The organism is Metallibacterium sp. (assembly GCF_054637675.1).
In genome coordinates this window covers 1-56,075 of sequence record NZ_JBTSRB010000003.1, presented here as the reverse complement: position 1 = coordinate 56,075, position 56,075 = coordinate 1, and the positions used below count along the sequence as shown (strand labels likewise).

General features: G+C 66.9%; 51 protein-coding genes and 2 pseudogenes (1 of these 53 running past the window's edge). 30 read left to right on the top strand and 23 right to left on the bottom strand.

Annotation, left to right across the window (positions count from 1 at the left end; translation table 11 throughout):
* Positions 1 to 1,969, bottom strand: partial view of an elongation factor G gene (fusA, locus tag ACYDAT_RS01715; protein ID WP_461448296.1) — the 5' portion only. The gene continues 74 nt to the left of window position 1, outside the view; 1,969 of the gene's 2,043 nt are visible here — the first part of the coding sequence; it begins with the start codon at positions 1,967 to 1,969; its stop codon lies off the left edge, out of view.
* A 462-nt stretch (positions 1,970 to 2,431) separates the two neighbouring features.
* Between fusA and ACYDAT_RS01710 the strand changes: the two genes are divergently transcribed.
* The 10 genes from ACYDAT_RS01710 (at position 2,432) to ACYDAT_RS01665 (ending at position 14,850) form a co-directional block, all read left to right on the top strand.
* Positions 2,432 to 3,265: a class I SAM-dependent methyltransferase gene (locus ACYDAT_RS01710; RefSeq protein ID WP_461448295.1), complete on the top strand. Its 834-nt coding sequence runs from the start codon at positions 2,432 to 2,434 to the stop codon at positions 3,263 to 3,265.
* A gap of 377 nt (positions 3,266 to 3,642) precedes the next feature.
* Entirely contained in the window at positions 3,643 to 3,903 is a 261-nt protein-coding gene (locus ACYDAT_RS01705; protein WP_461440761.1) for a hypothetical protein, read from the top strand.
* Positions 3,904 to 4,128: 225 nt separating this feature from the next.
* Entirely contained in the window at positions 4,129 to 8,847 is a 4,719-nt protein-coding gene (locus ACYDAT_RS01700; RefSeq protein WP_461440051.1) for a glutamate synthase-related protein, read from the top strand.
* A gap of 9 nt (positions 8,848 to 8,856) precedes the next feature.
* Positions 8,857 to 10,308 carry a glutamate synthase subunit beta gene (locus tag ACYDAT_RS01695; protein WP_461448294.1) on the top strand — a complete coding sequence of 484 codons (1,452 nt, stop codon included), beginning with the start codon at positions 8,857 to 8,859 and terminating at the stop codon, positions 10,306 to 10,308.
* Positions 10,305 to 10,958 carry a hypothetical protein gene (locus ACYDAT_RS01690; RefSeq protein WP_461448293.1) on the top strand — a complete coding sequence of 218 codons (654 nt, stop codon included), beginning with the start codon at positions 10,305 to 10,307 and terminating at the stop codon, positions 10,956 to 10,958. Before ACYDAT_RS01695 ends, ACYDAT_RS01690 begins: the two co-directional genes overlap by 4 nt.
* A 148-nt stretch (positions 10,959 to 11,106) precedes the next feature.
* A complete protein-coding gene (locus ACYDAT_RS01685) occupies positions 11,107 to 11,535 on the top strand; it encodes a hypothetical protein (RefSeq protein ID WP_461448292.1) in 429 nt (142 codons plus the stop codon).
* A gap of 9 nt (positions 11,536 to 11,544) precedes the next feature.
* Positions 11,545 to 11,991: a hypothetical protein gene (locus ACYDAT_RS01680; protein WP_461448291.1), complete on the top strand. Its 447-nt coding sequence runs from the start codon at positions 11,545 to 11,547 to the stop codon at positions 11,989 to 11,991.
* A gap of 100 nt (positions 11,992 to 12,091) precedes the next feature.
* Positions 12,092 to 12,712: a glycine zipper 2TM domain-containing protein gene (locus tag ACYDAT_RS01675; protein ID WP_461440047.1), complete on the top strand. Its 621-nt coding sequence runs from the start codon at positions 12,092 to 12,094 to the stop codon at positions 12,710 to 12,712.
* A gap of 167 nt (positions 12,713 to 12,879) precedes the next feature.
* Positions 12,880 to 13,779 carry a hypothetical protein gene (locus ACYDAT_RS01670; RefSeq protein ID WP_461440046.1) on the top strand — a complete coding sequence of 300 codons (900 nt, stop codon included), beginning with the start codon at positions 12,880 to 12,882 and terminating at the stop codon, positions 13,777 to 13,779.
* Positions 13,780 to 13,950: 171 nt separating this feature from the next.
* The gene (locus ACYDAT_RS01665) at positions 13,951 to 14,850 is read left to right on the top strand and encodes a hypothetical protein (RefSeq protein ID WP_461448290.1); all 900 of its coding nucleotides are present in this window, start codon (positions 13,951 to 13,953) and stop codon (positions 14,848 to 14,850) included.
* Positions 14,851 to 15,020: 170 nt separating this feature from the next.
* Here the strand turns inward: ACYDAT_RS01665 and ACYDAT_RS01660 are convergent.
* A pseudogene (locus ACYDAT_RS01660) lies at positions 15,021 to 15,692 on the bottom strand (transposase).
* Positions 15,693 to 15,980: 288 nt separating this feature from the next.
* On the opposite strand from ACYDAT_RS01660, the gene ACYDAT_RS01655 reads away from it, so the two are divergent.
* Positions 15,981 to 16,928, top strand: a complete 948-nt coding sequence (locus ACYDAT_RS01655; RefSeq protein ID WP_461448289.1) for a lysylphosphatidylglycerol synthase domain-containing protein — start codon at positions 15,981 to 15,983, stop codon at positions 16,926 to 16,928.
* A gap of 90 nt (positions 16,929 to 17,018) precedes the next feature.
* Positions 17,019 to 18,329: a sulfotransferase family protein gene (locus tag ACYDAT_RS01650; RefSeq protein WP_461448288.1), complete on the top strand. Its 1,311-nt coding sequence runs from the start codon at positions 17,019 to 17,021 to the stop codon at positions 18,327 to 18,329.
* Positions 18,330 to 18,351: 22 nt separating this feature from the next.
* Here ACYDAT_RS01650 and ACYDAT_RS01645 read toward each other — a convergent pair.
* From ACYDAT_RS01645 to ACYDAT_RS01625, 5 genes and pseudogenes are all read right to left on the bottom strand, one after another.
* Positions 18,352 to 18,513: pseudogene (locus ACYDAT_RS01645) on the bottom strand (IS1595 family transposase); the annotation flags it as partial.
* A 168-nt stretch (positions 18,514 to 18,681) separates the two neighbouring features.
* Positions 18,682 to 20,925, bottom strand: a complete 2,244-nt coding sequence (locus tag ACYDAT_RS01640) for a xanthine dehydrogenase family protein molybdopterin-binding subunit (protein WP_461438732.1) — start codon at positions 20,923 to 20,925, stop codon at positions 18,682 to 18,684.
* Positions 20,922 to 21,476 (bottom strand): (2Fe-2S)-binding protein, encoded by a 555-nt coding sequence (locus ACYDAT_RS01635; RefSeq protein ID WP_461438733.1) that lies wholly within the window; start codon positions 21,474 to 21,476, stop codon positions 20,922 to 20,924. Before ACYDAT_RS01635 ends, ACYDAT_RS01640 begins: the two co-directional genes overlap by 4 nt.
* Before the next feature lie 72 nt (positions 21,477 to 21,548).
* Complete coding sequence (locus tag ACYDAT_RS01630; RefSeq protein WP_461438734.1) at positions 21,549 to 22,031, bottom strand: GreA/GreB family elongation factor; 483 nt, start codon at positions 22,029 to 22,031, stop codon at positions 21,549 to 21,551.
* Between the two features lie 30 nt (positions 22,032 to 22,061).
* On the bottom strand, positions 22,062 to 23,381 hold the full coding sequence (locus ACYDAT_RS01625) for an APC family permease (protein ID WP_461438735.1): 1,320 nt from the start codon (positions 23,379 to 23,381) through the stop codon (positions 22,062 to 22,064).
* A 295-nt stretch (positions 23,382 to 23,676) separates the two neighbouring features.
* Here ACYDAT_RS01625 and gcvT point away from each other — a divergent pair, with 295 nt between their 5' ends.
* The 3 genes from gcvT to gcvPA all read left to right on the top strand — a co-directional run bounded on the left by gcvT (position 23,677) and on the right by gcvPA (position 26,658).
* Positions 23,677 to 24,762, top strand: a complete 1,086-nt coding sequence (gene gcvT / locus ACYDAT_RS01620) for a glycine cleavage system aminomethyltransferase GcvT (RefSeq protein WP_461448287.1) — start codon at positions 23,677 to 23,679, stop codon at positions 24,760 to 24,762.
* Positions 24,763 to 24,832: 70 nt separating this feature from the next.
* Positions 24,833 to 25,231, top strand: coding sequence for a glycine cleavage system protein GcvH (gene gcvH, locus ACYDAT_RS01615; protein WP_461448286.1), 399 nt, complete (start codon positions 24,833 to 24,835; stop codon positions 25,229 to 25,231).
* A gap of 62 nt (positions 25,232 to 25,293) precedes the next feature.
* A complete protein-coding gene (gene gcvPA / locus ACYDAT_RS01610) occupies positions 25,294 to 26,658 on the top strand; it encodes an aminomethyl-transferring glycine dehydrogenase subunit GcvPA (protein WP_461438738.1) in 1,365 nt (454 codons plus the stop codon).
* 115 nt (positions 26,659 to 26,773) lie between these two features.
* Here gcvPA and ACYDAT_RS01605 read toward each other — a convergent pair whose 3' ends face one another.
* Positions 26,774 to 27,052 carry a hypothetical protein gene (locus ACYDAT_RS01605; protein ID WP_461438739.1) on the bottom strand — a complete coding sequence of 93 codons (279 nt, stop codon included), beginning with the start codon at positions 27,050 to 27,052 and terminating at the stop codon, positions 26,774 to 26,776.
* Here ACYDAT_RS01605 and metJ point away from each other — a divergent pair.
* A complete protein-coding gene (metJ, locus tag ACYDAT_RS01600) occupies positions 27,033 to 27,599 on the top strand; it encodes a met regulon transcriptional regulator MetJ (RefSeq protein ID WP_461448285.1) in 567 nt (188 codons plus the stop codon). The genes ACYDAT_RS01605 and metJ overlap by 20 nt on opposite strands.
* Before the next feature lie 237 nt (positions 27,600 to 27,836).
* A complete protein-coding gene (locus ACYDAT_RS01595) occupies positions 27,837 to 28,853 on the top strand; it encodes an energy transducer TonB (RefSeq protein WP_461438741.1) in 1,017 nt (338 codons plus the stop codon).
* A gap of 58 nt (positions 28,854 to 28,911) precedes the next feature.
* Here ACYDAT_RS01595 and ACYDAT_RS01590 read toward each other — a convergent pair whose 3' ends face one another.
* Positions 28,912 to 29,529 (bottom strand): GPP34 family phosphoprotein, encoded by a 618-nt coding sequence (locus ACYDAT_RS01590; protein WP_461438742.1) that lies wholly within the window; start codon positions 29,527 to 29,529, stop codon positions 28,912 to 28,914.
* Between the two features lie 5 nt (positions 29,530 to 29,534).
* On the bottom strand, positions 29,535 to 30,797 hold the full coding sequence (locus ACYDAT_RS01585; protein WP_461448284.1) for a serine hydrolase domain-containing protein: 1,263 nt from the start codon (positions 30,795 to 30,797) through the stop codon (positions 29,535 to 29,537).
* Between the two features lie 61 nt (positions 30,798 to 30,858).
* Between ACYDAT_RS01585 and ACYDAT_RS01580 the strand changes: the two genes are divergently transcribed.
* Positions 30,859 to 31,446, top strand: coding sequence for a LemA family protein (locus ACYDAT_RS01580; RefSeq protein ID WP_461438744.1), 588 nt, complete (start codon positions 30,859 to 30,861; stop codon positions 31,444 to 31,446).
* A 14-nt stretch (positions 31,447 to 31,460) separates the two neighbouring features.
* Complete coding sequence (locus ACYDAT_RS01575; protein WP_461448283.1) at positions 31,461 to 33,503, top strand: M48 family metallopeptidase; 2,043 nt, start codon at positions 31,461 to 31,463, stop codon at positions 33,501 to 33,503.
* Here ACYDAT_RS01575 and ACYDAT_RS01570 read toward each other — a convergent pair.
* The gene (locus ACYDAT_RS01570; protein ID WP_461448282.1) at positions 33,500 to 35,095 is read right to left on the bottom strand and encodes a GMC family oxidoreductase; all 1,596 of its coding nucleotides are present in this window, start codon (positions 35,093 to 35,095) and stop codon (positions 33,500 to 33,502) included. The genes ACYDAT_RS01575 and ACYDAT_RS01570 overlap by 4 nt on opposite strands.
* A gap of 76 nt (positions 35,096 to 35,171) precedes the next feature.
* Positions 35,172 to 35,363: a hypothetical protein gene (locus tag ACYDAT_RS01565; protein ID WP_461438747.1), complete on the bottom strand. Its 192-nt coding sequence runs from the start codon at positions 35,361 to 35,363 to the stop codon at positions 35,172 to 35,174.
* Between the two features lie 65 nt (positions 35,364 to 35,428).
* On the opposite strand from ACYDAT_RS01565, the gene ACYDAT_RS01560 reads away from it, so the two are divergent.
* Positions 35,429 to 35,671: a hypothetical protein gene (locus ACYDAT_RS01560; RefSeq protein ID WP_461438748.1), complete on the top strand. Its 243-nt coding sequence runs from the start codon at positions 35,429 to 35,431 to the stop codon at positions 35,669 to 35,671.
* Positions 35,641 to 35,769, top strand: coding sequence for a hypothetical protein (locus ACYDAT_RS01555; RefSeq protein ID WP_461448281.1), 129 nt, complete (start codon positions 35,641 to 35,643; stop codon positions 35,767 to 35,769). Before ACYDAT_RS01560 ends, ACYDAT_RS01555 begins: the two co-directional genes overlap by 31 nt.
* A gap of 65 nt (positions 35,770 to 35,834) precedes the next feature.
* Here the strand turns inward: ACYDAT_RS01555 and ACYDAT_RS01550 are convergent, their stop codons facing one another.
* Positions 35,835 to 36,263, bottom strand: coding sequence for a CBS domain-containing protein (locus ACYDAT_RS01550; protein ID WP_461438750.1), 429 nt, complete (start codon positions 36,261 to 36,263; stop codon positions 35,835 to 35,837).
* Positions 36,264 to 36,353: 90 nt separating this feature from the next.
* On the opposite strand from ACYDAT_RS01550, the gene ACYDAT_RS01545 reads away from it, so the two are divergent.
* Genes ACYDAT_RS01545 through ACYDAT_RS01530 form a run of 4 tightly spaced genes read left to right on the top strand, consistent with a single transcriptional unit; the run spans position 36,354 to position 39,123 of the window.
* Entirely contained in the window at positions 36,354 to 36,731 is a 378-nt protein-coding gene (locus tag ACYDAT_RS01545; protein WP_461438751.1) for an ArsR/SmtB family transcription factor, read from the top strand.
* On the top strand, positions 36,697 to 37,224 hold the full coding sequence (locus ACYDAT_RS01540) for an ArsI/CadI family heavy metal resistance metalloenzyme (RefSeq protein ID WP_461448280.1): 528 nt from the start codon (positions 36,697 to 36,699) through the stop codon (positions 37,222 to 37,224). Before ACYDAT_RS01545 ends, ACYDAT_RS01540 begins: the two co-directional genes overlap by 35 nt.
* Positions 37,225 to 37,283: 59 nt before the next feature.
* Positions 37,284 to 37,796: an arsenate reductase ArsC gene (locus ACYDAT_RS01535; RefSeq protein WP_461438753.1), complete on the top strand. Its 513-nt coding sequence runs from the start codon at positions 37,284 to 37,286 to the stop codon at positions 37,794 to 37,796.
* Positions 37,797 to 37,815: 19 nt separating this feature from the next.
* Entirely contained in the window at positions 37,816 to 39,123 is a 1,308-nt protein-coding gene (locus ACYDAT_RS01530) for an arsenic transporter (RefSeq protein WP_461448279.1), read from the top strand.
* Positions 39,124 to 39,130: 7 nt separating this feature from the next.
* On the opposite strand, the gene mtgA is transcribed toward ACYDAT_RS01530, so the two are convergent.
* Entirely contained in the window at positions 39,131 to 39,841 is a 711-nt protein-coding gene (gene mtgA, locus ACYDAT_RS01525) for a monofunctional biosynthetic peptidoglycan transglycosylase (protein WP_461441494.1), read from the bottom strand.
* 97 nt (positions 39,842 to 39,938) lie between these two features.
* Here mtgA and hslO point away from each other — a divergent pair, with 97 nt between their 5' ends.
* Entirely contained in the window at positions 39,939 to 40,829 is an 891-nt protein-coding gene (hslO, locus tag ACYDAT_RS01520; RefSeq protein WP_461448278.1) for an Hsp33 family molecular chaperone HslO, read from the top strand.
* Here the strand turns inward: hslO and ACYDAT_RS01515 are convergent.
* Together ACYDAT_RS01515 and ACYDAT_RS01510 are read right to left on the bottom strand one after the other, a co-directional pair.
* On the bottom strand, positions 40,798 to 43,554 hold the full coding sequence (locus ACYDAT_RS01515) for a bifunctional diguanylate cyclase/phosphodiesterase (RefSeq protein WP_461448277.1): 2,757 nt from the start codon (positions 43,552 to 43,554) through the stop codon (positions 40,798 to 40,800). The genes hslO and ACYDAT_RS01515 overlap by 32 nt on opposite strands.
* A gap of 191 nt (positions 43,555 to 43,745) precedes the next feature.
* Positions 43,746 to 44,063, bottom strand: a complete 318-nt coding sequence (locus tag ACYDAT_RS01510; RefSeq protein WP_461438758.1) for a ComEA family DNA-binding protein — start codon at positions 44,061 to 44,063, stop codon at positions 43,746 to 43,748.
* A 196-nt stretch (positions 44,064 to 44,259) separates the two neighbouring features.
* Here ACYDAT_RS01510 and ACYDAT_RS01505 point away from each other — a divergent pair, with 196 nt between their 5' ends.
* From ACYDAT_RS01505 to ACYDAT_RS01495, 3 genes are all read left to right on the top strand, one after another.
* Complete coding sequence (locus ACYDAT_RS01505) at positions 44,260 to 45,759, top strand: M20/M25/M40 family metallo-hydrolase (protein WP_461448276.1); 1,500 nt, start codon at positions 44,260 to 44,262, stop codon at positions 45,757 to 45,759.
* 186 nt (positions 45,760 to 45,945) lie between these two features.
* A complete protein-coding gene (locus ACYDAT_RS01500; RefSeq protein WP_297901450.1) occupies positions 45,946 to 46,278 on the top strand; it encodes a plasmid mobilization protein in 333 nt (110 codons plus the stop codon).
* Positions 46,275 to 46,475, top strand: a complete 201-nt coding sequence (locus ACYDAT_RS01495) for a hypothetical protein (protein WP_461438760.1) — start codon at positions 46,275 to 46,277, stop codon at positions 46,473 to 46,475. Before ACYDAT_RS01500 ends, ACYDAT_RS01495 begins: the two co-directional genes overlap by 4 nt.
* A gap of 43 nt (positions 46,476 to 46,518) precedes the next feature.
* Here the strand turns inward: ACYDAT_RS01495 and eda are convergent, their stop codons facing one another.
* The 6 genes from eda to ACYDAT_RS01465 are packed head-to-tail and all read right to left on the bottom strand — an operon-like array spanning position 46,519 to position 53,658.
* The gene (eda, locus tag ACYDAT_RS01490) at positions 46,519 to 47,181 is read right to left on the bottom strand and encodes a bifunctional 4-hydroxy-2-oxoglutarate aldolase/2-dehydro-3-deoxy-phosphogluconate aldolase (RefSeq protein WP_461448275.1); all 663 of its coding nucleotides are present in this window, start codon (positions 47,179 to 47,181) and stop codon (positions 46,519 to 46,521) included.
* Between the two features lie 12 nt (positions 47,182 to 47,193).
* Positions 47,194 to 49,062 (bottom strand): phosphogluconate dehydratase, encoded by a 1,869-nt coding sequence (gene edd / locus ACYDAT_RS01485; RefSeq protein WP_461448274.1) that lies wholly within the window; start codon positions 49,060 to 49,062, stop codon positions 47,194 to 47,196.
* 24 nt (positions 49,063 to 49,086) lie between these two features.
* Positions 49,087 to 49,845: a 6-phosphogluconolactonase gene (locus ACYDAT_RS01480; protein ID WP_461439693.1), complete on the bottom strand. Its 759-nt coding sequence runs from the start codon at positions 49,843 to 49,845 to the stop codon at positions 49,087 to 49,089.
* Positions 49,842 to 50,849, bottom strand: a complete 1,008-nt coding sequence (glk, locus tag ACYDAT_RS01475; RefSeq protein WP_461439692.1) for a glucokinase — start codon at positions 50,847 to 50,849, stop codon at positions 49,842 to 49,844. The genes ACYDAT_RS01480 and glk overlap by 4 nt, the downstream gene beginning before the upstream one ends.
* Entirely contained in the window at positions 50,846 to 52,297 is a 1,452-nt protein-coding gene (zwf, locus tag ACYDAT_RS01470; RefSeq protein ID WP_461448273.1) for a glucose-6-phosphate dehydrogenase, read from the bottom strand. The genes glk and zwf overlap by 4 nt, the downstream gene beginning before the upstream one ends.
* Positions 52,297 to 53,658 carry a GH1 family beta-glucosidase gene (locus ACYDAT_RS01465; protein WP_461439690.1) on the bottom strand — a complete coding sequence of 454 codons (1,362 nt, stop codon included), beginning with the start codon at positions 53,656 to 53,658 and terminating at the stop codon, positions 52,297 to 52,299. Before ACYDAT_RS01465 ends, zwf begins: the two co-directional genes overlap by 1 nt.
* A gap of 102 nt (positions 53,659 to 53,760) precedes the next feature.
* Here ACYDAT_RS01465 and ACYDAT_RS01460 point away from each other — a divergent pair, with 102 nt between their 5' ends.
* The gene (locus ACYDAT_RS01460; protein WP_461441487.1) at positions 53,761 to 54,873 is read left to right on the top strand and encodes an ABC transporter ATP-binding protein; all 1,113 of its coding nucleotides are present in this window, start codon (positions 53,761 to 53,763) and stop codon (positions 54,871 to 54,873) included.
* 117 nt (positions 54,874 to 54,990) lie between these two features.
* Here the strand turns inward: ACYDAT_RS01460 and gap are convergent, their stop codons facing one another.
* Complete coding sequence (gene gap, locus ACYDAT_RS01455) at positions 54,991 to 56,004, bottom strand: type I glyceraldehyde-3-phosphate dehydrogenase (RefSeq protein WP_461439688.1); 1,014 nt, start codon at positions 56,002 to 56,004, stop codon at positions 54,991 to 54,993.
* Between the last annotated feature and the right edge of the window lie 71 nt (positions 56,005 to 56,075).

Sequence of the window (56,075 nt, the reverse complement as noted above, 5' to 3'; positions counted from 1 at the left end):
GCGCCAGCTCCATGCTGTAGCGGCCCTGACCGGCGGTGGCGGCTTTCAGTTCGGTGGCGAAGCCGTCGAGTTCGGCCAGTGGTGCCTGCGCGCTGATCGCGCCCTCGCCGCGGCGCGGCGAGCCGGTGCCGAGGATGCGCGCGCGCCGCGCCGCCAGTGCGCCGGTCAGATCGCCGACGTGCGCCTCCGGCACGCTCACTTCCAGATTGACGATCGGCTCCAGCAGCAGCGGTTCGGCCTTGAGCACCGCATCCAGGAACGCCTTGCGCCCGGCGCTGATGAAGGCGACTTCCTTGGAGTCCACCGGATGGCTCTTGCCGTCGTGCACGGTCACGCGCAAATCCTCCAGCGGATAGCCCGCGATCGCGCCCAGCACCAGGCCCTGGCGCACGCCTTTTTCCACCGCCGGAATGAACTGGCCGGGGATGGTGCCGCCCTTCACCGCATCGACGAACTCGAAACCGGCGCCGCGCGGCAGCGGTTCGACGCGCAGAAACACCTCGCCGAACTGGCCGGCGCCGCCGGTTTGCTTCTTGTGGCGGAAGTGGCCTTCGGCGAGACGACTGACGGTTTCGCGGTAGGCGATGCGCGGTGCGCGCTGGATCACTTCCACGCCGAAGCGCGCGCGCATGCGCTCCAGCGTCACGCGCAGGTGCAGCTCGCCGAGGCCGCGGATCACGGTCTCGTTGAGTTCCTTGTGGTGCTCGACGCGGAAACACGGGTCTTCCTCGGCCAGCCGCGCCAGCGCCAGCGCCAGCTTCTGTTCCTGGCCCTTGCTGGCGGCCTCGATGGCCAGCGCGAACATCGGCTGCGGCAGCGCGATCGGCGCCAGCGCGATGCCATCCTCGTCGTGCGAATCGTGCAGCACAGCCGCGGGGTGGATGTCATCGATCTTGGCCACCGCGGCGATATCACCGGGGATGGCCTCGCTGATCTCCACCGTGTCCTTGCCGCGCAGGCGGAACAAGTGCCCGACCTTGAACGGCTTGCGCGCATCGTCGACAAGCAACTGCGCGTCGCGGCGCAGCGTGCCCTGGTGCACGCGAAACACGGCGATCTTGCCGAGGAACGCGTCGTGCTGAATCTTGAACACGTCGGCCAGCACATGCCGCGCGGGATCGGGCAACACCTCGATACGCGCGTCGTCGCTGTTGCGCCGGTACGGCGGCGGATTGGCCTCGGCCGGGTTGGGCAGCAGGCGCTGCGCCAGCTCGATGAACTCGGCCACGCCGGCGCCGCTGCGCGCGCTGGTGAAGCAGATCGGCACCAGATGTCCTTCGCGCAGGCACTGCTCGAAAGCGTCGTGCAGATCCTGCGCGCTCAACGCGTCCTCGCCGGCATCGAGGTAGCGACCCATCATGCGTTCGTTGATTTCGACGACTTGATCGAGGATGCGCGCGTGCGCGCCGGCGAGGCTGTCGAAGTCGGTGTCGCCGCTGGCGTGGAAAAACGCATCCAGCACCGTGGCGCGACCGCGCGCGGGCAGGTTCACCGGCAGGCATTCTGGGCCGAATTCGGCGCGCAGTGCATCCACCAGCGCGGCGAGATCGGCGTCCTCGGTGTCGATGCGGTTGATCACCAGCACGCGCGCCAGGCCGCGCGAGCGCGCGTAATGCATCAGCCGGCGCGTGCCGTATTCGATGCCGGCCGCGGCGTTGACCACGATGGCCACGGTTTCCACCGCGGTCAGCGCCGCCAGCGTGGGGCCGCGAAAATCCGGATAGCCGGGCGTGTCGATCAGGTTCACGCGCAGGCCGGGGCGCTCGATCGTGGCCAGCGCGCTCTGGATGGAATGGCCGCGCGCGATTTCCTCGGCGTCGAAATCGCCGAGCGTGCTGCCGCGCTCGATCGTGCCTGCCGTCTGGATCACGCCGCCGGCCAGCAGCAGGGCTTCAAACAAGGTGGTTTTGCCGGCGCCAGGGTGTCCTGCCAGGGCGATGTTGCGGATGTCGCGGGGGGTGATGGGCATGACGGGCAACCTCCGTTGCGACGCACGTCGCCGACGCGCGCGGGGTCAGCGTCAGGCCCGTCCACGGGGACAATGCCGCCACCGGCGCAGCCGGCGCGGACGGGTCATGGCGGGGCCGCGGGGTGCGGCCACGCGTATAGACTTGTCCGCGTGGCCGGCGCGGTCAAGCTGCGCCGCGCTGTGGCGGGGGATATGGTGCGCGGGTGCAATGCTGGCGCGTGTACGATGGTGTGGGAGGGCGAGAAAAGAGCCGGTGCGTGCATTATGCTTGCGCGTAAAGGGCGGATTGGCTGCGCGCGCCGGACATTGCCTACAGAGTGCCGCATGTCCAGCCGCCGTCATGCCTGATCCTTTGGATCGCAAGTGAAAGAAGCTAGCATATTCACAAAAAGCGAGTACCCAGTGCATACCAACATGAAAGAAGACGCGCTAAGCACTCCGAGTTCCAGCTACGCGACAAACATGGCTGACACCGAAATCGCCAAGGCTGTTAATGAAATCGGATTTTGGTGGCACAGCATAGATCTGAATGGATTCGTAACTCCGGGCGGCAAGAGTCAACAAGTCCTCCATAATGAGTGGCGTGCGATGGAGGTGCCCGACCTGAGAGGTAAGAGTGTTCTCGATATCGGGGCTTGGGATGGCTTCTTCAGCTTCGAGGCGGAGCGTCATGGAGCCGAATTTGTTGTTGCCCTGGATCATTACGTATGGGCAACAGACAGGCCCGGATTGGCAAAGTATCGGCAAGAGTGCATGCGAGTCGCGAGAGAGCCTGATCCAGTCGAGACGACCGAGTTTTGGAATCCCGTAGATCTTCCAGGGAAAAGGGGCTTTGATCTGGCTCACCGAATCCTTGACAGCAAGGTGACGACGCGCAACCAAGACTTTTTGCTGGCAAGCAGTGCCGAGATCGGTATGTTCGACATGGTTTTTTTCCTCGGCGTCCTTTACCATATGCAAAATCCCCTTGAGTCTCTCAAAAAGGTTGCAGAGCTGACGCGGACGCTTGCGATTATTGAGACTCACGCAGTGGAAATTTTTGGGCAATCGCAACCGCTCGCCGAGTTCTATTCAGCGTCAGAATTAAATGGCGATCCATCAAATTGGTGGGGGCCAAATCTTGCGGCGTTAGTAGGGCTGTGCAAGGCGGCTGGTTTTAGTCGAGTCGTTGTGAAAAAAGGACCTCCGAGATTAGGGCTAATAATGTCAATAGCGAGGCATATCGCGGCGACTTTCAGAATGCCATGGGGAACACGCGCGCGGCACTATCGCGCGATCGTTCATGCATGGAAGTAAGCGGCAAGCAGCGAGCAGTCGAGGGCAAGGCGCGCATGTTCGCGCCCAGGGATGGGCGAGTTCGCGCATGGCGAGCAGCGCGCAGTCAAGGCGCGATCCTGTGCTTGATCAAAGAAAAGCAACCTCGACAGCAGTGCCTGCTGCGCAGGTGACCCCTCGCATCGTCGCATCCCGTCATCCCCGTGTAGGCGGGGATCCAGAAACCTTGTCTGTGCATCGGAAACCTTGGATTACCAGCTTCGCTGTTGTGAAGCGATTCACGCCCGCGCGGGGAATGACGATATGGGTGATGAAACCAGGAGCGCTGGAGATGCTGCCTGGGTCGAGGATCACGTAAGGAGCATGGTCGCGATCGCCTTTCCGCCATGAGTCCGCCTGTGACCTCGAAGCAAGAAGTCGCGCAGTTGCTGGCGCAGTTGCCGGACGACGCCACGCTGGAAGACATCCAGTACCACGTGTACGTGCTGGAAAAAATCCAGCGCGGGCGAGCGGACATCGCCGCGGGGCGCGGCCATACCCACGAGCAGGCGCGCGAGCGATTGGCGCGATGGTTGTCGCGCGGCCGCTGGCTGACCCGTGGCGTTCCCGAGTTGGCGACGCCCGGGTACGCGAGCGCTTCCTCTACAGCTATCGCCTGATTTACGAAGCTCGTCCCGAGCACATCGCGGCGTTGGCGGTGCCGCATGGTCGGCGCTTGCTGGAATCGATCGGCGAGCGGTTCGAGGGCCGAGTCAGTCACCCTGGTGCTGGACAAGCGCGCTTGACGGCGGCAGTCTCCACATGTACCCGCAGTTGTGCACCGCGTCAGCCCCGGTCGGGGCCGCACGTCGCGGCGGTGTCGCCCGCGGTCGCTGGAGCTTGCCATGCCGCAGCACACACCCGCAGCCCCGCCGCGCGCCGGCGCTGGGCTGTATCGCCCCGAGTATGAGCACGATGCCTGCGGCGTGGGTTTCGTCGCGCACATCAAGGGGCAGAAATCGCACGCCATCGTGCGCGACGGTTTGCTGATCCTGCAAAACCTCGACCATCGCGGCGCGGTCGGCGCCGATGCACTGATGGGCGATGGCGCCGGCATCCTCATGCAGATTCCCGACGCGCTGTACCGCGAGGACATGTCGGCGCGCGGCATCCGCCTGCCGCCGCCGGGCGAGTATGGCGTGGGCATGATTTTCCTGCCGCGCGAGCCGGCTTCGCGCATGGCCTGCGAGCAGGAGATCGAGCGCGCGGTGCGCACGCTGGGCCAGCGCGTGCTGGGCTGGCGCGAGGTGCCGCTGGATCGCGACATGCCGATGTCGCCGGCGGTGCGCGCGCGCGAACCGGTGATCCGCCAGGTGTTCATCGGTCGTGGCGCGCAGGTGCGCGTGGCCGATGCGCTGGAGCGCCAGCTCTACGTGATCCGCAAGACCGCCAGCCACGCCATCCGCGCGCTGGGCCTGCGCCACGGCACCGAATACTTCGTGCCCTCGATGTCCACGCGCACCGTGGTCTACAAGGGCCTGCTGCTGGCTGATCAGGTCGGGCAGTACTACCGCGATCTGATGGATGAGCGCGCGGTGTCGGCGCTGGCGCTGGTGCACCAGCGTTTTTCCACCAACACGTTTCCCGAGTGGGCGCTGGCGCATCCGTATCGCCTGGTCGCGCACAACGGCGAGATCAACACCGTGCGCGGCAATTACAACTGGATGCGCGCGCGCGAGGGCGCGGTGCGCTCGCCGGTGCTGGGCGAGGATTTGCGGCGCTTGTGGCCGCTGATCTATCCCGAGCAATCCGACACCGCCTGCTTCGACAACGTGCTCGAACTGCTGCTGATGTCCGGCTACCCGCTGGCGCAGGCGATGATGATGATGATCCCCGAGGCGTGGGAGCAGCACGCGCACATGGACCCGCGCCGGCGCGCGTTCTACGAGTACCACGCGGCGATGATGGAGCCGTGGGACGGCCCCGCGGCGATCGCCTTCACCGACGGCCGCCAGATCGGCGCCACGCTGGATCGCAACGGCCTGCGCCCGGCGCGCTACATCCTCACCGACGATGACCGCGTGGTGCTGGCCTCGGAGTCCGGCGTGCTGCCGGTGGCGGAGAGTCGCATTGTGCGCAAGTGGCGTCTGCAGCCCGGGCGCATGCTGCTGATCGACACCGACGCCGGGCGCATCATCGACGACAACGAACTGAAGGCGCAGTTGGCCGCGGCGCGGCCGTACCGGCAGTGGGTGGAGGCGCTGCGCGTGCGCCTCGATGCGCTGGATGCGCCGCAGGCGCATGACGCCGTGCCGACGCCACCGACGGATCTGGCTGCGCGCCAGCGTGCCTTCGGCTACAGCGTCGAGGACTTGCGCATGGTGCTGGCGCCGATGGCGCTGCAGGCCGAGGAAGCCATCGGTTCGATGGGCGACGACGCCCCGCTTGCGGTGTTGTCGCTGCACGCCAAACCGCTGTACGCGTACTTCCGGCAGATGTTCGCGCAGGTCACCAATCCGCCGATCGATCCGATCCGCGAGCAACTGGTGATGTCGCTGCTGTCGTTCATCGGCCCCAAGCCGGATCTGCTGGATATCAACCAGGTCAACCCACCGTTGCGCCTGGAAGTGGCGCAGCCGGTGCTCGATTTCACCGGCATGGCGCGGCTGCGCCAGATCGCGCGCATCAGCGACGGCAAGTTCCGCAGCTACACGCTGGATATCTGCTATCCCGCCGAGTGGGGCACCGAGGGTATCGAGGCGCGGCTGGCCTCGCTGTGCGCCGAGGCGGTGGATGCGCTGGGCAGTGGTCACAACATCCTGATCGTGTCCGACCGCAGCCAGGACGCCGCGCGCGTGGCGATTCCGGCGCTGCTGGCGCTATCTGCCCTGCATCAGCACCTGATCGCGCGTGGCCTGCGCACGCAGACTGGGCTGGTGGTGGAAACCGGCAGCGCGCGCGAGGTGCACGATTTCGCCGCGCTGGCCGGCTACGGCGCCGAGGCGGTGCATCCGTATCTGGCGTTGCACACGGTGGCCGCGCTGGCGCCGCTGTTGGGCGAGACCGACGCGCAGCCGCTGCAGGCCGAGCAGGCGCAGCGCAATTACATCAAGGCGATCGGCAAGGGCTTGCTCAAGGTGATGTCCAAGATGGGCATTTCCACCTTCATGAGCTATTGCGGCGCGCAGTGCTTCGAGGCCATTGGCCTGGCGCAGGCGCTGGTGGACAAATACTTCAGCGGCACGCTGGCGCCGGTCGGCGGCGTCGATTTGTTCGAGCTGGGCGAGGAAGCGCTGCGTCTGCATCGCGCCGCGTGGGATGAAAGCGCGCCGACCGCGCCCGGGTTGGGCGGCGATTACGCCTGGCGCGCGCAGGGCGAGCGGCACCTGTGGTCGCCGGATGCCGTGGCCAAGCTGCAGCACGCAGTGCGCTCCGGCCACAGCGATACCTATCGCGACTACGCCGCGCTGATCAACGAACACGCGCGCCAACTGCTGACCTTGCGCGGCCTGCTGGAGCTGGGCTGCGACGCATCCGGCCCGGTGCCGCTGGATGAGGTCGAGGCCGCGACCGCGATCGTCACACGCTTCACCACCGGCGCGATGTCGCTGGGCTCGATCTCCACCGAGGCGCACGCCACGCTGGCGCTGGCCATGAACCGCATCGGCGGGCGCAGCAACACCGGCGAGGGCGGCGAAGATCCGGCGCGCTACCGCGCCGAGTTGCGCGGCACGCCCGGTGTGCATGCGGGCGACACCTTGCTTGACGTGCTCGGCGCCGAGGCGGTAGTGGCCGACCAGCCGCTGCAGGCCGGCGATTCGCTGCGCTCGCGCATCAAACAGGTGGCCTCGGCGCGCTTCGGTGTCAGCGCCGAGTATCTAGTCAGCGCCGATCAGATCCAGATCAAGATGGCGCAGGGCGCCAAGCCCGGCGAGGGCGGGCAACTGCCGGGCGCCAAGGTCAGCGAGTACATCGGTTATCTGCGCCACGCGGTACCGGGGGTGGGCCTGATCTCGCCGCCGCCGCACCACGACATTTATTCGATCGAGGATCTGGCGCAGCTCATCCACGATCTCAAGAACGTCAACCCACGTGCCTCGATCAGCGTCAAGCTGGTGTCCGAGATCGGCGTCGGCACCATCGCCGCCGGCGTGGCCAAGGCCAAGGCCGATCACGTGGTCATCGCCGGCCACGATGGCGGCACCGGCGCGGCGCCGCTGTCCAGCATCAAGCGCGTCGGCACGCCGTGGGAGATCGGTCTGGCGGAGACGCAGCAGACGCTGGTGCAGAATGGTTTGCGCGCGCGCATCCGCGTGCAGGTGGATGGCCAGTTGCGTACCGGTCGCGACGTGGTGATCGCCGCGTTGCTGGGCGCTGACGAGTTCGGTTTCGCCACCGCGCCGCTGGTGGCGGCGGGCTGCATCATGATGCGCAAGTGCCACCTCAACACCTGTCCGGTGGGCATCGCCACGCAAGACCCGCGCTTGCGCAAGCTGTTCAGCGGCACCCCCGAATACGTCATCAATTACTTCTTCTTCCTCGCCGAGGAGGTGCGCGGCCTGATGGCGCAGATCGGCGTGCGCCGCTTCGAGGATCTGGTCGGCCGCGTCGAGCTGTTGCACGCGCGCCAGGATGTGTCGCACTGGAAGGCGCACGCCATCGATTTGCGGCGCGTGCTGGCCGCGCCCGGCGTCGGCGCGCGGCGTCACGAGCAGACCCAGGATCACGGCCTGGAACGCGCACTGGATCGCAAGCTGATCGAGCGCGCGCGTCCGGCGCTGGAGTCCGGTGAGCGCGTGCATTTCATCCAGGACGTGCGCAACGTGCATCGCAGCGTCGGTGCGATGCTGTCCGGCGAGGTGGCGCGGCGTTTCGGCAGCGAAGGCCTGCCCGACGACACCTTGCACATCCAGATGGAAGGCAGCGGCGGGCAGAGCTTCGCCGCGTTTCTGGCGCACGGCATCACCCTGTACCTGATCGGCGACGCCAACGACTACACCGGCAAGGGCTTGTGCGGCGGGCGCGTGGTGGTGCGTCCGAGCATCGATTTTCGCGGTGAGGCACCGGACAACATCATCGTCGGCAACACCGTGCTGTACGGCGCCACCGCCGGCGAGGCGTTCTTTCGTGGCGTGGCCGGCGAGCGCTTCGCGGTGCGCAACTCCGGCGCCACCGCGGTGGTCGAGGGCTGCGGCGATCACGGCTGCGAATACATGACCGGCGGCACCGTGCTGGTGCTGGGCGCGACCGGGCGCAACTTCGCCGCCGGCATGAGCGGCGGCGTGGCCTACGTGTACGACAGCGACGGCCAGTTCGCGCGCCGCTGCAACGCGGCCATGGTGACGCTGGACAAGGTATTGCCCGAGGCCGAGCAGATCGACACGGTGCCGCGCGCGCTGTGGCACGGCGGCGACAGCGACGAGGCGTGTGTGCGGCGCCTACTCGAAGCGCACCACCGCTGGACCGGATCCTTGCGCGCGCGCGAGTTGCTGCAGCAGTGGGACAGCGCGCGCGGCCGCTTCGTCAAGGTGTTTCCGCACGAGTACCGGCGCGCGCTGGGCGACATCGCCGCACGCCGCGAAACCACGCAGCAACTCGAACGCGCCAGCAGCGCGGCGCAGTGAGGCAAAAGCATGGGCAAGCTCAGCGGATTTCTCGATTACCCGCGTCAGGACGAGCCGCGCGAGGCGCCGGCCACGCGCGTGCGCCACTGGTGCGAGTTCACGCCCGCGCTGCCGGAACCCGTGGCGCGCACCGAGGCGGCGCGCTGCATGGACTGCGGCATTCCGTTTTGCAACAACGGCTGCCCGGTGCACAACTTGATCCCGGATTTCAACGATCACGTCTGGCACGGGCGCTGGCGCGAGGCGCTGGACGCGCTGCACGCCACCAACAACTTTCCGGAGTTCACCGGGCGCGTGTGTCCGGCGCCGTGCGAGGCGGCCTGCACGCTCAGCATCCATGCCGCGGCGGTAGGCATCAAGGCCATCGAGCACGCCATCATCGACACCGGCTGGGCGCAGGGTTGGGTGCAGCCGCAGCCAGCGCACGCGCGCAGCGGGCGCGGCGTCGCCATCGTCGGCTCCGGCCCGGCGGGGCTGGCCGCCGCGCAGCAGTTGGCGCGCGCCGGCCATGCCGTGAGCGTATTCGACAAACAGGCGCGAGCGGGCGGGCTGCTGCGCTACGGCATCCCCGATTTCAAGCTGGAGAAAACGCATATCGACCGGCGTCTGGCACAGCTTGAAGCCGAGGGCGTGGTGTTTCGCTGCGGCGTCGAGATTGGTGATGGGGCCGGGCAGGTCAGCGCTGCTGAATTGCTGGACACATTCGATGCCGTGCTGCTGGCCGCCGGCGCCGAGCAGCCGCGCGATTTACCCATTCCCGGCCGCGAGCTTGGCGGCATCCACTTCGCCATGGATTTTCTGCGCCCGCAGAATCAGCGCAATGCCGGCGAGCCGGCTGTGGACGCGATCAATGTCGCCGGCCAGCGCGTGGTGGTGATCGGCGGCGGCGACACCGGCAGCGATTGCGTCGGCACCTGCAACCGCCAGGGCGCGCGCAGCGTGACCCAGTTCGAGCTGCTGGCGCAGCCACCCACGCAGGAAAACAAGCCGCTGGTGTGGCCGTACTGGCCGATCAAGCTGCGCACCTCCAGCAGCCACGAGGAAGGCTGCGCGCGCGACTGGGCGGTGACCACGCAGGCGTTTCTGTCCGGTAGCGGCGCGGATGCCGATCGCGTGCGCGCGCTGCGCGTTTGCCGCGTCGAGTGGCGCGACGGGTGCATGCTCGAGATCGCCGACAGCCGCTTCGAGATCGAAGCCGATCGCGTGCTGCTGGCGCTGGGCTTCGTGCATCCGCGCGTGTCGCTACTGCGAGCCTTCGGCGTGGCCGCGGACGCGCGCGGCAACATCAAGGCCGAGGCCGGCGCGCACGCCTGCAGTTACGTTACCAGCATGCCGCGCGTGTACGCCGCCGGCGACGCGCGCCGCGGCCAGTCGCTGGTGGTGTGGGCGATCCGCGAGGGCCGCGAGGCCGCGCGCGCCATCGACCTGCAATTGCGCACGTCTGCGGACGCAGCGCGATGAGCGCGCGTGGTCGTGCCTTGCGCATCGCCGTGCTGCTGGCTGTTGCGGCAAGCGCGCAGGCGACCGCACAGCGCCACCCGCCGCGCCACTTCGGCCGGCTGACCGTGGCGCGCATGGGCGCGCTGGCCAATTACACCTATGCCGAGCGCCTCAGTGCCGGCATGCCAGGTCATCTGATGACGAGCGTCACACATGGGTGGGTGCACGAGGCGGCGTTCACTGCCGATGGCAGCCCCTCCGGCGTGCAGGCCAGCGACAACTGGCGCATGCAGGGCAGTGGCATGCCAGGGATTGCCTTCGTGCTTGCCCGGGGCAAGGAGTGGATCGTGAGCCCGAAGGGCGCGTCCACCTCCGAGGGCTCGGCGGTGGGCAGCGAGCGCCATATAGCCACGCCGCGCGCCATGGCGCAGAACTTCATCGACGATTTGTACAACGGCGTTCCGCAGCGCCAGTTGCACAAGCTGGGTGTTTGCACCGTGGCCGGCAAGGCCGGCGTGCTGTACGGCGTGTGGCGGCCCCATCCTCAGCTATCAAACCACGCCCAATCCGTTCGGGCAGATGGACTGGCGCCTGACGCAAGTTGGTGGGGTGCCGTCGCAATTGCCGAGGTACTGAAACAGCTTGTTCGGCGCGGCAGCGTCAAAACGTAATACGAGATCTGCGGAATTTTCTGATCTAATCGCAATGTTGTGGGCGCCGGGATGCCCGCATGGGGATGGGGCGTGGCGACTGAGCAGCAGGGCGGGGCCGCGCGCGGCGTGTTGGCGCGCGTGGGCGCGGCGATTGCGGCGCTGGGGCATGGCGGCCAGCTACATGGTGCTGGATGTGTTGCAGCACAACCCGCCCCCCGAGGGCGCCAGCGTCGGCCAGCCGGCGCGGCTACCGATGGCGTGGAAGACCGGCACCTCCTCGGCGTTTCGCGATGCCTGGAGCGCAGGCGTGTTCGGTCCCTACGTGCTGGTGGTGTGGGTAGGCAATTTCGACGGCAGCTCCAACCCCGCGCTGGTCGGCGGCGAGGCCGCGGCGCCGCTGTTCTTCAACATCGTGCACGCGCTGGAAGCCACGCGCCCGGCGCTGCGCGCGTATCTGCCGCGGCCGGTGCCGGCGCGGCTGCGCCGCGTCAGCGTGTGCCTGTCCAGCGGCGCGCTGCCCACGGTGTGGTGCCCGCGCCGCGGCGAGACCTGGTTCATCCCCGGCGTGTCGCCGATCAAGGTCGACACCGTGTAGCGCCCGGTGATGATCGACACGCGCAGTGGTCAGGCGGCGTGTCCGCCTTACGATGCGCGTTACGACAAACAGGAAGTGTTCGAGTTCTGGCCCACCGATTTGCAGCAGGTGTTTCGCGCCGCCGGCATCCCGCGCCGCGCGCCGCCGCAGAACCCGGCGTGCCCTTATGCCGAGGCCGTGGCCGGGCAGGCGCCGCGCATCACCTCGCCGCTGCTCGGCGCAGTGTATTCGCTGCGCGTCGGCCAGCAGATGCAGGGCGAGATCGCGCTCAGCGCCACCGCCGATGCCGACGCACGCGCGTTGTACTGGTTCGCCGATCGCAGCTACATCGGCCGCAGCCTGCCAGGCCGCACCTTGTTCTGGCGCCCGCGCGTGGCCGGTGATTACACCCTGCGCGTGGTCGACGATCACGGCCGCGCCGACGTGCGCGCGCTGCGCGTGGCGTTGGTGCATTGAGGCGTGAAGTCGGTTCAACACCAATTCAGCGCGTTCCGCTACGTTTGCATCGCGCGCAGCTTGCGCGCTTGAGTCACTCACGGTCACATCGGAGGAGTCCATGAACACCTTGATGCGTTCCATGCTGCTGGGTTGCGCGCTGGCCGCGGTGGCAGCGCCCGCATTCGCTGATCCCCCGGATTGGGCGCCCGCGCATGGCTGGCGCGATCACCACGAAGGCGATGGCCCGCGTTACGCCTGGGCGCGGGTTGAGCGCGTCACGCCGATCTACGCGCGCAGCGGCTATCCGGTGCGGCGCGAAGTGTGCCAGCAGCAGCCCGGTTATGTGGTTTCGCAGGAGCGCTACCAGCAAGGCTCGGGCAGCACCGCCGGCACGCTGCTGGGTGCGGTCATCGGCGGCGCGCTGGGCAATCAGGTCGGTCACGGTGACGGTCGGGCCGCGGCCACGATCGCCGGCGCGGTCATCGGCGGCGCGGTGGGCAACAACGCCACGCGTGGCCCCGGCTACTACAGCCAGGAGCAGCGCTACCAGCCCGGCTACCAGAGCTGCCAGGTGCAACAGGGCTGGCGCGCGCGCGAGCAGGTGGTTGGCTACGACGTGACGTATCGCTATCGCGGCAATGACTTTCATACCCGCACCAGTTACCCGCCGCGCGATCGCATTCGCGTGCGCGTCGATCAGTACGTGGCGCCGGACGATGGCGGCTACGGCGGTGGCTGACAAGGCAACGGCCGAGGTCTGGTAGAACGATGCAAGGCAGGATCCCGGGGCGCGCAAGCGCCCCGGTTGCGTATCGGCCAGCCATATTGGACGCCACAACTTCGGTTTAGCTTGCGCGCGCCAGTCCCCGGCTAAGCTCGCCGCGCTTGGCCCTCCCCACGAGTTGCATGCACAACGATCCGCTGTCATCCGCCGCTGTGTATGCCTACCGCCCTGCGCGCGGGCGCGCGACGGATGCACTTGGTGATCTGGCGCTGGCGTTCGATCATGAAGGTCATGCACTGCTGCGCGAGCTGCACTGGCGGCGCCGTCCCGATCCACGCCAGCGCTGGATCAGCCTGGCGCTGGTGCTGTTGCTGCACGTGCTGCTGGCGTGGTGGCTGTTCGCGGCCTCGCGTCCGTATGCGATCAGCGTGCCGCATGCGCCCGGTCAAGCGCTGATCGTGCGCCTGATCCCCAGTCATCGTGCGCTGCCACCGCCGCCCGCGATCGCGCTGCCGCCGCTGCTGACCGCGCCCGCGCCCAGCGCGCATGCGCCGCCGCGTTTGGCGCCGCCCGCCGCGCGGCCCGCGCCGCCGGCGGTGCCCACGCCGAGCAGCACGCCGGCCGGCACGCTGCGGCTGTATTCGCCTGGCGGCACGTTGCTGCTGCCCAAGACCGTGCACACCCCGCCACCCGCGGCGGCGTTCGCGCCACAGATGCCCACGGCCAATGTGGACATCAATCCGCGCCAAGTCGTGGCGCCGACGACGCACACGGTATTTTCCAAGTACTGGGTTCCGAAAAACGAAAACCTGCTGGACAAGCTCGTGCGCGAGTTCGTGCAGACGTTCACCGTGCCAGTGCGTTTGCCCGGCAACACGCACCTGAAGTGCATGATCGTGCCGCTGGCGCTGGGGGGTGGCTGCACGTTCGGCGGACCCGATGATTCCCGATTCAGGCCGCCGAAGAACGCCACCACCATCCAGTTTTTGCCCGAGCAGCCGCTGGTGCCAGGCATGGGCTTTCCGCTGCCCGCCAGCAGCAGTGCGCCGGCACCCGCAGTCAGCGTGCAGCCGCCGCGTTGACCCTGTTGTCGAGCCTATGCATTGATTGACTCCGCTGCGCAGGTACTTGATCCGGCTTGATTGAGTACGCAGCCGTGTGGGGACACGGCGTGGAGGTGGAGATAGTGCAGGGCGGTGCCATTTCGACATACTGCTAGGCTTGCCGCCGCATCGCCCGCACCCACGAGCCGCATGCACGCCGATTTGCCCCAACCCGATGCCGCATACGCCTATCGCCCAGCGCGCGGACGCGCGGCGGGCGCGCGTGGTGGTCCGGCGCGAGTGTTCGATCGCGCTGGTCATGCGCTGTTGCGCGAGCTGCGTGAACGGCGCCGTCCCGATCCACGTTTGCGCTGGATCAGCCTGGCGTTGGTCCTGCTGTTGCACGTGCTGCTGGCGTGGTGGCTGTTCGTGGCCTCGCGGCCGTATGCCATCAGCATCACGCGGCCGCCCGGCGAGGCGTTGATCGTGCGCCTGATCCCCAGCCATCGCCCGTTGCCACCGCCGCCCGCGATCACGCTGCCACCGCCGCTGACCGCGCCCGCGCCCAGCACGCATGCCCCGCCGCGCCCCGCGCCGCCCGCCGCGCGGCCCGCGCCGCCGGCGGTGCCCACGCCGAGCAGCACGCCGGCCGGCACGCTGCGGCTGTATTCGCCCAACGGGACCTTGATATTGCCCAAGTCCATGCTGACGCCACCCGTGGCGGCGTTCGCGCCGCAAGCGCCGCGCGCCAATGTCGATTTCAATGCGCACACGATCATCGCGCCGCCGCGGCGCACGGTGTTTTCCAACGCGTGGGTGCCCAAGAACGAGACCTTGCTCGACAAGTACGTGCGCAAGACCTTGCAGGAGATCACCGTGCCGGTGCGGCTGCCCGGCAACACCCGCGTCAAATGCGTGATTTTGCCGTTTCCGCCGGGTGGCTCCTGCGGCATCGTCGGCCCCAAGCAACTTTCCCACTTCACCTCGCCCAGGAACGCCAACACCATCCAGTTGCTGCCCGAAAAGCCCCTCGTCCCCGGCCTGGGCGTGCCGGTGCCGCCCGCGAGCAGTGCACCAGCGCCCGCGGCCAGCGTGCCACCGTCGAGCTGAGGCGAAAGCAGGCTCACGCGCAGATCACACCGCTGTAAGTTGCGCCCGCGACGGGCCACGCTACGCTGATCAGGCGGAGCGTTTGCGGCGAATTCAGACGCCCTGATGTCCTGTCATGGGATCAGGGAGAAAGCGATGAAAGCAATGATCGACCTGATTAGGGCTAATCCTCAGCCATGAAAATTGCTCGCCATGCGCAAGGTCAGATCTAGATGCGGCTTGCACAGCATCATCGTGCGCGCCAGTCGCCGCCGCAGTTCGCGCAGGCGAAACCGACGGTTGAAACGGTACGTGGCTTCTGTCAGGCAGAGGCGCGCGTACTTGTCCTGCCGGATCGCGCGATAGCTGCGACTGTTGGCGCGTTTGGCGTTGCCCAGCAGTACGTTGCCCCATCGCGATCGCGCACCCTGAACCTCGCAGCCGGCGCGGCCGCCGTCCGTCACCAGTACGATCCCTTGGGAACTTCCGTTGGTCGTGTGCGCATGATTGGCCTCGGCCAGACGGCGGAAGCAGAACAACCCATCCGTGCACGCCTCGGTGCCGCCCGGCGCCAAATGGCGCGCCTGCCAGGCCTTGATGCTGGCATCGTCGAAGCCGCGCACCGGCTTGGTGACCTCAAAGATTGTGCATCTGAGCAAGGTCGTCTGATGCCGGCAGGACCGGTACTGCTAGTACACCTGCCGGCCGCGGCGGCAGCGCGAACGCCGACGGTCGCCGCAGCGGAAGCCCTGCAGCCAGCGCGCCCGACACAGGGCGCGATAGGCCTTTGCTTCGGTACCGTATTGCTGCATGAGCTCGAGCATCGGCAATTCTTGCTGGAATCGCACGAAATTGATCGACATGGCGTGTACCCGCGGCGGCGGCGTCATCGTCCCGCAGCGCTGTCGCAAATCATGCGATCGGGGGCTGAGATTCGCGGTGAATCAAGTAAAGGCAACAGAGCAGTCGTGCTGCGACCTCGGCTTGCGTGTCGTGACTGTTGATGTGTCGCCAGCCTCAGTATGTCTTCATTATCCAACGTGTCAACGAGACCCCATCCAGTCGCGAGAACATCCGGGCAGCGGCTGTCCGGACCGGCCCTTGCCAGGGTTTGGGCGCAACGGCTTTGGGGACCGACCGTTGGGTTGGCCGTGACCGGATCATTGCTCATCTGGGTCCACACGACAGGTATTGGGGCGGCCTTTATTCGTGTTGGATGGGGACTATTGATCCTCGTGCTACTCCACCAATTGACGGTTGCTGCCGACAGCGTGGGCTGGCATGCCATGCTTAGGAATCTAGGTGTATGCCTGCATCGCCGCAATACGCTTTGGATTGCTTCCGTGCGCAATGCCGCGCAGACACTGATTCCGCTGAGTGCCAGTGGACTCATAGCTGGCGTGCGTCTGCTGCAACATCGCGGTGTACCCACCGCCACTGCTCTTGCCGGCCTCATTGCCGAAGGCACCATAGCCACTCTTGCCGAACTTCTGACGATCATTATGGCGTCGGGACTCTTCCTGCTCGGAGCGCCACATATTTCTGCAGGCAACTTGAAGATGGTATTTTCCATCACTGCGATTCTGGCGGCCGTCCTGATTGTCATCCTTTGGGCACAGCTCAACGGTCGTGTGTTCAAAGCAATGAGTCTCAGCGCCCAGCGTTTTTCCCCTAAGTCACGAAGAACATCCTGGACTAGCGCCCCGCTAATCTTGAAAGATCATCTGCATCAGCTCTACTCGCAACGATTGACTATGTTTTTTGCGCTTTTCTGGCAACTCGTGAGCCTGCTCTGTGGCGCGGTGGAGATCTGGTTTATCCTGATACTCATGCATACGCGTGCCCCTTTTGTCTTTGCGCTTCTCCTGCAGGGATTGGGGCGTGCAACTCGCTCATTTGGATTTCTCGTTCCCTCGGGATGGGGCCTGCAGGAAGGGGTATATGCGTTGCTGGCTCCGCTAGCAGGCCTCACACCTGCGTTGGGATTGGCCGTGTCCCTTGTAACCCGGCTTCGGGATGTCATTTTCGCCCTCCCATTTCTTGCTTCCTGGCACTGGTACGAACTGCATTCCGCGGTTGCGATGGATCCTTCCGCATGATCCTCAGACTGGAAATCGGGCAGCGGATCCGCTCATCAGATTGCGTCTCCTCCTGCTTCAATCGACACACATGGGATGGAGATCTGGAAGATGAATACGCATATTGATGTCTGGCATCGTCTGCGTCTGCTCCGAGCGCGGGCGATTCGCCAATCGGTGAACACGGCCGTGCCCGTGCTTGAGCGCCTGCGCACATCGAGTGCACCATTACCGAATTGCGCAGAGGATTACCTGCAACTCGCGCAGCAGGCTACGGAGCTCGACGACTTTGGTTACCGAGGACTTACCGAGGGACTCGAGCAACTCCTCGCCTCAGTGATCAACGATGCGGGTTTGAACTACATCGGTCGTAAAAGTTTTCGTCTGGACACGCTGCGTCTCTTGGGAAACCTTCTCTGGCTGACTGAAGAGCGTAAACAGATTCCAGAGATTCGTGACATTGAGATATCCGCGCCCGTTTTTATCATGGGCCTTCCACGCACAGCGAGTACCTTTCTTCATTCGCTTTTAATGCAGGATCCAGCGCACCGCGCACCGCGGATCTGGGAGGTGACCTATCCTTGTCCGCAGTCGGCACTGGATCGCAATGGAGATGACCGTCGGGCTCGCATGCAACGCAACTTATTATGGCTGGATTTTCTGGAGCCGGATTTCCAGAGTGCTTATCCTGCAACCTATGAATCCCCCCAAGAATGCTCAGAAATCCTGAGCAACGTCTTTGCAAGCCTCCGTTTCGATACGACTTATGATGTTCCGTCATATCTTGCGTGGATGGACGGGCGCACGCATGAAAACGCGTACGCTTTTCACCGTCGCTTTCTTCAGCACCTACACCACCACAACGGCGGAGGACGCTGGATTCTCAAATGCCCGGATCATGTCTTTTTTTACGACGACATTTTGCGGGTTTACCCGGATGCGCGCTTGATCGTCACGCATCGCGACCCCAGCAAAGTCATCCCTTCAGTCGCTGCCTTGACCATGATCTTACAGGGATTATTCAGTGACCATGCTGAAGCCACGCGCGTCGCAAATCGGGTACTCGATCGTTGGGTACTCGGCAGTCAGCGGATCATTGATATTGCACAGAGTGCGCACGCCCTACAAAAAAATGTCTTGCATGTGTTTTATGAGGAGTTGACAGCGGACCCCTTGGCTACCCTTGGACGCATCTACGCTTTTATCGGATCGCCTCTCAGCCCGGAAGTCCGTGCCCGCGTCAGGAACTATCTGACACATCCGCAGACCGGCGGATATCACAGCAACCGCTATGCACGACACTTCGAAACCCTGTTACCTGCACCGCTGGTGCGCGAACGATTTCAAGAATATCTTGATTATTTCGGGATCATTCCTGTGCATCAGACGCGAGAAAGGAAACGTTCAAACCGCAGCTTTTGATCAGGGGCCAAATCTCAGTCAGAAAATTGACCGCCAAGCGCAGCAGCGACTCGGGGTGCGGTTTGCAGAGCATCATGGCGCACTCCAGTTGCGGCAGCATCTCGCGCAGGTGAAACCGACGGTCGAAACGGTACGCGGCTTCCGCCAGATAGAGACGCGCATACTTGCCCTGCAGGATCGCGTGGTCGCTGCGACGTATAAATGAAGCCGTCTGATTAGTCAGCGCATGGTGCGCCACCTCGACGAAGCTGAGCATTCAGCCCATATCGCCCGGTAGCGATCGCGTACACACATACCATTGATCTCCCGGCGGCTGAGGGGCGTCCATGCCGATGGCGCTGTGCGCGATGGATCAGCCCATGCGCGCCAACTGCGCGGCGAACGGCATGCGCCGCAAGCGCTTGCCGGTGGCAGCGAAGATGGCATTGGCCAGCGCCGGCGCGGCGCTGGGCACGCCGAGGTCTTCGGCGCCGACCGGCGCGGCGCTGGATGCGATCTGGATGACCTCGACCGTGCGCGGCAGTTCGCGCATGCGCGCGATCGGGTACTCGGGGAAATTCTGCTGCTGCACCTGGCCGTCCTTGACGGTGATTTCCAGTTTCAGAGCGGTGGACAGCGCATCCAGCGTGCCGCCCATGATTTGCGCGTCCAGCCCCAGCGGGTTGATCACGCGTCCGACATCGACCACGGCGACGGCGCGATGGAAATGCAGCTTGCCAGATTGCACCGACACCTCGAAAGCATGCGCGCAGTAGCCGCCGGCGCTGTGCGCGCAGGCCAGCCCGCGGCCGTGGCCGGTGGGCGTGCGTTGGCCCCAGCCGATGCTGTCCGCGGCCTGCTTCAGCACCGCCGCGAGACGGCTGCTGTCGAATGTGCCGCCCTGCACCGGCGCTTGCCGCGCCGGTTGCAGCAGCGCGAGGCGCAGCTTGAGCGGATCCTGGCGCGTGGCGTGTGCGATCTCGTCGAGAAAACTCTCGATGGCGAAGGTATTGGAATCATGCGAGGGCGCGCGCCACGCGCCGCGCCACAGCGGAAAATCCAGCGCGTACCAGCCCAGTTGCAGATTGGGCACCAGTCCCGCGGGCAGTGCATCGGGCTGCATCTCGGAGGTCCACAACTGATCGCTGGGCACGCCGCGATGCCACAACCGCGAGGTGCTGGCGAGGTGGTGCTGCCACGCTGCGATGCGCCCTTTGCGATCGGTGCCGGCGGCAAGACGATGCACGCCGAACGGGCGATAGACGTCGTGGGTCATGTCGTCCTCGCGCATCCACAGCAGCTTGATCGGTTTGCCGGCGGCCTGCGCCAGCAGTACGGCCTCGGCGATGTAATCGTCGTCCATGCGCCGCCCATAACCACCGCCGATGCGCGGCATCTCGATGAGAATGCTGCCCGCGTCGAGGCCGGTGAGTTTGCGCACGATCTCGAACGCGCGGCGCGGGCTTTGTGTCGGCGCGATCAGGTGCGCGCGGTCGCTGGTCACCAGCGCCATGCAGTTCATCGGCTCCATGGTTGCGTGCGCGACAAAGGGCACGTGGTACTCGGCTTCGATGCGATGCGCGGCGGCTTTGAAAGCCTTGGCGAAGTCGCCATCGTTGCGCACCTGTGTGGTCGGCGTGCCCTTGAGCAGCGTGGCGGCCTGTTGCGTCAGCGCGTCGGTCGAGGCATCGCCGCCCTGGCGCGCGCGCCAGCGCAGTGCCAACTGCGTGCGGCCTTTCAGCGCCGCCCAGGTGTCGCGTGCCAGCACCGCGATGCCAGGCGCCAACGGCACCTCGCCGATCAACCCGGCGGCTTCGCGCACGCTGATCGGGATGATTTTCTCGACGCCCGCGACGGCGCGCGCCTTGCTGTCGTCGAGGTGCTCCAGCTCGCCCTCGGCATAGGGGCAACGCGCGATCACCGCCACGTAGCCATCGCCCCAGGTCTGATCGAACGCGTAGGCCTGACGGCCGCTGACGATGGCGCGCGCATCGACGTCGCGCGCTGGCTGGCCGATCAGCCGGTAGTCGCTGGCGGATTTCAGCGCCACGCCGGCATCGGGCAGTTGCAATTGCGCGGCGGCCGCGGCCAGCTCGCCGTAATCCAGGCGCCGGCCGTCCGGCGAGAGAACCCAGCCGGCGCGCGTGGTCAGGCGATCGGCGGGCAGATTCCAGCGTTGCGCGGCGGCGTTGCGCAGCAGCCAGCGCGCGGCGGCGCCGATGCTGCGCAAGTCCTGCCACGCCTCGGGAATGTTGCGGCTGCCGCCGGCGTGCTGCGGGCCATACAGCCAGCGCGGTTTGCCGTTGTCGTCCTCGACACCCAGTGGCAGCGCCAGCACCTCGACGCGCGTCCAGTCGGCGTCGAGTTCGTCGGCGATGATGCGCGGCAGCGCGGTGCGCACGCCTTGACCCGTGTCCGGCGCGCGCGCGCCGATCAGGGTGCGGCCGTTGGGCTCGATGCTGACGAAGGCGCTGAGCCGCGTCCAGTTATCGCCGAGCAGCGCCAGCGGCACCGGTGGCGTGGCCGCGTGCGCCGCGCGCAGCGGAATGCCGACGATCAGCGCGCCGCCGGCGCCAAGCATCACCTTGAGGAATTGGCGTCGATCAAGGTCACTCATGCAGGCTTGCCCGGCATGTCAGGCACGTCCGGCTTGCCCGGCTTGCTGCGCGCGGCGCGCTGCACGGCCTTGCGGATGCGCGGATAGCTGCCGCAGCGGCACAGGTTGGGCAGGCTGTCGAGGTCGGCTTCGCTGGGCTGCGGATGGCGCTGCAGCAGCGCGTGCGCGGCGATCAGTTGTCCAGCCTGACAGTAGCCGCACAGGATCGCGTCCTCGTCGATCCACGCCTGCTGCAATGCGCTCGGGCTGCCGTCGGCCTGCGCCAGGCCTTCCACCGTGATCACCTTGCGTCCTTGCAGGGTTTGCATCGGCGTCAGGCAGGCGTGCGCGGGCTCACCGTCGATCAGCACGCTGCATGCGCCGCAGGCGCCGATGCCGCAGGCATACTTGGTGCCGGTCAGTTGCAGGTAATCGTGCAGCCACCACAGCAGCGGCATGTCCGGATCGCCGGCGTGCAGATAGGGCTTGCCGTTGACGTGCAGGTGGATGCCGCTGCGTTTGGGCTGCGGGGTGATGTGCGCGGGCGGAACATGCGGGGGCAACTGGGCCATGGCGCGGATCTCGGGGGCAGCGCGCATTCTCGCATCGCGCGGCGGCCTGGCGCGCGCGGCGTGGCGTGCAGTTCAGCGCGGATAAGCGATGTGCGTGACGCTGAGCGTCTGCGCGCCGGCCGGGCGTCGCCAGACCACCGCGTCGCCGACTTGCGCATCGAGCAGGGCGCGCGCCAGCGGCGACACCCAACTGACCTTGCCGGCGGCCGCGTCGGCTTCATCCTCGCCCACGATCTGCCAGCGCTGCGTGGCGCCGGCCTCGTCCTCCATCGTGACCTCGGCGCCGAAAGCCACGCGCGTGGGCGGCTGTACGGCGGGATTAACCACGATAGCCGCAGCGATGCGCGCATCCAGCCAGCGCAGATCGCGCGCCAACGTCATCGTGGCGGTGACATCGGTGCGGGCTTGCGCGGCATGCAACTCCGTGCGCGCGGCCGCGGCGCGCGCGCGCAACTGCGCCAACCCGTATGCGGTGACGTAATTGGGGTATGCGCTCAGCGCGCGCTCGGGCAGGGCTTCGGGCGTGTCGGATTCCCTGGTGAAGGCGCGGCTCATGCTGGTGATGTGGTGGCGCGGGGCGCGCGATCAAGCCTGCTTGCGCCGACTCCAGAACGCATACACCGGCAGCCCCAGCAGCATCACCACCAGGCCCATGCCGGCATCGCTCGGGCTGTAGGCCACAGTCACCACGACCACCGCCAGCACCAGCGCGATGAACAGGATCGGCTCCAGTGGATACAGCGGCATGCGAAAGCCGCGGTAATCAGGCTGTCGGCGCCGATACCAGAACAGCGCGGCGATGGCTGCGGCGTAGCCCAGCCAGTCGACCACCGTGGTGTAGTTCAGCAGCCACGCAAAGCTGTTGCTCAGCGCCAGCACGATGGACCATGCGGCCAACAGCAGCAGCGCGCGCTGCGGCGTGCGCCGGCGCGGATGCAGCACGCCCAGACTGCGGAAAAACAAACCCTGCGCGGCGATGGTTTGCAACACGCGCGCGGCGCCGCCCAGCGCCACCGCGCAGTAGCCAAAAGTCGATGCGGCGATGCCGGCGGCGATCAGGCGCTCGCCCAGCGGCCCGAACGCCCGATGCATCACCGCCGCGGCCGGTGCCGCGCTCTTGGCCAGGCCGGCATGGCCCAGCGCCGCCAGGTAACCCAGATTGACCAGCACGTAGGCCAGCATCACCAGCAGCAGGCCACCGAGCAGCGCGCGTGGCAGCGTGCGCAGCGGATCGCGCACCTCGCCGGCCAGCGCGTTGAGATAGGCGAAGCCGCCATAGGCGAACAGCACCGGCAGCAGCGCCATGGAGAAATTCGGCTGGGTGATGCTCGGGTCGGTCGCCAGCGCGATGGACAGATGCGGCGCCGCCAGCCACAACCCGGTGCCGGCCAGCGCCGCCACCGCGCTCAGCTTGAGCAGGCTCAGCACGTTCTGCAGCGCCGCGCCGCTGCTGATGCCGCGCGCATGCACCAGCGCGATCAGCACCAATGCGCTGCTGCCCAGCGCCGGCGCGCTGTGCAGTGGCAGGCCGACTGCTGTTGCCGCATAGCGGCCGAAAATCAGCGCCACCGCCGCCAGCGAACCGGGCAGGTCGGCGATCAGCATGGTCCAGCCGAACAGGAACGCCAGCAGCGGCCCGAACGCCTCGAAGATATACAGATAGCTGCCGCCCGCCTCGGGCCGCCGCGCGCCCAGTTCGGCGAAGCACAGCGCGCCGATCATGGTCAGCACGCCACCCAGCACCCATGCCAGCAGCAGCTCGACACCCGAATGCGTATGCGCGGCGACCACTGCGGGATTGAGAAAAATCCCCGCGCCGATCACCCCGCCCACCACCAGCATGGTCGAGGAAAACCCGCCCATGCGGCGCAGATACGTGCCGCCCGCTGTCGCCGTGTCGCTCATGCCGCTGACCCCTGCGCGTGAATGATCGTCCCGACAAGTTTGCCCGAGTCGCGCAAGGTGTGCCGGGTGGATGGAGCGATGAGTGTGATCGTTCGCACTGACACGGTTGCGCGCTGTCACCTCGATGTGACGCTTTACTGCTGAGCGGCGCGAAGAACCTCGCCGCGGCACGGGCGTTGTGGTTTGTGGGTGCTCGAGCGACCGTCCATGCCCCATTCAACTGTATGCACCTCGCAGTTGGTGCCGCCGCCCGCGAGGACGGATAATCCACGCCTCCCCTTGCGGCAATGCATCCATGACCGAGATGACCGTGCTCAATCCCGTCCACCGCGCGCTGGGCGCGAAGATGGTCGACTTTGGTGGCTGGGACATGCCGATCAGCTACGGCTCGCAGATCGAGGAGCACCACGCGGTGCGCCGCGATGCCGGCATGTTCGATGTGTCGCACATGACCGTGGTCGATTTGCGCGGCGTTCGCGCGCGCGAGTTTCTGCGCCAACTGCTGGCCAACAGCGTGGACAAGCTCAAACTGTCGGGCAAGGCGCTGTACACCTGCATGCTCAATCCCGCAGGCGGGGTGATCGACGATCTGATCGTGTATTTCCTCGACGAAAGCCACTTCCGCCTCGTGGTCAACGCCACCACGCGCGACAAGGACCTGGCCTGGATTCGTCAGCACGCCGCGCTGTTCGGCGTGCAGGTCGAGCACCATCCGGAGCTGGCGATGATCGCGGTGCAGGGTCCGCATGCGCGCAGCAAGGCCGCCAGCCTGTGGCCGCTGGAGTTGGCGACGCGCGCGCTGGCGCTGAAGCCGTTCAGTGCCACACGCGAGGGCGCGCTGTTCATCGCGCGCACCGGCTACACCGGCGAGGACGGCTTCGAGATCACCCTGCCGGGTATGGATGCCGCCGCGCTGTGGCGACGCTTGCAGGACGCCGGCGTGCAGCCTTGCGGGCTGGGCGCGCGCGATACGCTGCGCCTGGAAGCCGGCATGAATCTCTACGGTCAGGACATGGACGCGAGCACCACGCCGTTCGAGGCCGGGCTGGCGTGGACGGTGAGCCTGGACGAGGGCCGCGATTTCATCGGCCGTGTCGTGCTCGAACGCCAGCAGCGCGAGGGCGCGCCGCGGCAGATGATCGGCCTGGTGCTGGACGAAAAAGGCGTGCTGCGCCATGGCCAGCGCGTGCACACCGCGCAGGGCGCGGGCGAGATTCTCTCCGGCACCTTCGCGCCCACGCTGGGCAAGGCGGTGGCGTTCGCGCGCGTGCCGGCCGGCGACACGGGCGCGGTCAGCGTCGATATCCGTGGTCGTCAGCTCGCGGTGCGCGTGGTCAAGTATCCTTTTGTGCGCAACGGTCAGGCTTGCGCGGGCGTTTGACGCTCGCCATCGCGGCCACTTGCTAGAATCGCGCCCCCGCACTCCATCACTCAAACCCGGAACCTTTCCCATGAGCGAGATCCCCGGCGACCTCAAGTTTCTCAAGTCCCACGAATGGGCGCGGCTCGAAGACGATGGCCTCGTGCGCGTCGGCATTTCCGAGCATGCGCAAAGCCAGTTGGGCGATCTGGTCTATGTCGAACTGCCCGGCGTCGGCGACACGGTGCAGAGCGGTAGCGCCTGCGCCGTGGTCGAATCGGTCAAGGCGGCCTCGGATGTGTACACGCCGGTCTCCGGCACCGTGGTCGAGGTCAACGAGGCGTTGTCCGACAAGCCCGAGACCATCAACGAGGACGCCTACGGCGAGGGCTGGATTTTTGCCGTCAAGCCAAGCAACCCCGAGGATATGGAGGCCTTGCTCGATCCGGACGCTTACGCCGAACTGCTCGACGAAGAAGACGCGCACTGAGCGCAGATGTCCGATCTCCGCGCCCGGCCTCGGCCGGGCGCTTTGCGTTTACGGAAACCGCCATGCCATTCATTCCGCACTCCGAAGCCGACGTCCGCGCCATGCTCGCGGCCATTGGCGTCACGCAGATCGAGGATCTGTTCGACGAGATTCCGCCCGCGCTGAAGGCGCAGGCTCTGCTGCACGTACCCACGGGCATGCCGGAGATGCACGTCGCGCGCCTGATGCAGGGCTGCGCCGCGCAGGATGCCGGAGTGCTCAATTTCGCTGGCGCCGGCGCTTACGAGCACCACATTCCGGCGGCGGTGTGGCAGATCGCGACCCGCGGCGAGTTCTATTCGGCCTATACGCCGTATCAGGCCGAGGCCAGCCAGGGCACGCTGCAGCTGATCTACGAATACCAGACCATGATGACGCGGCTGACCGGCATGGATGTCAGCAATGCCTCGCTGTACGACGGCGCCACCGCGCTGGCCGAGGCGGTGCTGATGGCCGAGCGCTGCATGAAGAAGGGTGCGCGTCGCGTGCTGGTGCCGCGCAGCGTGCATCCCGCGTATCGAAAGACGCTGCGTACCATCGTCGATTTGCAGAACATCGATGTGGTCGAGTTCGATTTCTGTCACAACGGCGCCATGGCTGGCGGTATCGCGCCCGACTGGCTGGCGCAGCAGGATTTCGACGCGTTCACATCGCTGGTGGTGCCGCAGGTCAATTACCTTGGCGTACTCGAAGAGGTCGATGCATTGACCGATTGGGCGCACGCGCGCGGCGCGCTGGTGATCGGCGTGATCAATCCGCTGGCGCTGGCAGTGCTCAAGGCGCCCGGACAGTGGGGCGTCAAGGGCGCCGATATCGTGATTGGCGAGGGTCAGCCGCTAGGCGTGCCGCTCAGTTCGGGCGGGCCATATTTCGGCATCCTGGCCTGCAAGCAGGAATTCGTGCGGCAGATGCCGGGACGCATCGTCGGGCGCACCACCGATCTCGAGGGGCGCGAGGGTTTCACGCTCACCTTGCAGGCGCGCGAGCAGCACATCCGCCGCGCCAAGGCCACCTCCAACATCTGTACCAATCAGGGTTTGCTGGTGACCGCGGCAACCATCCACATGGCGCTGCTGGGTCCCGAGGGTCTGCGCCGTGTGGCAGCGCACTGCATGCACAACGCGCGTGCGCTGCGCGCGCGCCTGACGGCGCTGCCGGGTGTGCGCGTGCTGTTCGAGCGCGCGGGTTTTCACGAGTTCGCGCTGGCGTTGCCGTTGCCTGCCGGCACGGTGATCGAGCGCCTCGCCGAGGCGCGCATTCTCGCTGGCGTTGCCCTCGACGAGGACTATTCAGAGCTTGGCGACGCGTTGCTGGTGTGCGCCACCGAGACCAAGACCGAAGGCGATCTCGACCGCTACACCGAGGCGCTCGGCAGGGCGTTACGCTGAAATCGGCGCACGCGCAGGCAAAAAATTCCGCTGCCGCGCGCGCTCCACGCAAATTTGTTTTGTTGCGAAGTTCGCTGGCGTTCAGTGCCATTTGTACCGCGTGACTCGCGTCACGTCATATGCGTGCGTCGCTGCCATGCGCGCATGCGCGGCGGCGCAATGCAAGCAATAGCAAGGCTTGTAGCGCAAACATGAATTTCAAAACGTGAAGACGTCTAGACATCCATACGTCCATAACGGCAAATTGTTCATTGCCGCGCAGGCTTGAGTACGCGTTGCCTTGCCGTGCACGTCGTGCATCCAATGCAGCGAAATCGATTGACAGTGGAAAAATGACGCAATAGTTTCTGCGCCGGAAGATCAGTGAATAAAGAATGGCGACGTCCAAATTCATCAAGCCTTATATCGAGCACGGCGCAAAAGCCGAGGCGGTACGCAAGATCACCGTGTCGGTTCCGCTGCATGTGCTCAAGGTGCTCTCTGATGAACGTACCCGTCGCCAGATCTGCAATCTCAGGCACGCCACTATTAGTGATCTTCTGTGCGAGGCGTTCCTGCATGCTTTTACTGGGCAACCACTGCCAACTGACGAGGAGCTGAGACGAATTATGGCTATCAAGAAAACTGCTGCGAAGAAACCCGCCGCCAAGAAACCTGTGGCGAAAAAGTCCACTGCCAAGAAGGCCACGACCAAGAAGGTCGCCAAGGCCAAGGTCGCGACCGCTCGCAAGACGGCCGCGAAGAAGTCCGTGAAGAAGGCTGCGGCCAAGAAGCCGGCGGCCAAGAAGGCTGCGGCCAAGAAGCCGGCCGCCAAGAAGAAGGCTGCGGCCAAGAAGCCGGCCGCCAAGAAAGCCGCGGCGAAAAAGCCTGCTGCGAAAAAGTCCGCCAGGAAGGCGGTGAAGACAGCTGCTCCCATGAAGGTGGCAGCGCTCGCCCTCTGAGACGAGTGTCGTTCTGCAAGCTGGTAACTTTCCACCCTCTCCGCGACTGCCCAGCGCGGAGAGGGGCCTCGAATTCGAGGTCGCGCCCCGCATTGCGGGGCGTTTCATTTTGTGTCGGCGACATTTTCACATTGCTCGCCGCGCGTGATCGGGCTAACGTGGCGCTCGCGCTTGCGGCGTTCCAAACCGCACAGGGGGAAGCAGTCGGGGGCGCGCCCATCCACATGAGGCTTGCCCATGGCTATTGAGTCCGTATTTCCCCGCGCCAACGCCCGCCTCGGGGCGGCGGCGATGGTTGTGCTGTTGAGTGCGGCACTGGCCGCATGCTCCGGCTCCAATCAATCCGCGCCGCAGGCCGCCAAGGCGCCTGTTGCCCCAGCCAAGGCCGCATCGGTCAGCGCCAAACCTGCCACCGTCGCCCCCAATGCCGCCGATCGGCTGGCCGCGATGAGCGTTGACCAACTCATGGACCAGGCACAGAAAGCGTTGAAGGAAGACCGCCTAGTTGCGCCTGCGGGCGACAACGCGTTCGAGTATTACCTCGCAGTGCTGCACAAGAGCCCCAACAATCGTGCCGCGCAGGACGCCCTGCGCGAAACCTTTCCGTATGGCGCGCAGACCGTCGATCAGACCATCAACCAGGGAAACTACGCCGAGGCGCAGCGTGAAATTGATCTGCTGGCCAAGGCCGACCCGACCAATTACACACTGACGATCTTGCGATCCAAACTGGATGCTGCGCACAAGATGGCGACGCAGCAGCAACAGGCAAAGAAGACCGCCGCGCTGGCGCAAGCCGCGACTGCGGCGGCTGCAGCCGCACAGAAGCAACAGCAGGAACAGGCCGCCGCCGCTGCCGCGCTCAAGCAGCAGCGGGAACAGGCGGCTGTCGCACGGCAGCAGCAGGAGCAGCAAGCCGCCGCGGCTGCCACTGCGCAGAAAGCTGCCGTCGTCAAGGCTCCGGCGCAAACCGAGAACCGCAATGCGCAGGTCGTGCGTCTGGTGCCGGCCAAGTATCCGCTGCAGGCCGCGCGCAACGGTGAGCAGGGCTGGGTGGACGTCGCGTTCACCGTCAATCCCGATGGCTCCGTGAGCAATGCCCACGTTACCGACGCGGAGCCGCGCCGAGTCTTCGACCGCGCTGCGATCGATGCCGTGTCGCGCTGGCAGTTCAAACCGGCGCTGATCAACGGCAAGCCCACCGCAGTCGTGGTCAAGCGCCGCATCGAGTTCAAGTTGTCCGGCAACGGCTGATCATCGGCCATTGCGGGCGGTGACTTGCGCGCCGCCCGCGCCGCCCGCGCCGGAATGGCTATTGGTCCAGCAGCACGCGCCGCAGCAGCGCCAGCGCGCGCATCTCCGGCACCGGGTTTGCGCTGGTACTGTCGAGCACGCCGAGCGCGGCATAAGCGGCGCCGTGCGCCGCTGGCGGCAAGCCCTTCAGCAAGCCCGCGGTGTCGGCCAGCAACAGCAGTGCATAGTCTGAAGGAGCTTCGCTGGCGTTGGCGGCACGCAGCAGATCAGCTGCGACTTCATCGCGCGCCTGTTGCGAGCGCAGCGGGTAGCGGTGACCGGCGCGCGGCAGCCACTTGATACGTGGCACGCGGTGCAGCAGGTCGCGTCGGGCCAGCCCATCAAGCAGGCGGCGGCGCAGTCGCGGGAGCTTGCGCCGCGCCAATTCCAGCGCGCGTTGTGGCGGCAGCGCGCTCATACCCAAGGCGCGCTGCAGTTCGGCCAGCAGCGGATGCGCCAGCGGCATCGCGCTGTCCTGATGCCACTCCGCGCCGAGGGCTTGCAGACGCCCGGCCAGTGTCAGATCGGCCAGCAACGCCGCGGCGAACAGCGTTTGCGCGGCCAAAGCCCCTTGCACCTGCATGGTGCCGCGGCGCGGATCAAGCAGCAGCAGAACGAGACGCTCGGTGAGCAGCATGGAGCCTAGCGGGGGTGGCGACGTTTGCGCACAGGATGCGCCCGTTCGCGCGCGCGATCCAGCCCGGCCCAGTCGACGTAGGGCAGGCCCAGCAGCTTGTCGAAGAACATCGGCATCAACTGCGCCGGCACAGCATCATCGCAATTCCACAGGATCACCATGCCGACGTGCAGATCGGGGAAAAAACCGATCATGGCGCGGTAACCCTGTACCGCGCCGGCGTGAAAGATCAGCCGGTGTCCGGCGTAGTCATACACGCGCCAGGCCAGTGCGTATTGCGCGTTGCGCAGGCGCGCGCGGCGCCATGGCGTGGCCCAGCGTTCGCTGGGGGTCTCCACCAGCGGCGTATGCAGCACGTGCAGCAAATGCAGTGAGAGCACCTGCGGGTCGCCGCCCATTTGCGCGATCAGCCATTTCTCCAGATCATCGAGGCTGGCATTGACGCCCGCAGCTGGTGCCAGACGGTAGTAGGCCTCGCGCGGCTGAAATGGCACCCAGCGGCCGCGATCGAGCCAGTGCGGGCGCGCCCAACTCTTGCTGGCCTCCAGCGCCTCGCGGCCATAGGTCGCGGTGCGCATGCCCAGTGGCAGGAACAGGCGCTTTTCGACCTGGTGGTAGTAGAAATCGCCGGTCTCGGCGTAGACCACGTCGCCGATCAGGCTGAAAGCCACGTTCTGGTAGCTGTAGCAATCGCCGGGTGGGCAGATCGGTTCGACCTCATCGAGCTTGCGCACCAGTTCCGGATAGCGGCCGTTATCCTCCATCAGGTTGTCGTAGGCATTGTGCGGCAGGCCCAGGCGCTGGCTGAGGATGTCGGCGATGGTGGCGCTACGTGCGTATTCGGCGTTCTTCAGCATGAAGAACGGCAGCGCCTGCTCGATGCGTGTGTTCCAGCCGAAGGTGCCGTCCTGCACCAGCAGTCCGGTCAGCGCACTGGCAAAAGCCTTGGACAAGGATGCGATGCGGAATACCGTATGTGGCGTGACCTTGGCGCCGGTCACCGCGTCGGCGTAGCCCATGGTGCGCTGCCAGCGCACCTTATTGTCGACGATGACCGCGGTGGCGATGCCCGCGACGTCGTTGCGCGCCATGGCCTGATCGAGCCATCTGTCGTAGGCGCGGATGCTGCTGGCCACGCGCCCCCTGGGCAATGGCCCGCCAATCGGAATCTCCGTGCCGGAGCGCGCGGCCTGCGCGGGAATCGACAGGGCGATGAGTACGACCGCGGCCAAGGCCAGAGGCGCCCGGCGCCAATGCAACTTCGACATGAACTGCTATGCTCATCAAGCCCTGCGCAGCGCTCCGCGCCGCCACAAGGAGGACCGACCGATGTTCACGATCATTGTGCTGATCGTCGTTGCCGCGATTGTCCTGTATGTCGTCGGGCTCTACAACGGCCTGGTGACCGCGCGCAACGGCTACAAGAACAGCTTCGCGCAGATCGACGTGCAGCTCACGCGCCGTCATGACCTGATCCCCAATCTGGTGGAGACCGCCAAGGGCTATATCGCCCATGAACGCGGCACGCTGGAAGCGGTGACCGAGGCACGCACCGCCGCGGTGAATGGCTTGGCCGCGGCCAAGGCCGCGCCAGGCAACCCGCAGGCCATGCAGCAACTGGGCGGCGCCGAGACGCAGTTGACGCAATCGCTGGGGCGCCTGTTCGCGGTGGCCGAGGCTTACCCGGACCTGAAGGCCAACCAGAACATGATGCAGCTTTCCGAGGAGCTCAGCTCCACCGAGAACCGCGTCGCTTTCGCGCGCCAGGCCTACAACGATTCGGTGATGGGCTACAACAATCGCTGCCAGATGTTTCCATCCTCGATCATCGCCAACAGCTTTGGCTTCGCCGCGGCCGAACCGCTGGCCATGGATGATCCGGCCAAGCGCGAGGCGCCCAAAGTCTCGTTCACCTGAGCTGACTGCGCGCCGTGGATTTCTTTGCCCACCAAGCCGATGCGCGGCGCCACTCGCGGCGCATGGTGGTGTTGTTCGTGCTGGCCGTGCTGGCCATCGTCGCGGCCGTCGACGCGTTGATCTTCGTGGTGTTCGGCCTGGCGTCCAGCAACCCGGACGGCAGCGTGCAGGTGCCGCTGCAGACGTTGATCGCGGTCAGTCTGGGCGTGATCGGCGTGATCGCGCTGGCGTCGATGTACCGCAGCGCTTCGCTGCGCGGCGGCGGCGGCGCGGTGGCGCGCGGTCTGCACGCCACGCCGGTGCCGCCGGACACCAACAACCCGGCGTGGCGCCGCTTGCGCAACGTGATCGAGGAAGTCGCCATCGCCGCGGGCGTGCCGGTGCCGGAGATCTACGTGCTCGAACAGGAGCCCGGCATCAACGCGTTCGCCGCCGGCTACAGCCCGAGCGATGCCGCCATCTGCGTCACCCAGGGCTGCCTGGAAACGCTCAACCGCGACGAGCTGCAGGGCGTGATCGCGCACGAATACAGCCACGTGCTCAACGGCGACATGCATCTCAACATTCGCCTGATGGGCGTGGTGTTCGGTATCGTCGTGCTCAGCGTGATCGGGCGCCAGTTGCTCAATGCCGCGTTCTGGACGGGCGGCTCCATCGGCGTTGGTGGTGGCCGCGGACGCCGCGACAACGGCAATGCACTGTGGGCGATCGGGCTGGGACTGCTGGTGATCGGAGGCATCGGCGTGTTCTTCGCGCGCCTGATCAAGGCTTCGGTGGCGCGCTCGCGCGAGACGCTGGCCGATGCCTCGGCGGTGCAGTTCACGCGTCAGACCACGGGTATCTCCGGCGCGCTGAAAAAAATCGGTGCGCTGGAAGTGGGCTCGCAGTTCACCCAGGTGCATGGCGAGGAGGTCTCGCACATGCTGTTCGGCGAAGGCCACAACTGGAGCGCGCTGTTCGCCACGCACCCGCCGCTGGAGCAGCGCATTCGCGCGCTGGAACCGGGCTTCAACGTGGCCGAGTTCGAGCTGATCGCCAAGCGCTGGCAAAGCCTGGTGCGCAGCCCGCACGGTGACGATCCACGCGCCAGCGCCACCGGCCTGATGCCACGCGAAATCCTGATGGCGACGGTGACGGGCGTTGCGGTGGTGTCTGGCGTTGCGCCGGCGGTTGCCGTAGCCCCGATTTTGTCGAGCGCTAGTTTGCCGAGCGTCGACACACGCACGCCGATCGCGGCGGCGGCGGTGGCTGCGCAGGTCGGTCAGGCCGACCATGCCGATTTCGCCGCTGCCGCGCAGGTGCGCAACGCGGTGCCTGATGAATTAATTGCCGCAGCGCGCGCGCCGCAGCAAGCGCTGCCGCTGGTGCTGGCTTTGGCGCTGGCGATGGAAGGCGCGGCGCGCGCGCAGCAGGCGCAATTGATCGCGCAGGCTTTTGCCGCGCCGGTAGCCGAGGCGGTTGGCGTGCTGGCGCCGGCGGTGGCGCGGTTGCATCCGCTCACGCGCCTGCCGCTGGCGGCGATGGCCTTTCCCGCGTTGCGGCGACAGCCGCGCGCCGAGATCGAGAAACTGATCGCGACGCTGGCGCAAATGGCGCACGCCGACGGTGAGGTCGCGCTGGACGAATATTGCCTGGCCACCCTGGTGCGCGTGCAGGCGCTGGACGCGCTGGACCCGGCGCGCGGCTTCGTCGCCGGCAGCCGCAAGCTGATCGACTGCAAGGATCAGGCGTTGCTGGTGCTGGCGCTGCTGGCCGAGTTCGGTCACGACGATGCTGCTGGTGCGGCACGCGCGTTCCAGCTCGGCGTGCAGGAAATGCTGCCCGATCTCGGCGCGTCCTATGCGCCGCCCGGAGACTGGCAAGCGCAGCTTGATGCCGCGCTGGCGCAACTCGACCAGCTCGCGCCCGCCGGCAAGGAACTGCTGGTGCGCGGTCTCACGCGCGCGGTGCGCGAGGATGGCCAGGTGCGCGTCGCCGAGGCCGAACTGCTGCGCGTGGTTTGCGCGGCGCTGCATTGCCCGCTGCCACTGGTGCTGGGCGAACCACAGGTCGCCTAGGCCATGGGCGGCACGCGTCCCAGCAACAGATCGGCGGCGCGCTCGGCGAGCATGATCGTGGGCGCATTGGTGTTGCCGCTGGGCAGTTCCGGGATCACCGCGGCATCGACCACGCGCAGACCTGCGATGCCATGCACGCGCAACGCCGCATCGACCACCGCGTGCTCGTCGTTGCCCATGCGGCAAGTGCCAACCGGGTGATAAATGGTCTCGGCCTTGCGCCGAATGAAGGCGGTCAGCGCGGACTCGTCCTGCGCGTCAGCGCCGGGAAAAATTTCGCGGCCGCGCACCGCGGCGAATGGCACCTGGGCGAAAATTTTGCGCGCCATGCGCACGCCCTCCAGCAGCATGCACAGGTCGTGGCCTTGCGCATCGGACAGGTAATTGGCCTGGATGCGGATCGGCGCGGCTGGGTCGGCCGAGACCAGCGTCAGCCAGCCGCGACTGCGCGGGTGCAGCGCGCAGGCGTGCAGGGTATAGCCACGCCCCGGCAGGCGCGTGCGGCCGTGGTTGTCGAGCAGTGCCGGTACGAAGTGGAACTGCAGATCGCATTCGGCGTCGCTGGCATAGCGGCTGCGCGCGAAGCCGCCGGCCTCGGCGATGTTGGAGGTGCCGATGCCGCGCCGTGTGAGCAGGAAGCGCAGCGCCACGGCGAGGTCATGGGTATGGTCATAGGTGTCGCGGCTGTTGCTTTCCACCAAGGTGCAGATGTCCAGATGATCCTGCAGGTTGGCACCGACGCCGGGCAGATCCTGCACCAGCGCGATACCGTGCGCGCGCAGCGCCGCCGCCGGGCCGATGCCGGACAGCATCAGCAGTTGCGGCGAGTTGAGCGTACCGCCGCACAGCGTCACCGCGGTGCCTTCGATGCGCACGCGCTGGCCGCGGCGCAACACCTCGACGCCCACCGCGCTGTGGCCATCGAGCAGCACGCGCGTGACCAGCGCCTGGGTGAGCACGTGCAAGCTGGCGCGACCCCGCGCGGGCGCGAGATATGCGCTGGCTGCCGAGCAGCGCGCACCGTTGCGCTGGGTGACCTGATACAGCCCGAAGCCTTCCTGCGCGGCGCCGTTGAAGTCGGCGTTGCGCGGCAGGCCCGCGGCGATCGCGGCCTGGATCAGCCGCTGGCTGAGCGGATTGACGTGGCGCAGATCGCTGACGCCCAGCGGGCCGCCGACACCGTGCCACGCATCCGCGCCGCGGCTGTTGTCCTCGGCGCGCTTGAAGTAGGGCAGCACGCCGGGCCAGTCCCAGCCTGGGTCGCCGCTGATGGCGGCCCAGCGCGCGTAATCGGCTGGGCGCCCGCGCACGTAGCACATCGCGTTGATCGAGCTGGAGCCGCCCAGCACCTTGCCGCGCGGCCACCACAGGCGCCGATTCTGCAATTGCGGTTCGGGCTCGGTGTGGTAGTTCCAGTTGTAGCGCGTGAGATTGACCAGCTTGGCCAGGCCAGCCGGCATGTGGATGTAGGGATGCCAGTCGCGCGCGCCGGCCTCGATCAGCAGCACGCGCTGCGTTGGGTCGGCGCTGAGCCGGTTGGCCAGCACGCACCCCGCCGAGCCGGCGCCGACGATGATGTGGTCGTAGTTCATGCGCGCAGGGTACCCGCAGTCGAGAAAGTGCTGCTCTGCATTTTCTCAACATCGTGGGCCCGGTGCGGGGCGCTACTCACTCCCGCCACGCCATGCCGTCGGAATGCGCATTTCCGCATGCTGGGTTGGCCGCGATGACCGCGACGCAACCAACGCCGCCGCGCGCGCCGCCGCATGCACTGCAATGGCTGCGCGTGCTGCGCCAGCCCTCGCCGGGCGAGACGCCGCGTATGGCGCAGGCGTTCGCGGCATTCTTCTGCGCGCTCACCGCGTGCCTCATGATTTGCCCGGCCGCGATCAACTGGGCGCGGCGCTCGGCTCGATCTCGTTGCCGTGGTTTATCTCACGACCTTCATCGTGATGCTGGCGCTGGTGCCGGTATTCGGCTGGGCCGTGGCGCGCTCCGATCGCAGGCAATTGCTGGGTGCGGTGCATGGGTTTTTCGCGTTGATCGCGTTGAATCTGGCGCTGCTCGTGCCGGCATTTCTGGCGCAGCAGTGCCTTGGCGCGTTCGCGCTGGGCGTGGTGTTTTTGTCTGGGGCAGCGTGCCCAGTTCGATCGCCGGTCCGCTGCTGACCAGCCTGCTCAGCGGACTGCGCGATCTGGGCCTTGGCGTGACCGCAATCGCCGGTATTGCCGGCATCGGCGCGGCGTTCGCGGCGCGCGTGGGTTAGCGTGCCGCGCGCTCGCGCGAACTTGCGCCCGAGCAGGCGCCCGCATACCCGGACGCCGCGCCGGATCAGCCCGCGATATAGCGCTGCAGATGCTCGATTTCCTCGGCTTGATCGTCGATCACGGCCTTGACCAGATCGCCGATCGAGATCACCCCGACCACGCCACCGCGCTCGACCACCGGCAGGTGGCGCACCCGGCTGTCGGTGCACAAGCGCATGCACGCCTCGACCGATTCCTCGGGCGAAACCGTCAGCACCGGTGAGGTCATGATTCCGCGCACCGGCGTATCCGTCGAGGCGCGGCCTTGCAAGATCACCTTGCGCGCATAGTCGCGTTCGGAAACGATGCCCAGCAGTTGCTTGCCCTGCATCACCAGCAGCGCTCCGATGCGGTGCTCGGCCATGCGTCGCACGGCTTCGAGCACGCTTTGCTCGGGCGCGATCACATGCACGGTACTGCCCTTGCTTTCGAGTAGATGCTTGACCTGACGCATGACTCCTCCAAGCGTGTGCGAGTGATTGAGTCTAGCGCGCACGGCAACGCCGGGCTTGACGTCGCACAATAATTCCATGAAACTAAAAACATGGAATTGAATGAAAGTATCACCGCACTCAAGGCACTGGCGCAGGACACGCGCCTCGCGCTGTATCGCATGCTGGTGCAGGCCGGCCCCGAGGGCCTGCCCGTGGGCGCGCTTGCCGCGCGCCTGCGCGTGCCGGACTCCACGCTGAGCGCGCATTTGCGCGTTTTGCGCGCGGCGGGCCTGGTGCGCGACGAGCGCCGCGGTCGCGTGATCCAGTGCCGCGCCGATTTCGCGCGCATGGACGCCTTGCTGGCCTACCTCACCGAAAACTGTTGCGCGGGCGCCGGCGCTTGCGCGATTCCAGCCGCCTGCAAACCTCAACCCGCATCCGGAGCCAACCACCATGAAACGCTTCCACGTACACGTCAACGTCGCTGACCTCGCCACCAGCATCGGCTACTACCAGACCTTGTTCGGCTGCGCGCCCAACGTGGTGCAGCCGGACTACGCCAAGTGGATGCTGGACGACCCGCGCGTCAACTTCGCCATCTCGCAGCGCGGGCGCGCGCCAGGCCTGGATCATCTCGGTCTGCAGGCTGAGGATGCCGAGGAACTCGAAGCCATCGGCGCGCGTCTGAGCGCTGCCGATGCGGTGATGCTGGCCGAGCAGGACACCACCTGCTGTTACGCACGCTCGGACAAGTTCTGGAGCGAAGACCCGCAGGGGCTGCGCTGGGAAAGTTTCCGCAGCGTCGGCGGCGCCACCAGCTATTACGCACTTGAGCACGTGCAAGGTGCGGGCGCCTGCTGCGGCCCGGAATCGAATGCCACGCCTGCGGCAAGCCCCCGCTGCTGCGGTCCGCAGCCTGTGGCTGGCAGTGACTGCCGCACGCCTGCGCCACAGAGCAGTGGCTGCTGCGCATCGCGCTGAACGCGCGCGTTCTGGCGCGCATCATTCCCCAGTTCATCCGCTCAAATCAGGGATACACCGTGACCACGACACCCGTCGCGCACCACTACAACGTGCTGTTTCTGTGCACCGGCAACTCGGCGCGCAGCATCCTCGCCGAAGCCCTGCTCAACACGCTGGGCGCGGGCCGCTTCACCGCGTACAGCGCCGGCAGTCACCCCAGTGGACAGGTACAGCCGATCGCGGCCGAACTGGCGCGGGGCCTCGGTTATGACGCGGCGCGCCTGCGCAGCAAGTCCTGGGACGAATTCGCCGCGCCCGCTGCGCCACGCATGGATTTCATCCTCACCGTGTGCGACAGCGCGGCGGGCGAGTCCTGCCCGCTGTGGCCCGGACATCCAGCCACGGCGCATTGGGGGGTGCCCGATCCCGCGGCCGTGAACGGTGACGAAGTCTCACGCCGCGTCGCGTATCGCGATGCGCTGCTGTGCTTGCGTCGACGCATCGAGCTGCTGCTGGCGCTGCCAGATGAGAAACTGCGCGGGCTTGCCGCGCGCGCCGAACTGCAGGCGATCGCCGCCACGACGCACTGACGCCACGGATCGACACGACATGCTTGCAGCCGCATTGATTTTCATCGCCACGTTGGTGCTGGTGATCTGGCAGCCGCGTGGTCTCGGCATCGGCTGGAGCGCGCTGGGCGGCGCGGCGCTGGCACTGGCCACGGGCGTCATTCAATGGCATGACATTCCGGTGGTGTGGCACATCATCTGGGACGCCACCTTCACCTTCGTCGGCCTCATCATCATTTCGCTCATCCTCGACGAAGCGGGCTTTTTCCACTGGGCGGCGTTGCATGTGGCGCGCTGGGGCGGTGGGCGCGGACGGCTGCTGTTTCCGCTGATCGTGCTGCTGGGCGCGGTGATCGCGGCCTTCTTCGCCAACGATGGCGCGGCGTTGATCCTCACCCCGATCGTGCTGGCGATGCTGTTGGCGCTGGGCTTCTCGCCGAAGGCCGCGCTGGCTTTCGTGATGGCTACCGGTTTCGTCGCCGACACCACTTCGCTGCCGTTGGTGATCTCCAATCTGGTCAATATCGTCAGCGCAGGGTATTTCCGGATTCCGTTTGATCGCTACGCCGCGGTGATGGTGCCGGTGGATCTGGTGGCGCTGGCGACGGCGCTGTTGGTGTTGTACGCATACTTCCGCCGCGACATTCCGGAGCAGTACGACATGACCCGGCTGGACACACCCGCCAGCGCCATTCGCGACCCGCTTGTGTTCCGCTGGGCGTTTCCCATTCTGGTCGTGTTGCTGATGGCCTACTTCGTCACCGCCGCGTATGACGTACCGGTGTCGGTCGTCACCGGCATTGCTGCGCTGCTGATGCTGGTGCTGGCCGGGCGCTGGTGGCGCGGCGGGCATGATGCGCACATCGATGTGCGTCGTGTCATCAAGGGCGCGCCGTGGCAGATCGTGCTGTTCTCGCTGGGCATGTATCTGGTGGTCTACGGCCTGCGCAACGCCGGGCTGACGACTTATCTGGCGCGGGTGCTCGAAACCATCGGGCGGCATGGTGTGTTCGCCTCGGCGCTGGGCACCGGCTTCATCAGCGCGGGGTTGTCGGCGGTGATGAACAACATGCCCACGGTGCTGGTCGGCGCTCTGGGCATCCATCAGGCTCAGGGCTTGAGCGCGCCTGTGCGTGAAGCGATGATTTACGCCAACGTCATCGGTTGCGACCTCGGCCCCAAGTTCACCCCCATCGGCAGCCTCGCCACGCTGCTGTGGCTGCATGTGCTGGCGCGCAAGGGCAGCACCATCACCTGGGGTTATTACTTCCGTGTCGGCATCGTGCTGACCGCGCCGGTGCTGCTGCTCACTTTGCTGGCGCTGGCCGCGCGGTTGAGCGTGGGCTGAGCGGGCATCACTTCGGCAAGTAGGACGGCCCGCCCAACTGGCGCATCTGCCGCTCGATCCACGCCGCGCGGCGCAGCACGTAGGGTGAGGGTCGATTGGCGTGGTAAATGTGTGGATTGGGCAAGGTCGCGGCCAGCAGCGCGGCCTCGCGCGGCGTGAGACGCGAGGGCGGCTTGGCGAAGTTGACGCGGCTGGCGGCGTCGACGCCAAACACGCCGTTGCCCAGTTCGGCGATGTTCATGTAGATGGTAAGGATGCGCCGCTTGGGCAGGTTCAGCGTCAGCAGCACGGTGAAGTAGGCCTCGATGCCCTTGCGCACATAGCTGCGTCCATCCCAGAGGAACAGGTTTTTCGCAGTCTGCTGGGTGATGGTGCTGGCGCCGCGCAGGCGCGCGCCGTGGTCGGCGGCATCGATGGCGTCCTTGATCTCACCGAAGTCGAAGCCCCAGTTGCTGGGAAAGGTCTGGTCTTCACCGGCGACCATGGCCAGCGGCGCCCATGGCGACACCGCACGCCACGGCACCCAGTGGTAGTCGGTGCGGTAACGGCTGTCGCCGTGCAGGCGCGCGCCGATCCAGCGCTCGATCATCACCGCGCTGGTGATGGGTGGAATCCAGCGCAGGCTCAGCACCAGCAGTTCGGTGATCACGAACCACGCCAGCATGGCGCGCAGCAGATAACGCCAGAAGCGGCGGCGGGATTTGGTGGGCTTGGTCATGGCGGGCCAGTCGAATGCACGAAAGTATAGGTGCCAGCGCCGACTTGATCGTGGCGCATGCAGCCACATCTCGTTGTTTTGCTGGCAGGATCGCGCGATGCAAGTCGATGACAGTCTGCAAGCCTTCATGCTCGAACGCGCCGGCGTGTGCGGCGCGCTGGTGCGGCTCGGGCCGGCATGGCGCGAGGTGGCGTCGCGACAGAATTATCCGGCGCCGCTGCGCGCAGTGCTCGGTGAAGCGCTGGCCGCGAGCGCGTTGTTGACCGCGCATATCAAGCTGCAGGGCGCGCTGTCGCTGGAGTTCAAGAGCGCCGGCGCGCTGCGCCTGCTGTTCACCGAGTGCACCGATGCCGGACGTCTGCGCGGGCTGGCGCATCTGCACGAGAGCGACGTGCTGGTGCCGGCTGCGCCGCTGGATTTGAGCGCGCAACCCGAGGCGCTGCTGGCGATCACCCTCGGCAGTAGTGCGCACGGCCGGCGCTATCAGGGTCTGGTGAGCATACGGCGCGCCACGCTGGCGGGCACGCTGCAGGATTACTTCGAGCAGTCCGAGCAGTTGCCGACGCGCATCGTGCTGGCGGCCGATGACGATGTCGCTACGGGCTTGCTGTTGCAGCAACTGCCAGGTGGCAATGTCGGGGATGGCGATGCCTGGCCGCGCGTCGGCCACCTCACCGACACCCTGGGCGCCTCCGAGCTGCTGACGTTGCCGGTGCCGCAATTGCTGCATCGGCTGTATCACGAGGAGCGGCCGCACCTGTTCGTGGCGCGCGCGTTGGGCTTCGGCTGCTCGTGCTCGCGCGCGCGCGTCGAGGCCATGCTGAGCACACTGGGGCGCGCCGAGGTCGAGGCAGTGCTGGCCGCGCGTGACGGCGAGATCGAGGTGATCTGCGAGTTCTGTGCCGCGCGCTACACGCTGGATGCGGTCGATGCCGAGCGCGTTCTGGCCGTGTCGCCTAGCGCACCGGTTTCATCCACACCACATTAGCCGGCGGCGTGCTGATCCAACTGGCAAGCGGCTGCGGGCGCCCGTACAAATAGCCCTGACCGTAGGGGCAACCGAGCTTGAGCAGCAGGTCGTTTTGCGCGGCGTCCTCGATGCCTTCGGCGATCACGCTCATGCCCAGCGTGCTGGCCAGTGCCTGGATGGTGCGAATCACCGCGTAGCCGTTGCCTGTCTCGCCGTCGTCCAGCGCGATCACGAACGAGCGGTCGATCTTCAGCGCCTGCAGCGGGTACTGGTGCAGATAACTCAGCGACGAATAACCGGTGCCGAAATCGTCCAGCGACACGGCGATGCCTTGTTCGCGCAGATCGGCCAGGGTGCGCTTGAACTCCTCCGGGTTGTCCAGCAGCACGCGCTCGGTGACCTCGATGCGCAGGCGCTCCGGTGCAATCTCGTGACGCCCCAGCAGCGCCAGCAGGCGCGCGGTCAGGCCGGAACTGCGGAAGTGCCGCGCCGACAGATTGATGCTGACGAAACCGCTGTCACCCAGCAGTTGCCGTGCCTCGGCGGCAACGCGCTCGAACACCATCCAATCCATCGCCTCGGACGAGCCGTTGTCCTCGGCCACGGTGAGAAACTGACCCGGCTCCAGCACACCGCGCTGCGGATGCAGCCAGCGCACCAGCGCCTCGTAGCCGACCGTGACGCCATCCGCGAGACGCGTGATCGGTTGGTAGTAGGGCACGAACTCACTGCGCGCCAGCGCACGGCGCAGATCCACCTCGAGATCGAGCAGCAGCACCGCTTCGCGGCGCAGCAGATCGTCAAATACCGCCCAGCGCTGGCGGCCCTCGGCCTTGGCGCGGTACATCGCCGAGTCGGCGTCGCGCAGCAATTCCTCGGGGCGCACGTAGTGCGGCTCGGCCATGGCGATACCGATCGAGACCGAGGTGAACATTTCCTTCTGACCAAGCTGGAACGGCGCCTGCATGCTGGCGATGATGCGATCGGCCACGCGCGTGACCTCATCGATGTCGTGCACGTTCTCGATCAGCACCGCGAACTCGTCGCCGCCCAGACGCGCGACCACGTCTTGCGATTTCAAGCTGCCGCGGATGCGGCTGCCGGCCTGGAACAGCAAGTCGTCGCCGACCAGATGGCCGACCGAATCGTTGATCACCTTGAAGCGATCGAGATCGAGGAACAGCACCGCGAAGCGGCGCTGGGTATCCAGCTTGTGGCGCTCCAGCGCGTGCTCGAGGCGCTGCACCAGAAGGTTGCGATTGGGCAGGCCAGTGAGCGAGTCGTGCAGGGTCTCGAACTTCAGCCGGCGCTCGGCGCGCTCGCGCTCGGCCACCTGCTCGCGCAGGTCGCGGTTGGCCAGCGCCAGCGCGCGTGTGCGCTCGGCCACGCGGCGCTCCAGATCGGCATAGGCGGCCTTGAGCGTATCGGCACTGCGGCGCCGGTCCAGCGCATTGGCGATGTGATAGCTGACAAAGGTCAGCAGGTCCTGATCGCGCGCGGTGTAGCGGTGTTCAGGCATGTAACTCTGCACGACCAGCGCGCCCACGGTGCGTTCGCCTAGCACCAGCGGTACGCCCAGCCAGCACACCGAATCAGAGCCGCTTTGCACCACCTCGCCGGCCTCGCGCAGGGCCTGCATGTCGCTCTCGTTGACCAGCAGCGCGGCGCCGCGCGTGATCACGTACTCAGTCAGGCCACGGCCGATGCGGCGCGGGCGGCGCACCGCGTCGCGCTCGTCCACCGAATACGGAAACTGCAGCTCGCGCCCGTCCTCGGACAGCAGCGCGATGTAGAAATTGCGTGCGTACAACAGCCCGCCGATGACGCGGTGCACGGCGGCGTAGAACGCTTCAAGGCTGTCGCTGGTGCCGGCCAGTTCGGCGATACGGAACAAGGATGCCTGCAGGCGCTCGCCGCGCTGGCGTTCCAGTACCTGCTGCTGCAGCACGCGGTTGGCTTCGCGCAGCGCCTCGGTGCGCTCGTGCACGCGCTTTTCCAGATCGACGTGGGCCTCGCGGCGCTCCAGCGCGGACTGGATGTGCTGTGCCACGTAGCTCAGCAGCGCCTGATCCTCGGCGCTGTAGCGCGCGTCGTCGCGGTAGCTCTGCACGGCGATGGCGCCGATGACCTCATCGCCGTGGCGCATCGGCACGCCCAGCCAGTCGACGCACATCGGACCGGCGGCTTGCAGCGGCCCCTGCACCTGACGCGCGATTTCATCCAGCGGACCGCGCAACGCCTGACCGCCACGAATCAGGTGCCAGGTGGGGCTGTAGCGCATTTCCTCGAGCGGGTAGTGGTGCTCGGGATGCGGTGGATCCGGATCGGCGACATCGGCGTAGTACGCGAAGCGCACGGTGTCCGCGCGCGTGTCATGCAGCACGAAGTAGCAGTTCTCGGCGTACATCAGCGTGCGCACGATGTCGTGCATCGTGTGCATGACCTCGGGCAGACTGCGCTCGCTGCCGGCCTGCTCGGCGATGGTATACAGCGCGCGCTGCAGGCGTTCGGCGCTTTGCAGCCGCGCGAGATTGGCGGTGAGCTGGTCGTACCGCGCGAGTTGCGTCTGGCGCTCGGCGATCAGTGCTTCGGACCAATCATGCAGGGCCACTCCGGCGGTCGCATCGAGGCTACTGATCATGTGGCGCAGTGCGGCCGCCACGCGCTGCACATCGTGCGCGCGGGTGGCGCGCAGCAATTGCTCGATCAGCGCCGGCAGGCTGTGGGCAGGAGCGGTCGACACGCGGTCCCCGGAATCACTGCCGCAGGGCAGAGAGTTGCGAGGCTAGGCGCCTGTCGCGGGTGAATCAAGTCCCAGTCCCGCGATCGAGTTTGTTCGCATGCGCCGCCGCCAATGGCGCGCCGAGCGCGCATGCACAGGGTGGCCGACGGGGTGTCCACCCTGCCGGCCGCGCGCTGCATGGTGATGCGAGCTCAGTGCTTGGCCGCGACGGGTCTGGCGGCCGGAACCGGCGCGGCACCGCTGTCGTTGAGGCGGATGAAGCCGCGATTGCGTTCCACGGTGCGTGCGCCGATGCCCTTGACCTCGGCGAGGTCTTCGGCGCGTTTGAAGGCGCCGTGCTGGGTGCGCCAGGCGACGATGGCCTGCGCCTTGGCCAGACCGATGCCGTCCAGCGAATCGGCGAGCATGGCGGCGTCGGCACGGTTGACATTGACCGGCTTGCCGGCTTGGGCGGCGCCAGCCAGTCCGAAGGCGAGCAGCGCGGCGAGGGCGAGGATGGTCTTGCGCATGATGCATTCTCCCGATCAGTGATGTAGTTGCGGCGCCATCGAGGGCACCGTGAGTCCACGTTAGACAAGGCGCTGTGCCGATACAGCCGGCAGGACGGGATGCGCCGTGTGCGTGACGTCGGCGTGTGCGCGTCGGTTCACGCCTACGCAGTGTCGGCGCGGAGTAAAATTCGCCTTCACTTGCAGGAGCTTCGTCATGGACAGTCAGCGTCTGGCCCGCCAAATCGGCGGCCTGTGGGACGACGAAATCGTTGCGCAACTCAGCGAGTACATCCGCATTCCCAACAAATCGCCCATGTTCGACCCGGACTGGGTGGTGCACGGTTACATGGATGCCGCGGTGGCGCAGATGGAGCACTGGGCGCGGCGGAAAATCAGCGCGTTGCCCGGCGCCACGCTGGAAGTGGTGCGACTGCCCGGACGCACGCCGCTGATCTGCATCGAGGTGCCGGCCAGTGCCGGCGCGCAAGCGCGCGCCGATGATTGCGTGCTGCTGTACGGACACCTGGACAAGCAGCCGGAGATGACAGGCTGGAGCGCCGGACTGGATCCGTGGCGGCCGGTGCTGCGCGGCGATCGCCTGTACGGTCGCGGCGGCGCCGATGACGGCTACGCGCTGTTTGGCGCGCTGGCGGCGCTGCTGGCGCTGCGCGATCAGGGTCTGCCGCACGCGCGCTGCGTGATCCTGATCGAAGCCTGCGAGGAATCCGGCAGCTACGACCTGCCGTATTACGTCGATCATCTGGCCGCGCGCATCGGCCAGCCCTCGCTGGTGGTGTGCCTGGACTCGGGCTGCGGCAACTACGAGCAACTGTGGTTGACCACCAGCTTGCGCGGCATGACCGGCGGCATCCTGCGCGTGGATGTGCTGAGCGAAGGCGTGCACTCCGGTGATGCTTCGGGCGTGGTGCCTTCCAGCTTCCGCGTGTTGCGCCAACTGCTGTCGCGCATCGAGGACGAGCACAGCGGCGTGATCAGCGATCCCGCGCTCAATGCCGAGGTACCCGCCGAGCGTCGCGCGCAGGCACAGGCCGCGGCGCAGGCGCTGGGCGCGGCGGTGTACGACAAGTTTCCGTGGCTGCCCGGCATGCAGCCGATCGCCAGCGATCTCACCGAGCTGGTGCTCAACCGCACTTGGCGCCCGCAGCTCGCGGTGACCGGCGCCGAAGGCCTGCCGCCGCTTGGCAGCGCCGGCAACGTGCTGCGCCCGTACACCGCACTGAAGCTCAGCCTGCGTCTGCCGCCCTCGCTCGATGGTGTGCGCGCCGGCGAGCACGTCAAGCGCCTGCTGGAGCGCGACGCGCCCTACGGCTGCAAGGTGAGCTTCGAACTGGAAAAAGCCTCCAGCGGCTGGAACGCCCCGGCGCTGATGCCCTGGCTGGCGCAGGCGGTGGACGCCGCCGCGCGCGCCGCCTTCGGCGCGCCGCCGGCCTACATGGGCGAGGGCGGCAGCATCCCGTTCATGGGCATGCTCGGCGAGAAGTTTCCCGATGCGCAGTTCCTGATCACCGGCGTGCTCGGCCCGCACTCCAACGCGCACGGCCCCAACGAGTTCCTGCACATCCCCACCGGCAAGCGCGTCAGCCAAGCCGTGGCCGGCGTGATCGCCGCGCATCACGACGCCAGCGCGCAGGGACTCACCCAGGGCGGCGTCGCGCGGGCCGGGCATCGCGCGCATGCCGATGGCTGCTGTTGAACATTGGTCTCGGTCGGTCTGCGCGGTCATGCATTCCTCGCCGCTTTCTGCGCAGCCCAGGGGTTGTGTGTCCACCCACGCTTGCATCATGCGCTCATGCGCATCCGAGCTGACTGCTGATGGCTCGATTGAATTGGCTCCACCCGCGGCATATGGTGTGCATGCGCATGCACAGGAGTATCGATCATGGCGGCGACCGCGCGGGTTGTGGTGTTGATGACGCCCGAACAGAAATCGGATGTAACGCTGCGTGCTGCCGCGGAGAAGCTGTCCGTGGGCGACTACATGCGCCGGCAAGCACTCGGCGATGACGCACTGCTGGCGGCGCTGGTGGAAGAACTTGCGGCCTCCACGGAACGGGCGCGGGCCGTGCTTGAGCGGACGCTGGCGCGGCTGGACGAGTCGGAACGGCGCCTGCCCGAAATCGAGGCGGCGGCGCGCGCGCGCGCCAAGGCCGAGTTCGCGGCATTCGATCCGCAGTTGTTCGCGCGGATGGTGCGGCGGGAGATCACGGCATGACGACGCTGGGCGACGTGCTGAAGGGCATCCGCGAAACCATCGTGCTGAGTGAGCGCGTGGAACAGCTCACCAAAAAAGTCGATCAGATGGATGCGCGCGCGCGTGATTTGATCGAGCGATTGGTGCGGTTGGAGACGTTCGTGGATTTCGTGCGGCCGGCGATCACGCGCCGTACCCTGCCACCCGCTAGCAACTGATCGTTCGCTGTTGACTGGTACGAAGCGGGCGCGCCGGGACGGACTAGCCGCCCATGCTGCGCCTTGCGCTGGCGGTGACCGCCGCCCAGTCGCCGGCATCCAGCCATTCCTTGTTCACCATCCACGAGCCGCCGACGCAGGGCACGTTGGGCAGGGCCAGATAGTCGGCGGCGTCATGCTCGCCGATGCCGCCGGTGGGGCAGAAGTGCAGCTCGGCGAAGGGTCCGCGCAGCGCCTTGAGCGCGGCCACGCCGCCGCTGGAGGCAGCCGGGAAAAACTTCAGCGCGCGAAAGCCGCGCGCGTGCAACGCCATGATCTCGCTGGCGGTGGCCGCGCCCGGAATCACCGGCAGCGGCACGTGCTGCAAGGCTTCGGCCAGCGCCGGCGGCGTGCCGGGGGTGACGATGAACTCGGCGCCGTGCGTGATCGCGGCATCCAGTTGCGCGGCATCCAGCACGGTGCCGGCGCCAACCGTGAGCGCCAGCCCGGCGTCGCGGATGGCGCGGATCGCCGCCAGCGCGGCCGGTGTGCGCAGGGTTATCTCGATCGCGGTCAGCCCGCCCGCGGCCAGCGCCTTGGCACAGGCCAAGCCTTGTTCGACCGAGGCGAGGCTGAGCACCGGCATGATGCGCGCGCGGCGCAGGAGCTGCAGGGTCTGCTGCTGGCGCTCGGCCAGCGTGGCGGCGGTGTCGTGATGGGCGTTCATGTGCTTCTCCGTTCAGCAGCCTTGAGCCGGCGTGCGCAGCGCGTCGGCATCGCTGCTGCAATCCTCGGGATCGAGGGTGATCGACAGCGCGCCGTGCTCGGCATCGAGCACTTGCGCGCGGTTGTGGCCAAACAGGCGCCGGCCGACGTCGCAGCCGCTGCGCGGCGCCGGCGCCGGCGTGCGTGCAGTCAGCGAGGCGGCATCGACATCGAGTGACAGCACGCCGGCCTCGGCGTCGAGGGTGATGACATCGCCTTCTTGCACCTTGGCCAGCAGCCCGCCGCGCGCAGCCTCGGGGGTGAGGTGGATGGCCGAGAGCGTCTTGCCGGAGGCTCCGGAAAGGCGCCCGTCGGTCACCAGCGCCACGCGCCGGCCCTGGTTTTGCAGGTGGCCCAGCAGCGGGGTGAGGCTGTGCAGCTCGGGCATGCCGTTGGCGTGCGGGCCCTGGAAGCGCAGCACCGCGATGAAATCCTGCGGCAGGGTGCCGTCGGCGTGGCGACGCGCCAGCGCGTGCTGGTCGTGCAGCACCACCGCCGGCGCGCGGATGCGGCGCTGCTCGGGCTTCAGCGCCGCGATCTTGATCAGCGCGCGGCCCAGGTTGCCCTGCACCAGGCGCAGGCCGCCTTGTGGTTCGAAGGCATCCTGCGCGCCGCGCAGCACCTCACGCTCGCCGCTGGCGGCTGGCGCATCGTTCCAGTGCAGGCGACCTGCGTTATCCAACTGCGGCTTGCGCGCGTGATCGCGCAGGCTGTCGCCGAACACCGTGCGCGCAGCGCCGTGCAGCAGGCCGGCGTCGAGCAGCTCGCGCAGCACGAAACCGATGCCGCCGGCAGTCTCGAAGCGGTTCACATCGGCATCGCCATTGGGGTACATGCGCACCAGCAGCGGCGTGATCTCGGACAGCTCGCTGAGGTCGGTCCAGTCGAGGACGATGCCGGCCGCGCGCGCCACCGCCACCCAGTGGATGCTGTGGTTGGTGGAGCCGCCGGTGGCTAGCAGCACGGTGATGGCGTTGACGATGGCGCGTTCGTCCACCAGCAGGCCCAGCGGGCGGTAATCCTGGCCCAGGGTGCTGATTTCGATGGCGCGCAGCGTGGCGGCGCGGGTCAGCGCTTCACGCAGCGGCGTGCCGGGATTGACAAAGGCGGCGCCGGGCAGCATCAGCCCCATCGCCTCGAGCAGCAGTTGGTTGGAGTTGGCGGTGCCGTAGAAGGTGCAGGTGCCAGGGGCGTGATAAGACGCCGCCTCGGCTTCAAGCAGCTCCGCGCGCGTGGCCTGGCCGGCGGCGTAGCGCTCGCGCACCTTGGCTTTGGCCTGGTTGGAGATGCCCGAGGGCATGGGTCCGGCCGGAATGAAGATCGCGGGCAGATGGCCGAAGCTGAGCGCGCCGATCAGCATGCCGGGCACGATCTTGTCGCACACGCCGAGGTACAGCGTGCTGTCGAACATGGCGTGGCTGAGCGACACCGCGGTGGCCTGGGCGATGACATCGCGGCTGAACAGCGACAGCTCCATGCCGGCGCGACCCTGGGTGATGCCATCGCACATCGCCGGCACACCGCCAGCGACTTGTGCGGTGGCGCCGGCGGCGTTCGCCGTGGCACGGATCTGCGCCGGATAGCTCTCGAACGGTTGGTGCGCCGAGAGCATGTCGTTATAGGCGCTGATGATGCCGAGGTTGGGCGTGGCGCCGCCCTGCAGGCGCGCCTTGGTCGCGGCCGCGCTGGCGGCAAAACCATGCGCGAGATTGCCGCAACTCAGATGCCGGCGCGCCGCATCGCGCGGCACCGCGGCGATGGCGTCCAGATACGACTGGCGCCGCGGTGCGCTGCGCTGGCGGATGCGTTCGGTGATCGCGTGCAAACGCGGGTGGATGCTCATGTTGCCTCCGGGATGTGGCGCGCATCACGGCGCCCAATACACTTCCAGCGTCGCGCCCGGCGTATCGCAGGCAACACATATGGGCGCCTGCTGCGCATCGCCCAGTACCAGCGCGCGCTCGAACGCAGCGAGTTTGTCCTGGCCGCGCAGCAGCAGCACGCGCTTGCGCGCCGGCGCCAGACCAGCCGGCGTCAGGCTGACGCGCTGCGGATAAGCCCCGGCGACAGCGCAACCCGTGGCGTCGATGGCGACGTACGGCCGCGCAGTGGTCAGCGCAGCGGCGAGGTCATGTGAGCCGGGAAACAACGATGCGGTGTGGGTGTCGTCGCCCATGCCCAGAATCACCGCGCTGGGTGGAATGCCGATTGCGTCGAGCCACGCCGATGCGGCGCGCGCGGCAACCTCGGCATCCAGCGTGGCGTCGGTGAGCAGCGGGTGGAAAATCGCGGCCTGCGCCCCCTGATCCAGCAGCGTGCGGCGCGTGAGCACATCGTTGCGCCCGGCGCTGTCCTCGGTGACGCGCTCGTCAACCAGGCCGATGCTGATCTTTGGCCATGGCAGCGGCAGTCGCGCCAGCACGCCCAGCACCGGCGCCGGCGTGCTGCCGCCGGAAACCAGCAGCAGCGCCCGGCCGTGGCTGCCCAGCGCCAACTGCAGCGCGGCGCCGATCGCCCCGCCGGCAGCGGTAGCCCAGGCATCGGCGTCGGCATAAGGTAGAAAAATACAGCGCGCTGCATGTTCGGGGGCGATTTTTGGCGCCGGATTGGCTGGCAGCGTGTTCATGCGCAGGTTCCGGATTCGGCGCCGCAGTGATGCACCTCGGCACGTCCGCCAGCGATGGCCAATGCGCCCAGCAACCCAGGTTGCGCATGCAGAATCGCGGCGCTGGGGATGCGCGCAAGCGTGGCGCCAAAGCGGCCCTTGGCGGCGAAGCGCGTGCGAAAATCGCCGGATTGCAGGCGCGGCAGCAGTTGCGGCACCAGACCACCAGCGAGCAGCACGCCGTCCCACGCACCATAGGCCAGCGCCAAGTCACCGGCGACGCTGCCGAGGATCAGTACGAAGCGTTCCAACGCCGCCAGCGCCAGCGCGTTGCCGCGCAGCGCGTCCGAGCTGACTGCTTCGGGCGTGAGCGCCGGCGCCGGCTCGCCGCGCACCTCACCCAGCGCGCGGTATAGATTCAACAGTCCGCCGCCGCAGATCAGGCGCTCGTTGGACACGCGCCCGAAGCGCGCGCTGAGCACGCGCAGCAGCTCGATTTCCAGCACGTCCTGCGGCGCGAAGCCGATGTGGCCGCCTTCGGTTTCCATGACCAGCCAGCGCCCGCCACGGCGCAGCACCGCGGTCGCGCCGAGACCGGTGCCGGGGCCAAGCACGGCGAAACAGCCATCGCTGCCGGCGCCGAGATCGGGCAGGGCGGAACCCAGCGCGACCATGTCGCCGGCCCGCAGCGCGGCGAGGCTGGCGCCCATGGCGGCGAAATCGTTCACCAACTTGATGCGCGGAATCTCCAGCAGCGCGCGCAGCGCGACGCAGTCGATGTGCCAAGGGTGATTGGTGATTTGCGCGCGGCCCTGCTCGACGCGCCCGGCGACGGCAAACACCGCCACCTCGGGCTGCGCGCCACGCGCACGCAGATAGCTGCGCGCCGCAGCCTCGAGCGAGGGATGCTCGGCCACGCGCAGGCTGACCAGGCTGTCCTGGTCCACGCCGCGCTCGGCATCGGCCAGCACCAGACGCAGGTTGGTGCCGCCGACATCGGCCAGGAGCACGCTGGCGGCGCTCATGCCGAAGCCCTTGGACTTGCGGCCGCGGCGCGCGCCATGGGTGGCGGCAAAAAGGGCGCCGCCGTGCGCGGTCCCCACGAGCCGGCCACATAGGGCTGCGGCGCGAAATCAGCGACACGCCATGCGTCGGCAATGCTGTCGATCCATTGCCATGCGGCCTCGACTTCGTCATCGCGCACGAACAGCGCGTGGCGGCCATTGAGCGCATCGAGGAACAAGCGCTCATAGGCGATGCGCCGACGTCGTGTCGGCGCCATGGACAAATTCAGCGGCAGCGATTGCAGTTCCATGGCGCCCCATTCCGGACCGGCCAGACTGCTCATCAGGTGCAGCTCGATGTTCTCCTCCGGCTGCAGGCGGACCAGCAGGCGATTGGGCGCCGCCTGCGAGCGCCGCGGCTTTTCGAACAGCCAGTGCGAAACCGGCTTGAAGGTGACCACGATCTGCGTCGAGCGCGTGGCCAGACGCTTGCCGGTGACCAGATTGAACGGCACCCCGGCCCAGCGCCAGTTGTCGATGTGCGCGCGCAGCGCGACGAAGGTTTCCACCGACTGGCCTTCGATCTGGCTGAAACCGCCGACCGCCTGCGCGCCGACCACGCCGGCCTGATACACGCCGCGCACCGACTCATCCGGCGCGGATTGCGCGCTGAATGGACGCAGCGCGCGCAGCACCATCAGTTTCTGATCGCGCACGGTGTCGGCATCCAGCGCCGATGGTGGCTCCATGGCGACCAGGCACAGCAGTTGCAGCATGTGGTTTTGCACCATGTCGCGCAGCGCGCCATAGCGCGAGTAATACTGCTCGCGGCCATCCACGCCCGCGGTCTCGGCCACCAGGATGTCCACGCGCTCGATCCAGCGCCGGCTCCATACCGCTTCCAGCAGTGTGTTGCCAAAGCGCAGCGCCAGCAGATTCTGCACGGTGGCTTTGCCGAGGTAATGATCGAGCCTGAACACACGCGATTCAGGCACGCAGGCGGCGATCGCGGCGTTGATCGCGCGCGCGCTGGCCAGGTCGCGGCCGATGGGTTTTTCCAGCAGCAATCGCGCTGGATCTTCAAGCAGGCCGGCGGCCTTCAGGCCTTGCGCGATCGGCACGAACAGATCCGGCGGCACCGCCAGATAGCTGAGCAACCGCGCGCCGGGCTCCAGCTTGAGCGCGGCGCCCAGCGCCTCGGGTTTGCTCAGATCGACCGAGGTGTAATCGGTGCGCTGCAGCAGCTCGTGCAGCGCGTCCATGTCGACGGCATCGCCGGCGCGCGCGTGCACGCGCTCCAACAGCCAATCGCGGAAAGCTTCCTGGGTCTCGAACGGATGTTTGGCGACGGCGTGAACACGGAAGTTGGCGGGCAGCAGGCGATCGCGCAACAGATTGGCCAGTGCTGGAAATACCTGCCCGGCGGCCAGGTCTCCGGTGGCGCCGAACAGCAGGAATTGCTCGTGCATCAGGGTTCCTCGTGCAGCGCGGCTCCGTTGCTGGCGACCACGCGGCTGTAATAGCGCGCGCTGTCCTTGGGGGTGCGCTGCTGGGTGGCGTAATTGACGTGCACCAGCCCGAAGCGTTTGGCGAAACCCAGCGACCACTCGAAGTTGTCCATCAGCGACCACGCAAAGTAGCCGCGGATGTCCGAGCCTGCCGCGATTGCCGTGTGCACCGCGCCGATGTGCTTGCGAAGATAATCCACGCGCAGCGAATCGACCACCCGACCGTTTTCCGCGACCGGAGGATCGTAGAACGCCGCACCGTTCTCGGTGATGTAGACCGGCGGATTGTCGTAGCGTTCCCGGATCCACTGCAAGGTATCGGTGAGGCCTTGCGGAAACACTTCCCAACTGGTTTCGGTGTAAGTGCCCTGCGGTTGCAGCACGCGTCCGGCGCGCACCGGCCAGGCCTCGGGCGCGTCGCGGGTGATGCTGCGCGTGTAGTAATTGAAGCCGATGAAATCGAGCTTCTGCCTGATCAGATCGAAGTCGGCCGCGGGCCACTCGGGCCAGGCCGCGCCGAAGATCTCCGGCATTTCCTCGGGATAGCGGCCAAGCAGCGCGGGATCCAGGTATTGCCCGTTCATGTAAGCGTGCGCACGGCGCGTGGCGGCCTGATCGGCGGCGCTGTCGCTGGCGGCGTACTTGGGTTCGAGGTTCACCACCAGGCCGATCTGGTGCTTGCCCACGCTGCGATAGCGCTGCACCGCGGCGCCGTGCGCGCGCAGCAAGTGATGCGTGGCGATGGGCGCCTCGTACAGGCTGCGGTGGCCGGGCGCCAGCGCGCCGTGCAGATAACCGCCATCGGTCACCACCCAGGGTTCGTTGAGCGTGGCCCAGTGGCGCACGCGACCGTCCAGCGCCTTGAACATCACCTCGGCGTAATCGGCGAACCAGTGCGCGATGTCCGGGTTGAGCCAGCCGCCACGATCGTCCAGCGCGGCCGGGAGATCCCAATGAAACAGCGTCGTCATCGGTGTGATGCCGCGCGCCAGCAGTTCATCGACCAGGCGCGAGTAAAAATCCAGCCCCTTGGCGTTGACGGGGCCGCGGCCTTGGGGCATCACGCGCGCCCACGCCACGCTGAAGCGGTAGGCGCGCATGCCCAAGTCGGTCATCATGCGCACATCCTCGCGCCAGCGCCGGTAATGATCGCAAGCTACATCGCCGGTATCGCCGCCACTGGTGAGTCCCGGCGTATGCACGAAGCGTTCCCAGATGCTGGGGCCGGCGCCGTCGGCCAGCGGCGAGCCTTCAATCTGATAGGCCGAGGTCGCGGTGCCCCAGAGGAAATCCTCCGGGAAAGTGGTGTCATGCGCGGTCATGAAGGGGTTCCGAAGGTTGACGGATGGGCATGTAAACGATTACATGGCAGGATAACTGAACGTACTGCGGCTGTGTAGCGCGCAGTCTGCGGAGAGCGGTTGATGAGCGGTGTGAGGCTCGAAAATGTGCGCAAGGTCTATCCCAACGGACGCACTGCGGTTGCCGCGGCCAACTTCGAGGTGGAGCCGGGTGAACTGATCGTGTTTGTCGGCCCGTCCGGCTGCGGCAAGACCACTTTGTTGCGCATGATCGCCGGGCTGGAAAGCATCAGCGCCGGCACGCTCAGCATCGGCGGACGCGTGGTTAACGACCTGCCGCCGAAGGATCGCGATATCGCGATGGTGTTCCAGAACTACGCGCTGTATCCGCATATGAACGTAGCCGAGAACATGGGTTTTGGTCTCAAGCTGCGCGGGGTTCCGCGCGCCGAGGTCGCGATCAAGGTGCAGGCCGCCGCGGCCATGCTGGGCCTTGAGCACGCCTTGCAGATGAAGCCGGGTCAGTTGTCCGGTGGACAGCAGCAGCGCGTGGCGGTTGGACGCGCGCTGGTGCGCGAGCCCAAGGTATTCTTGCTCGACGAGCCGCTGTCCAATCTCGACGCCAAGATGCGTCTGAGCATGCGCGTGGAAATCGCGCGCCTGCATCGGCGCCTGGGCACCACCATGATCTACGTCACCCACGATCAGATCGAGGCGATGACGCTCGGCCAGCGCATCGTGGTGCTGAAAGACGGCGTGATCCAGCAGATCGATACGCCGATGCGCCTGTACCGGGCGCCGGTCAACCTGTTCGTGGCCGGGTTCCTGGGCAGTCCGGCGATGAACACGATGCGCGGGATTTATCGCGCAGATGCAGCGGGCAGCATCGAGCTGGCGGCCGATACGCGCATGGCGCTGGCCCTGCCGGGCGAGACGCATGCGCGCCTCGCGGCATTCGATGGGCGCAAGTTGGTGCTGGGTCTGCGTCCCGAGCATCTGCACCTGGCCGATGCCGCGACGCCGCGAAGCTGGCCGCGCTGCGCCGCGCAGGTGGATGTGGTCGAGCCGGTCGGCAGCGAGGTGTTCGTGGGGATGCGCTGGGGCGCGTGCGCGCTGACCGCGCGCCTGACGCCCGACTGTTTGCCCGCAGTGGGCGACAGCATGGAGTTGAGCTTCGATCCGGCCGCGCTGCATTTCTTCGACGCCGAGAGCGAGCAACGTATCGCGCTTCAATAAATCGGGACTCGGGACTCGGGACGAGCGCGTTGCGGTTTTGTCCTCGTCATCGCGGACGGCGCGCAGCGCCGATCCGGGATCCAGAATCGCGCGCGACCACGTCGATCGCGTGCGCGCTCAGCGCGCCGCCATCAGCGCCAGCGTCATATCCAGCATGCGGTTGGAGAAGCCCCACTCGTTGTCGTACCAGCTCAGCACCTTGACCAGGGTGCCGCCCATCACCCGCGTCTGCGTGGCGTCGTAGATGCTGGACAGCGGGTTGTGGTTGAAATCCACCGACACGAGCGGCTTGGTGTTCACGCCGAGGATGCCCCTGAGCGCGCCCTCGCTGGCCTCGCGCACGGTGGCGTCGATCTCGTCCTTGCTGGTGGCGCGCGCGGCGACAAAGGTCAGATCGACCACCGACACATTGATGGTCGGCACGCGCATGGCGAAGCCGTCGAGCTTGCCGTTGAGTTCCGGCAGCACCAGGCCCACCGCGGCGGCGGCGCCGGTCTTGGTCGGGATCTGGCTCATGGTGGCGCTGCGCGCGCGGCGCAGATCCTTGTGATAGACGTCGGTCAGCACCTGATCGTTGGTATACGAGTGGATGGTGGTCATCAGCCCGTGCACGATGCCGACCCTGGCGTGCAGCACCTTGGCCAGTGGCGCCAGGCAATTGGTGGTGCAACTGGCGTTGGAGATCACCTGGTGGCTGGCCTTGATCTGGTCGTGGTTGACGCCCATGACGAACGTGCCGTCCACATCCTTCTCGCCCGGCGCGGAGATGATCACCTTTCTGGCGCCACCGGCGATGTGCGCGGCGGCCTTGGCCTTGCTGGTGAACAAACCCGTGCATTCCAGCACCACGCCCACGCCCAGCGCGCCCCAGGGCAGTTTGGCCGGGTCGCGTTCGGCGCACACCTTGATGTGGTCGCCGTTGACCACGAGATCGCCGCCTTCCACCGTCACGCTGCCGGGAAAGCGTCCGTGCGCGGTGTCGTACTGCGTCAAGTGGGCGTTGGTTTCGGCATCGCCGAGGTCGTTGATGGCGACGATCCGAATCGCGTCGCTGCGATTGGCCTCGTATAGCGCGCGCAGGATGTTGCGGCCGATGCGGCCGTAGCCGTTGATGGCGACCTTGATGGGCATGACGAGCGTCCTCAGGCGGATTGCGGAAACGCAATCTTATCGGCAACGTGACCTTCGGGCGATGCGCCACG

Bases quoted from the DNA above. Each gene is read 5' to 3' on its own strand.
- ACYDAT_RS01665 (WP_461448290.1), top strand. From the start codon at position 13,951: ATGCACGCCGATTTGCCCCAACCCGATGCCGCATACGCCTATCGCCCA.
- ACYDAT_RS01495 (WP_461438760.1), top strand. From the start codon at position 46,275: ATGACGACGCTGGGCGACGTGCTGAAGGGCATCCGCGAAACCATCGTG.
- ACYDAT_RS01540 (WP_461448280.1), top strand. From the start codon at position 36,697: ATGAAACGCTTCCACGTACACGTCAACGTCGCTGACCTCGCCACCAGC.
- ACYDAT_RS01650 (WP_461448288.1), top strand. From the start codon at position 17,019: ATGAATACGCATATTGATGTCTGGCATCGTCTGCGTCTGCTCCGAGCG.
- ACYDAT_RS01675 (WP_461440047.1), top strand. From the start codon at position 12,092: ATGAACACCTTGATGCGTTCCATGCTGCTGGGTTGCGCGCTGGCCGCG.
- gap (WP_461439688.1), bottom strand. From the start codon at position 56,004: ATGCCCATCAAGGTCGCCATCAACGGCTACGGCCGCATCGGCCGCAAC.
- edd (WP_461448274.1), bottom strand. From the start codon at position 49,062: ATGAGCATCCACCCGCGTTTGCACGCGATCACCGAACGCATCCGCCAG.
- metJ (WP_461448285.1), top strand. From the start codon at position 27,033: ATGGCGACGTCCAAATTCATCAAGCCTTATATCGAGCACGGCGCAAAA.
- gcvT (WP_461448287.1), top strand. From the start codon at position 23,677: ATGACCGAGATGACCGTGCTCAATCCCGTCCACCGCGCGCTGGGCGCG.
- ACYDAT_RS01685 (WP_461448292.1), top strand. From the start codon at position 11,107: ATGGCGGCCAGCTACATGGTGCTGGATGTGTTGCAGCACAACCCGCCC.
- ACYDAT_RS01505 (WP_461448276.1), top strand. From the start codon at position 44,260: ATGGACAGTCAGCGTCTGGCCCGCCAAATCGGCGGCCTGTGGGACGAC.
- gcvH (WP_461448286.1), top strand. From the start codon at position 24,833: ATGAGCGAGATCCCCGGCGACCTCAAGTTTCTCAAGTCCCACGAATGG.
- ACYDAT_RS01585 (WP_461448284.1), bottom strand. From the start codon at position 30,797: ATGTCGAAGTTGCATTGGCGCCGGGCGCCTCTGGCCTTGGCCGCGGTC.
- eda (WP_461448275.1), bottom strand. From the start codon at position 47,181: ATGAACGCCCATCACGACACCGCCGCCACGCTGGCCGAGCGCCAGCAG.
- glk (WP_461439692.1), bottom strand. From the start codon at position 50,849: ATGAGCGCCGCCAGCGTGCTCCTGGCCGATGTCGGCGGCACCAACCTG.
- ACYDAT_RS01510 (WP_461438758.1), bottom strand. From the start codon at position 44,063: ATGCGCAAGACCATCCTCGCCCTCGCCGCGCTGCTCGCCTTCGGACTG.
- ACYDAT_RS01695 (WP_461448294.1), top strand. From the start codon at position 8,857: ATGGGCAAGCTCAGCGGATTTCTCGATTACCCGCGTCAGGACGAGCCG.
- ACYDAT_RS01690 (WP_461448293.1), top strand. From the start codon at position 10,305: ATGAGCGCGCGTGGTCGTGCCTTGCGCATCGCCGTGCTGCTGGCTGTT.
- ACYDAT_RS01545 (WP_461438751.1), top strand. From the start codon at position 36,354: ATGGAATTGAATGAAAGTATCACCGCACTCAAGGCACTGGCGCAGGAC.
- ACYDAT_RS01680 (WP_461448291.1), top strand. From the start codon at position 11,545: ATGATCGACACGCGCAGTGGTCAGGCGGCGTGTCCGCCTTACGATGCG.
- hslO (WP_461448278.1), top strand. From the start codon at position 39,939: ATGCAAGTCGATGACAGTCTGCAAGCCTTCATGCTCGAACGCGCCGGC.
- ACYDAT_RS01630 (WP_461438734.1), bottom strand. From the start codon at position 22,031: ATGAGCCGCGCCTTCACCAGGGAATCCGACACGCCCGAAGCCCTGCCC.
- ACYDAT_RS01500 (WP_297901450.1), top strand. From the start codon at position 45,946: ATGGCGGCGACCGCGCGGGTTGTGGTGTTGATGACGCCCGAACAGAAA.
- zwf (WP_461448273.1), bottom strand. From the start codon at position 52,297: ATGCACGAGCAATTCCTGCTGTTCGGCGCCACCGGAGACCTGGCCGCC.
- ACYDAT_RS01465 (WP_461439690.1), bottom strand. From the start codon at position 53,658: ATGACCGCGCATGACACCACTTTCCCGGAGGATTTCCTCTGGGGCACC.
- ACYDAT_RS01595 (WP_461438741.1), top strand. From the start codon at position 27,837: ATGGCTATTGAGTCCGTATTTCCCCGCGCCAACGCCCGCCTCGGGGCG.
- gcvPA (WP_461438738.1), top strand. From the start codon at position 25,294: ATGCCATTCATTCCGCACTCCGAAGCCGACGTCCGCGCCATGCTCGCG.
- ACYDAT_RS01570 (WP_461448282.1), bottom strand. From the start codon at position 35,095: ATGAACTACGACCACATCATCGTCGGCGCCGGCTCGGCGGGGTGCGTG.
- ACYDAT_RS01605 (WP_461438739.1), bottom strand. From the start codon at position 27,052: ATGAATTTGGACGTCGCCATTCTTTATTCACTGATCTTCCGGCGCAGA.
- ACYDAT_RS01635 (WP_461438733.1), bottom strand. From the start codon at position 21,476: ATGGCCCAGTTGCCCCCGCATGTTCCGCCCGCGCACATCACCCCGCAG.
- ACYDAT_RS01550 (WP_461438750.1), bottom strand. From the start codon at position 36,263: ATGCGTCAGGTCAAGCATCTACTCGAAAGCAAGGGCAGTACCGTGCAT.
- ACYDAT_RS01460 (WP_461441487.1), top strand. From the start codon at position 53,761: ATGAGCGGTGTGAGGCTCGAAAATGTGCGCAAGGTCTATCCCAACGGA.
- ACYDAT_RS01710 (WP_461448295.1), top strand. From the start codon at position 2,432: ATGGCTGACACCGAAATCGCCAAGGCTGTTAATGAAATCGGATTTTGG.
- ACYDAT_RS01530 (WP_461448279.1), top strand. From the start codon at position 37,816: ATGCTTGCAGCCGCATTGATTTTCATCGCCACGTTGGTGCTGGTGATC.
- ACYDAT_RS01625 (WP_461438735.1), bottom strand. From the start codon at position 23,381: ATGAGCGACACGGCGACAGCGGGCGGCACGTATCTGCGCCGCATGGGC.
- ACYDAT_RS01640 (WP_461438732.1), bottom strand. From the start codon at position 20,925: ATGAGTGACCTTGATCGACGCCAATTCCTCAAGGTGATGCTTGGCGCC.
- mtgA (WP_461441494.1), bottom strand. From the start codon at position 39,841: ATGACCAAGCCCACCAAATCCCGCCGCCGCTTCTGGCGTTATCTGCTG.
- ACYDAT_RS01590 (WP_461438742.1), bottom strand. From the start codon at position 29,529: ATGCTGCTCACCGAGCGTCTCGTTCTGCTGCTGCTTGATCCGCGCCGC.
- ACYDAT_RS01580 (WP_461438744.1), top strand. From the start codon at position 30,859: ATGTTCACGATCATTGTGCTGATCGTCGTTGCCGCGATTGTCCTGTAT.
- ACYDAT_RS01670 (WP_461440046.1), top strand. From the start codon at position 12,880: ATGCACAACGATCCGCTGTCATCCGCCGCTGTGTATGCCTACCGCCCT.
- ACYDAT_RS01480 (WP_461439693.1), bottom strand. From the start codon at position 49,845: ATGAACACGCTGCCAGCCAATCCGGCGCCAAAAATCGCCCCCGAACAT.
- ACYDAT_RS01700 (WP_461440051.1), top strand. From the start codon at position 4,129: ATGCCGCAGCACACACCCGCAGCCCCGCCGCGCGCCGGCGCTGGGCTG.